Genomic DNA, 57671 nt, shown 5'->3' on the forward strand with positions numbered 1-57671 from the left:
CTTTTCGGCCGCATCCTGCATGGCATGGCCAAGCGGCACCAGCAGGGCTTCTTTTTTCTTGATGAGATGCAGCGCCGCACGGCGCGCCGAACGTGGCCCCAGCCCCGGCACACGGGCCAGAAGCTGGATCAGACGTTCGATTTCAGGACCAGCGATTCGTTTCGACATAATGTCGATTTAGATCATTTCATGCTAGTTAGAGAATCGGAATTTTCACTTTCACTTAAAATGGCAGTTTGAAACCAGGCGGAATTGGCAAACCGGCGGTCAGGGCCTGCGTCTTTTCGGCCATGGCCGCTTCCAGCTTGGCCTTGGCATCATTATGCGCGGCAATGATCAGGTCTTCGAGGATCTCGACTTCGTCTTCCTTGGCCAGCGACGGATCGATCTTGACCGACGACAGGGTACCCTTGCCCGAAAGCGTGATCGTCACAAGACCGCCGCCAGACGATGCAGTGACTTCCATATTGGCGATTTCATCCTGCATGGCCTTCATCTTGGCCTGCAATTCCTTCGCCTGTTTCATCATGCCCATCATGTTGCGCATGGTTTTACTCCATCGTCATTTCATCAGTCGTCTTCGCTCGAAAGAGCCATAACATCTGCCACGGCATCAAGATCAATATCTTCATCATCGCCATGATCGGCTCTGGTTATGCGAACATCGGTAATTCTGGCACCCGGAAAGGCCGCAAGTATGGCAGCGACATCCGGATCTGCCCGCGCATCGGTGACAAGATGATCGCGGCGTTCGGCTTCCGCTTCGGCAACCGTCTGGCTGGTCACACCGCGTGCCACCGTCACCACCCAGCGAATGCCGGTCCAGTTGAGCAGATGCTGGGCAATATCGCTTGGCAGCGATTTCGGCGCATCGTCGGTCAGGCCGATTTCCAGCCGCCCCGGCGCGATCGAGGCAAGGCGCACGCAGTTCTTGACCAGAACCTTGAACTGCATATCCCGATGCTTGTCGGCAAGGGCGAGAATATCCTGCAGGCTATTGACCGGAACCTTCGGCTGCGGCGCATTTTCCACCGGCTGCGGGGCTATTGCCTGCATCGGCTGTGCTTCGACAATACGCATGGTCGGTGCGGCATTGCCCGCAACCGGCATCATCGCGGCACCGCCAACGGCATCGGCGCCACCGCGCGCCTGTGGCGCGCCGCCACCTGCGGGCCGGCCATTGCCGGATGGCTGGAGCCGCGTGCCCGTGCCGCCGCCATTTTCAAGCCCGCGCAGCGCTTCATCCAGCGTTGGCAGATCCGCTGCATGGGCAAGCCGGATCAGCAGCATTTCTGCTGCCTGGACAGGGCGCGAGGCAGTATCGACTTCCGCAATGCCTTTCAAAAGCATCTGCCATGTGCGCGACAGAACACGTACCGAAAGCTTTTCGGCAAATTCGCGTCCGCGCACGCGCTCATCTTCCGACAGCGAAACATCATTGGCGATATCCGGCGTAAAGTGCAGGCGCGTTACCAGATGGTTGAATTCGGCAAGATCGGTCAGCACCACCGAAGGATCGGCGCCGGAATCATATTGCGCGCGAAATTCGGTCAGCGCACCGGCAACATCGCCGCGCATCAGCATTTCAAACAGGTCGATGATGCGGGCACGGTCGGCAAGGCCAAGCATGGAGCGCACAGCATCAGCGCTGACATGACCCGCGCCATGGGCAATCGCCTGATCGAAGATCGACAGCGAATCACGCACCGAGCCTTCGCCTGCGCGCGCAATCATGGCCAGCGCACTGTCATCCACCTTGATCTGCTCGGCCTCGGCAATGCGGCGCAGATGTTTGGCCAGGATGCCCGATTCGACACGGCGCAAGTCAAAACGCTGGCAGCGCGACAGAACCGTGATCGGCACCCTGCGGATTTCGGTGGTGGCGAAGATGAATTTTACATGTGGCGGCGGCTCTTCAAGCGTCTTCAGCAAGCCGTTGAAGGCCTGCGTGGAGAGCATGTGCACTTCGTCGATGATATAGACCTTGTAGCGCGCCGAGACCGGGCGGTAACGTACCTGCTCGATGATATCGCGAATATCATCGATACCCGTATGGGAGGCCGCATCCATCTCGATCACATCGACATGGCGGCCTTCCATGATGGCCTGGCAATGCTCGCCCGGCACGGTGAGATCGATGGTCGGCTGGTCTATCGTGTCGGTCTTGTAATTGAGCGCACGCGCCAGAATGCGCGCCGTGGTGGTCTTGCCGACGCCGCGCACGCCAGTCAGCATCCAGGCCTGCGCAATGCGGCCTGTTTCGAACGCGTTTTTCAGCGTCAGGACCATCGGCTCCTGACCAATCAGATCATTGAAATTCTGCGGGCGGTATTTGCGAGCCAGAACCCGATAGGCGCCATCGGCGGATTTGGTGTCCATAGCGACCCTTTCGTGTTCCATTCCCGCTATTTCTCTTTCGCCCAGTTTGGCCCGGACTCTCAGGCCGCGTCAACATGAGACAGCGCCCATCAACAGCCGGCATGTGAATGAGAAAAAGGTGGGAGGCTGGCACGATGACCCGTGCCGGGCTCGTTAGGGCTGCTTCCTTCCGGACCTGACCCGGTTGGCGAGTGGCGCGTCCACCACCAACCTCCCGTCCTGCATATCGTCAATTGGCGCGTAAAAAGCAAGCGCACAACGAAAAAAACTGATAAGAAAATATGCATGGAAAAGTTTGAACTCGATAAACGGCTCGAAGCCGACACATTTCCCGTCGCCAGACTGGGACTTTGCGAACTGCGCCTGATGAATGACCGGCGCTGGACGTGGCTGATTCTGGTTCCCCGCCGCAATGGTCTTGTCGAGTTGCATGACCTCACGCCGCTGGATCAGACCATGCTGACATTTGAAGCCGGCATTGTCGCGCAGGCGCTGAAGGGTATCACCCGTTGCGACAAGATCAATACCGGCGCGCTCGGCAATATTGTACGGCAATTGCATGTCCATGTGATTGCGCGCAAGGAAGGCGATGCCGGCTGGCCCGGCCCGGTCTGGGGCCATGGCACGCGCGAGCCCTATGACGAAAAGGATGTCGAGCCTTTGCTGAACGCCATCCGTTCGGCGCTTTGAATTCCCCTTCCCATCCCTTCAGACTGTCATGCGAGCCTTCATGACCTTTCGCCTTTACGACATGCCGGAAACGGAACCAAGCAGCCTGGTCGGCTTTGCCGGCAACCGCGTCGAGCGGATTTCGGAAAAACGCAACGATGATGCAGCCTTCCTTGCGCTGGAATTGCCGCAGACCCGTGTTCTCATTCTCGGCAACAACAAGGTTCTGGTCGATTACAGCGATGAAACAGCGCCACGCGCGCTTTTCACCCTCAACGAGGCCAAGCGCCACGGCCCGGATCTGATTGAGCCCATCCTGCTTGGCACACAGGATGGCATGCCGCTTGTCGCACTCACAGCCCCGCTTGACCCGGAAAAGATCCATCTGCCGCTCAAGGTTCAGGATTATCGCAGCGTCTACACGGAGGGGCTGCTTTCAGCCGATGTGCTGGGAGCACTTGCACAGGCGGCAGCCTTGACTGCGTGGCACGGAAACCACCGTTTTTGCGGGCGCTGCGGCAGCAGGACGGAAATGCGCGGCGGCGGCGCCAAACGTCAATGCACCAATTGTGAGGCTCAACATTTTCCCCGCACCGACCCTGTGGCCATCATGCTGCCGGTGCGCGGCGACAAATGCATTCTGGCGCGCGGCCCCCATTTTGCGCCCCAGACCTATTCTGCGCTTGCAGGCTTTATTGAACATGGCGAAACCATTGAAGCCGCCGTGCGGCGCGAAAGCCGCGAGGAAATGGGGCTGACGATTGGCCGTGTCGCCTATTATGCCAGCCAGCCCTGGCCGTTCCCCTATTCACTGATGATCGGCTGCCATGCGGAAGTCCTGAACGACGATTTTACCATCGACCGCTCGGAACTTGAGGATGGACGCTGGTTCAGCAGGGACGAAGTCCGCTCAATGCTGAACAACACACATGAAAACGGGCTGCGCGTGCCACCAAAAGGCGCCATCGCAACCCATCTGATCCGTGCCTGGGCAGAAAGCTGAGGCCTGTCATTCTGCCGCCAGAAGGCGCGTGCCGCGCACGTCGCTGCCCCTGTAGACGCCAAGTATGCGCAATTCCTTGGTGAAGAATTCGAGTTCTTCCAATGCCAGACGCACATTGTCATCGTCCGGATGACCTTCAATATCGGCATAGAACTGCGTGGCGATAAAACGGCCGCCGAGCTGATAGCTTTCAAGCTTGGTCATGTTCACGCCATTGGTGGCAAAACCGCCAAGCGCCTTGTAAAGGGCTGCAGGAACGTTGCGCACGCGGAACACAAAGGTCGTGACAATACGCTCGTCCGGATTGCTGCGCACCGCCCACTGCTTCTTCTTGGAAAGGACGACAAAGCGGGTGACATTGTCTTCCGCATCCTCGACATTGTGTTCCAGGATTTCGAGACCGTATAGCTCGGCAGCCAGCAGCGGTGCCAGCGCGGCCATCGAACGGTCCTGCCTATCGGCAACCAGACGCGCAGCACCCGCCGTGTCGCCGGCAATAACCGGCGTCCAGCCATTTTCGCGAATGACCTTGCGGCATTGGCCGAGTGCGTGGACATGGCTGTGCACTGTCCGGATTTCCTCGCGCTTGACGCCCGGAAGCGCCATAAGCTGAAAATGGATTGGCAGGAAATATTCGCCGACAATATGCATGTCGGACAGCGGCAGTAGATAATGAATATCGGCAACGCGACCAGCCAGCGTGTTTTCAATCGGGATCATCGCCAGATCGGCAGCACCGCTTTCAACCGCATTGAACGCATCTTCAAAAGTCGGACACGGCAACGGTTCCATATCGGGAAACATGTTGCGGCAAGCCGTATCGGAATTGGCGCCTGCTTCACCCTGAAAGGAAATCCGGTTGGTCGTCATCTTGCATATACTTTCATGTCTGCCGCCCGTCTGGCGGTTTTTCTACAAACCCTTTGCGACAAGAATGCGGGCACGGTCAAGATCGGCCTGCGTATCAACGCCAAGGGGAACTGCATTGATAATGGCAACATCTATGCGCATGCCATCTTCCAGCGCGCGCAACTGTTCAAGTTTCTCGCGCCGCTCCAGAACGGAGGGCCCAAGCTTGACAAAGCGCTCAAGCGCAGCCCGGCGATAGGCATAAAGCCCGATATGGTGATAAAGTGGGCCTTCGCCATAAGGTGCCGTGGCGCGGGTGAAATAAAGCGCGCGCAGATTGCCATTGGCCAAGGGCGAACCGACAATCTTGACCACATTCGGGTTGGTCTTTTCTTCCTCGACCGTGATTTCAACGCCAAGCGTTGCAATATCGGCCGGTCCATCCTGCAATGGCTGCAGCGCCTTGCGAATGGCGTCTGCATCGATCGTCGGCAGATCGCCCTGCACATTGATGATGACGTCAAAATCGCCCGAAGGATCAACCTTGCCGAGCGCTTCAAAAATACGGTCCGACCCTGATTCGTGATCGGCGCGGGTCATGACGGCCTCATGGCCATGCGCCCAGACGGCTGCAAAGATTTCATCCGAGTCGGTGGCGACCACGGTGCGTCCAAGATTGGCAGCAGCAGCGCGCTCGGCAACATGGACAATCATCGGCTTGCCGCAAATATCGGCCAAAGGCTTGTTTGGCAGACGCGTCGAGCCAAGGCGTGCCGGAATCAGCGTCAGGATTTTCATCATCATTTGCCTTCTTGTTCACCATTCAGGGACGCATTTTGCGCGGATTGCAGCTTTACGCCCGCTTTCATGCTCGCAAAAGTGTCAAAAAGTCACGGGTACAGACTTCCTTATAGGTGTTGCATCGATCCGGCAAAAGACCTAGTTTCCGCCCGAAGCTGGGAGTTACTTCCGGCCTCGCGAGAGGCTGCGTAAATCCAGCTGATACAGGCGTTCTCTGGGGGAGAGCGTTTTGGTAGAGGGAGCGCTGATCAGCGATGAATTCAACCCAAGCTAACAAATTTATTATGGCCCTCCTGGGCACTGTTTTTGTTGTCATGACGACTGGCCTGCTTGCGGATGCCCTGTTTTATTCACCGGCACCTGAAAAGCCAGGTTATGAAATCGTGGTTGCAGAAGGTGGCGCCAGTGGTGATGCAGGTGCTGCGAAGAAAGAGGAAGTCTCGATTGTAACCCTCCTGCAAACGGCTGATCCGGAACGTGGTGCGGCTGTCTTCAAGCTCTGCCAGGCGTGCCATACCAGCGAAAAGGGCGGCGCAAACAAGATTGGTCCGCATCTTTATGATGTCGTCAACCGTCCGGCCGCATCGGTTGCTGATTTCAGCTATTCGGCAGCCATGAAAGAATTCGGCGCTGCTGGCAACACGTGGGATTACGAGAATCTCAACAAGTTCCTCGCTTCGCCCAAGGGTCTGGTCAAGGGAACCGCCATGGGCTTTGCTGGCGTCAAGAAGGACAATGATCGCGCAAGCCTGATTGCCTATCTGCGGTCGCTTTCCGACAATCCAGCTCCGCTGCCAACCGCTGATGCTGCCCCCGCTGACGCACCTGCAGCCGAAGGCGAGGAAAAGCCTGCGGAAGCTGCACCGGCCAATGCCGCTCCGGCTGACGCTGCACCAGCTCCAGCTGAAACCGCTCCGGCCGCACCTGCTGCACCGGAAGGGGAAAAGCCTGCCGAACCGGCTCCGGAAACACAGGAACAGGCCCCCACTCAGGCAAACTAGAACAGTTTCTGGAAAGGCGGTCTCCGGTTTTCCGTCCGGAACCATGAAAAGGCTATATGTCAGAGCAACTGACATCGCTTGAACCGGGCTTCTGGCCCGGTTTTTTATTCTTTCCCGCTCAAACGCATTTTTTCTGAAGTTTGCCTTTCTTCCTTCGCAATATTCCATAAAGTTGACATCAACCAATCCGCAACGGAACGGAGAATGCTGGATGAAGGCTTTATGGGCGGGAGCGCTTGCGGCAACCCTATTTGCAGGCACGATCTTTGGCGCACTGGCTGACACGTCTGAACCGCAATGGCGAACAGCGTCCAGCCTGATTGGCGAACCGAAATATCCGGCAGATTTCAAGCATTACGACCATGTCAATCCGCAGGCACCGAAAGGCGGCACGCTCAATCGTGTCGCTGTCGGCACGTTTGACACGCTCAATCCCTATCTCGTTCAGGGTGTGGCGGCTGCCGGCCTGTCGCAATTTGGCGGCGGTCTGCTTTATGACACGCTGATGGCCGATGCGGTTGACCAAGCCTCGACGCAATATCCGCTGATCGCCGAAGCACTGCAATATCCCGATGATTATTCCTGGGTGAAGTTCAGGCTCAACCCGAATGCCAAATGGCATGACGGCCAGCCGATCACGGTTGAGGACGTGATCTGGTCGTTCAACGTGCTGAAAAAACAGTCGCCCATGTACAACAAATATTTTGGCGATGTCGAAAGTGCGGAAAAAACCGGCGAACACGAGGTCAAGTTCACCTTTGCAAAAGCAGGCAACCGCGAATTGCCCCAGATCATAGGCGGCCTGGTTGTCCTGCCGAAACACTGGTGGGAGGGCAAGGATGCGCAGGGCCGCCAGCGCGACATCTCCCGCCCGACGCTGGAAATCCCGCTTGGCTCATCGGCCTATCGCATTGAAAAGGTCGTGCCGGGACGCTCGATCACCTATGCGCGGGTGGATGATTATTGGGGCAAGGATCTGCCGGTCAATGTCGGGCGCAACAATTTCGACCGCATCCATTACGAATATTACATGAATGAAGACACGGCCTGGGAAGCCTTCAAGAAGGGTGGACATGACGATTATCGTCCGGAAATGCGCATTCAGCGCTGGATGGAGGGCTATGATTTCCCGGCTGTCCAGCGCGGCGATGTGATCAAGAAATCCTTCCCCTACAATGCCGCGGGCCGCATGCAGGCCTATTTCCTCAACACGCGCAAGCCGCAATTGCAGGATGAGAAAGTGCGCAAGGCCCTGACCTATGCGTTTGATTTCGAATCCATGAACCGCCTGCTGTTCTTCAACCAGTATCAGCGAATCAACAGCTATTTCGCCGGCAATGAGCTGGAGCTGAAAGGCCCACCCACCCCGGCAGAAGTTGCAATTCTCGAAACAGTGGAGGATGCGCTGCCAGCCGAGGCGTTGACGCAGGAATTCAGGCTGCCGGTCAATGATACGCCGCAATCCCTGCGCAAAAATCTGCTCACCGCGCTCAAGCTCTTTGCCGAAGCAGGCTGGACATTGAAGGGCAGCAAACTTGTCAACAGCGAGGGCAAGCAGTTCACACTGGAGTTCCTCGGTGATGATCCGACCGATGACCGCATTTTCAGCCCCTTCGTGCAGAATCTGCGCAAGATCGGCATTGATGCGAAAGTGCGCATTGTGGACACGGCGCAATATCAGGCGCGGCTCAATGATTTCGACTTTGATGTCATCAATGGCGTGATTGCCCAGAGCTCCTCCCCCGGCAATGAACAGCGCGACATGTGGGGATCCAAGGCCGCAGATATGAAAGGCAGCCGCAATTATGCCGGCATCAGGAACCCAGCCATCGACAAGCTGATCGAACGCCTCATCTATGCCAAGGATCGTGATGATCTGGTGGCGGCAACCCATGCGCTCGATCGTGCGCTGTTGTGGAACTATTACGTCGTGCCGCAATGGTATTCCGACCATCTCAACGTGGCCTATTGGAACAAGTTTGGCATGCCGGAAACACAGCCGGAATATGCCGGCATTGATCCCTATTCATGGTGGATTGACCCGGAAAAGGAAGCCAAGCTCAAATCAGGCGGTCGCTAAGGAATCAAGACAATGAATGAGTTGCGCGTGAACCGCCGCCATTTTCTGGCGCTTTCCGCAGGCCTGTCTGCAACCTGTCTCCTGCCGGAGGGCGCCTTTGCGGATGTAGCAACCGGCACGCCCCTACACGGGCTTTCGGCCTTTGGCGAACTGAAATATGCGCCGGATTTTACCCATTTCGATTATGTCAACCCGGATGCGCCGAAGGGCGGCACCTTCAGATTTGCCCCTTTCAACTGGATCTGGAACCAGAATACGCAGACCTTCAACACGCTCAACACCTTCACCTTCAAGGGCGATGCGCCGCCGCGCATGGAGCTGACCTATGACAGCCTAATGGTGCCAGCACTTGACGAGCCGGATTCGCTCTATGGCCTGCTTGCCGAAAGCGTTGAACTGTCCAAGGACAAGCAAAGCTGTCTGTTCCGTCTGCGCAAGCAGGCGCGCTTTCACGATGGCGCAGCTGTGACGGCAAGGGATGTGGTCAGCACTTACACGGTTCTGAAACAGAAAGGCCATCCGCTCATCCGCCAAAGTCTGGCGGGCGTTCAAAAGGTGGAAGCGACCAAGAATGGCGATGTGCGCATGCATTTCACGCCAGAGCGCGGCATCTTCGCCATTCTCGCAGCCCTCACCCTGCCTATCCTTTCAGCCAGATGGCTGGAAGAACAGGATTTTGAGGCCGCAACCATGGAACCGGTGCCAGGGTCTGGCCCCTATCGCGTTGGCAAATTTGCCGCCGGCCAGTTCATTGAATATGAGCGCGTTGCAGATTACTGGGCAAAAGACCTGCCAGTGCAGCGTGGCGCCAACAATTTTGACATCATCCGCATCGAGTTTTACCGCGACCGCCAGCCGGAATTTGAGGCCTTCAAGAAGGGCGACATTGATTTTCGCGCCGAAAGCGTCGCGAAAAACTGGGCAACCGCCTATGACTTCCCGGCCGTCGCGGAAAAGAATATCATCAAGCGCACTTTCCCGAAGGAAAAACGCCCTCTGATGCAGGCATGGGCGCTGAACCAGCGCCGCGAGCGCTTTCGTGATCCGCGTGTACGGGAAGCGATCGCGCTCTGTTTCGACTTTGAATGGACCAATGCCAATCTGTTCTACAATGCCTATGAGCGGATCAACTCCTGCTTTGCCGGTTCTGATTTCGAGGCCAAGGGTTTGCCGACGCCGGACGAACTGACCGTGCTACAACGCTATCGCGGCAGGCTGCCGGATGCGGTTTTTGACCAGCCGGTGATGATGCCGGTATCCGATGGCAGCGGCCGCGACCGTACCCAGTTTTCGCGCGCGATCGAGCTGTTGCAGCAGGCAGGCCTTGAGCGCAAAAACGGGCATTTCCATCTTGCCGATGGTTCGCGCTTTACGCTGGAGCTTTTGAGCAATTCCGACAGTTTCACCCGCATCTATAATCCCTTCGTGCAGAAGATGCGGGCAATCGGCATTGATGCCAGCCTGCGACTGATTGATCCAAGCCAGTATCAGGCGCGGCTGCGTGACTTTGATTTCGACATGGTGGGCATGGCGGTTCAGTTCAACGCCACGCCGACCGAAGAATCGCTTGGCAGCATGTTCGGCTCAGCTTCAGCCAATATGCCGGGCAGCTATAATCTTCCCGGCACAGCCGACCCGCTGATCGACGAACTCATTGCCGATATCGGCAAGGCCACAAGCCGCTCCGACTATGTCGCCACCATGCGCGTGCTTGACCGGTACTTGCGTATCCGTCGCGACTGGCTTCCAAATTGGAGATCAGCGAATCACCTTGTGGCTTACTGGGACCGTTTCGGTTTCAGGGAGCCAAAGCCGGATTACGGCTTCTCGGTTGAGACGTTGTGGTGGATCGACGAGAACAGGGCGCAAGCGATTGGCAAATCATAAGCGAATGAAGAGCTTCATGGCAAAGACAGGACGGGATTGATGGGCGCATATATTCTTCGCCGTCTGCTTTTGATGATTCCGACCATCTTCGGCATCATGGCAATTTCCTTCGCGATTGTGCAGTTTGCGCCGGGCGGACCTGTGGAGCGGGTGATTGCCCAGCTTTCCGGTCAGGGCGGCGATGCGCTCGACCGCATTTCCGGCGGCAGCAACGATTTTGGCCAGAGCAGTCTCGACAGCGGCTCGATCAATTCCAAATATCGCGGCGCACAGGGGCTTGATCCGCAATTCATTGCCGAGCTTGAAAAACAGTTCGGCTTCGACAAGCCGCCGCTTGAGCGTTTCGTCAACATGCTGTGGGATTATCTGCGCTTTGATTTTGGCCGCAGCTATTTTCGCGACATCAGCGTGATCGAACTGATCAAGGAAAAAATGCCGGTTTCGATCTCGCTCGGTCTGTGGATGACCTTCCTGTCCTACATGATCTCGATCCCGCTTGGCATCCACAAGGCGATCAGAGACGGCTCACGCTTCGACACCTGGACGTCTGCCGTCATCATCATCGGCTATGCGATCCCAAGTTTCCTGTTTGCCATCATGCTGGTGGTGCTGTTTGCCGGCGGGTCGTTCTTCGACTGGTTCCCGCTGCGCGGCCTGACCTCGCCCGATTTTGACCAGTTGTCCCTCTGGGGCAAGATCAAGGACTATCTCTGGCACATGACGCTGCCGATTACCGCCATGGTTCTGTCGTCCTTTGCCACGACGACGCTTCTCACCAAGAACTCGTTTCTGGAAGAAATCCGCAAGCAATATGTCACGACCGCGCGCGCCAAGGGGCTGACTGAAAATCAGATTCTCTATGGCCATGTCTTCCGCAATGCGATGCTGATCGTCATTGCCGGTTTTCCGGGCGCGTTCATCTCGGCCTTTTTCACCGGTTCTTTCCTGATCGAAACCATCTTCTCGCTCGATGGGCTGGGCCTGCTTGGCTATCAGTCGATCATCAATCGCGACTATCCGGTGGTCTTTGCCAATCTCTATATCATGTCGCTGCTAGGGCTCATCATCGCGCTTCTGTCAGATCTCACCTATACGTGGATTGATCCACGCATCGACTTCGAGCGGAGGGATGTGTGATGACAGACACCACATTCGCGCCCCCGGCAAAGCCGGTGAGACGACCATTCCTCTCGCCACTCAACCGCCGTCGCTGGCAGAATTTCAAGGCCAACAGACGCGGTTACTGGTCGCTGTGGATCTTCCTGTTTCTGCTTGTGACAGCGCTGTTTTCCGAATTCATCGCCAATGACAAGCCGATCCTCGTCTCCTACAAGGGCGAGCTGTTGATGCCGGTCTTTGTCGATTATCCGGAAGAAAAATTCGGCGGCTTTTATGCCGTGACCGATTATCGGGATCCGGTCATCCAGGAAGAGATCGAGAAGAATGGCTGGGCGATCTGGCCGCCAATTCGTTATTCCTACAATACGGTCAACAATGAAATACCGGAGGCGGCGCCATCAAAACCCTTCTGGCTCTACAGTCCAGAAGTGCGCTGTCAGCGTTATCCGCTCGGCGTGAATGATCCAAATTGCCGCTTTGGCAATTTCAATCTGCTTGGTACCGACGATCAGGCGCGCGATGTCTTTGCCCGCGCGCTCTATGGCTTCCGCATTTCGGTGCTGTTTGGTCTGATCCTGACGCTGTTTTCCGCTGTGATCGGCATTACGGCTGGCGCCATTCAGGGCTATTTTGGCGGCTGGATTGATCTCCTGTTCCAGCGCTTCATCGAAATCTGGTCGTCGATCCCGCTTCTCTATCTGCTGCTCATCATCGCAGCCATTCTGCCGCCCGGCTTCTGGGTGCTGCTTGGCATCATGCTTCTGTTCTCATGGGTATCATTTGTCGGCGTGGTGCGTGCGGAATTTTTGCGTGCGCGCAATTTTGAATATGTGAATGCCGCCCGCGCCCTTGGCGTGAAGAACAGCACCATCATGTGGCGGCATCTTTTACCCAATGCCATGGTCGCAACGCTGACCTTCCTGCCATTCATCCTCAATGGCTCGATCACGACATTGACCGCGCTCGATTTCCTAGGCTTTGGCCTGCCGCCCGGTTCACCGTCGCTGGGCGAGCTGATGGCGCAGGGCAAGAACAATCTGCAGGCACCATGGCTTGGCATCACAGGCTTTGTGGTCATTTCCGTCATGCTGTCGCTGTTGATCTTCATTGGCGAGGCAACACGTGACGCGTTCGATCCGCGAAAGGCATTTCAATGAGTGACGGGTCGATGAACAAACCGCTGCTTTCCGTCCGTGATCTTTCCGTCGCCTTCCGCCAGAATGGCGAGGAGCGCATTTCGGTCGATCATGTCTCCTTCGATATTGCCGAAGGCGAAACGGTTGCGCTTGTCGGCGAATCCGGCTCGGGCAAGTCTGTTTCGGCGCTTTCCGTGCTCAAGCTTCTGCCCTATCCGGCGGCAAGCCACCCATCTGGCGAAATCCTGTTTGAGGGCCGCGATCTGATGCGCGCCTCAGAACCGGAACTGCGCAAAGTGCGCGGCAATGACATTGCCATGATCTTTCAGGAACCGATGACCTCGCTCAATCCCCTTCATACGGTCGAGCAGCAGATCGGTGAAATCCTGCGCGTGCATCAGGGCATGAGCGGCGAGGCAGCACGCAAACGCACGCTGGAACTCATGCATGAAGTACGCATCCGCGACCCGGAAAAGCGGCTCAACGCCTTCCCGCATCAATTGTCCGGTGGCCAGCGCCAACGTGTGATGATCGCCATGGCGCTCGCCAACAAGCCAAAACTTTTGATTGCCGATGAGCCGACCACAGCGCTTGACGTGACGGTGCAGGCACAGATTCTGAAACTTCTGGCAGAGCTCAAGACCGAACAGCGCATGTCGATGCTGTTCATCACCCATGACCTCGGCATCGTGCGCAAGATCGCCGACAAGGTCTGCGTGATGAACAAGGGCAGGATTGTCGAAGCTGGCCCGACACGCGAGATTTTTGAAAACCCGCAAAATCCATACACAAAACATCTTCTTGCCGCCGAGCCAAAGGGCGAGCCACCTGCGGCTGATCTCAGCGCTCCCACGGTGATGGAGGGCCGTGATATCCGCGTCTGGTTCCCGATCAAGAAGGGGCTGATGCGCAAGACGGTCGATCATGTGAAGGCGGTGGATGGCATCAATGTCACGCTTCGCGCCGGACAGACGCTTGGCGTGGTCGGCGAATCGGGTTCGGGCAAGACAACGCTGGGATTGGCGCTTGCGCGCATGATTGCCTCGAAAGGCGAGATCCGCTTCGATGGTCGCGATATTGCCAAATACAGTTTTGCGCAAATGCGCCCGTTGCGACGCGAGCTGCAGATCGTGTTTCAGGATCCGTTCGGCTCGCTCAGCCCGCGCATGAGCATTGCCGATATCATCACCGAAGGGCTTTGGGTGCATGAGCCTAAGCTTACAGCCGATGAGCGCGACCAGCGCGTGGTGGAGGCACTGAAAGACGTCAATCTCGATCCGGAAACACGCTTCCGCTATCCGCATGAATTTTCCGGCGGCCAGCGCCAGCGTATCGCCATTGCACGCGCCATGGTGCTCAATCCCAAATTCGTCATGCTGGATGAGCCAACCTCGGCACTCGACATGAGCGTGCAGGCGCAGGTTGTCGATCTGCTGCGGGCCTTACAGAAAAAGCACAATCTCGCCTATCTTTTCATCAGCCATGATCTGAAGGTGGTGCGCGCATTGGCCAATGATGTTCTGGTGATGCGCAACGGTGAGGCGGTCGAATATGGGCCAGCCAAAGAGGTTTTCGCCAATCCAAAGACCGAATATACCAAGGCCTTGATGGCAGCGGCTTTCCGTATGGAAGCTGTCGAGGGAGACATAAAACAATGACGACAAAATACGGCAAGATCTTTCTGGCCACGACCGACTGGGATCCCGCGATCTGGCTCGACGTGTTTCGGGAAAAGGCACCGGAGCGCGTCGTTGTCACTGAGCGCGAAGGCCATGAAGACAAGATTGAATATGCGCTGGTGTGGAAACAGAAGCCCGGCTCGCTTGCCAATCTGCCCAATCTGAAGGTCATTTTCTCGCTTGGCGCCGGCGTTGACCATGTCTTCCGCGACAACCAGATCCCGGATGTGCCGCTGGTGCGCATCATTTCCGACGATCTCACCCAGCGCATGACGGAATATGTCGCCTGGCAGGTGCTGGATCACCATCGCCTTGGCGCGCTTTATCGCAAGCAGCAGCGCGCGCATGTCTGGCACGAAGATCCCCGCCAGCCGGCCGCAAGCGATGTGACGGTCGGCATTATGGGGCTTGGCGTTCTGGGGCGCGATGCGGCCGAAAAACTGAAAATACTCGGCTTCAACGTGACCGGCTGGAGCCGCCGGCCGCATGAGATTGACGGTGTCCGCACCTATCATGGCACGCAAGGCTTTGCGGATTTTCTCAAGACGCCCGATATTATCGTCTGCCTTCTGCCGCTGACGCCCGATACGAAGGGCATTCTGTCCATGGCGATGTTCACCCAGCTCAAGTCGGACGGGCCGCTTGGCGCGCCCATCCTGATCAATGCCGGTCGCGGCGGCCTGCAGAATGAGGCCGATATTCTGGCTGCCCTTGATCGCGGGCTGTTGTCCGCCGTCTCGCTCGACGTGTTCAATCAGGAGCCACTACCTGCTGACAGTCCGTTCTGGGATCACCCGAAGGTGACCATTACCCCGCATGCAGCCGCAAGCTCGTCTGCCAAGGCGCTGGTGCCGCAGATCATCCAGCAGATGGAAGATTATGAGCGCGACGGCACCTTGCGCAATCTGGTCGACAAGGCCATGCAATATTAAGGATCAAAGCCAGAATACTTCCACGAAGCCCGCCCGTCAGGCGGGCTTTTTTGCCCGATAGCGAACGGTATCAAACCGCGCTGACAGCGCATTGTAGAGCAGCAAGCGCCCGACCAGGGGTTCGCCAATGCCGGTGATCAGCTTGATCGCCTCCATCGCCTGCAAACTGCCGATCACGCCGGGCAGAACGCCCAGAACCCCGGCTTCAGCACAGGTCGGCACGGCCTCAGGCGGCGGTGGCGCAGGAAAGAGATCGCGGTAAGACGGATTGGGGGTGCCATCCGCGCCATTTTCATATGGCATCAGCACGGTCAGCGTGCCATCAAACCGGCCAATCGCCCCGCTGATCAGCGGACGGCGTACCAAGGCTGCCGCATCTGCCAGAACATAGCGCGTGGCGAAATTGTCCGTGCAATCAATGACCAGATCATACCCGGCAATGAGATCAGCCGCATTGCCGGCATCAAGGCGCAATGGATGCGTCTCGACCCTGACATGCGGGTTGATGCGTTCGATGGCGGTACGCGCACTTTCCACCTTTTCCAGCCCGACATTGGCTGTGTCATGGATGACCTGACGCTGGAGATTGGACAGTGAAACCCTATCATCATCGACAATGCCAAGGGTTCCAGTTCCGGCTGCGGCCAGATAATGCAGCACCGGCGCGCCAAGCCCGCCTGCACCGACAACAAGAACACGCGCAGCCTTCAGCTTCTGCTGCCCCGGCCCGCCGATTTCCGGCAGGATGATGTGGCGCGCATAGCGTTCAAGTTCTTCATCGGTCAAGAGGGCTGCAGTGGTCATGTATTGAACCATAGAGCAAGTCTCCCAAAAGTGGAAACCGGTTTTGGGCGAAAGACATGTTATGAGCCGGCAAGGCCGGTCTGCCCGCACCTATTTCCGCTGCAATTCGCCATTCGACACGGTGAAGAATTGCGCGTCACCGCCAAGCGCTTCAAACAGCGCGCGATCCGTGCCGGTCATGAAGGCCTGACCGCCCAGATCGTCCAGAATGCCAAACAAGGCAGCGCGCCTGCCAGGATCAAGATGGGCAGCGATTTCATCGAGTAGAAGGATCGGCGCCATGCCGGACAGCTCGCCCGTCAGCCGCGCATGGGCAAGCACCAGCCCGATCAGCAGCGCTTTCTGCTCACCGGTCGAACACAGCGCGGCAGGCATGGCTTTCGGGCGATGCTGTACGACGAAATCGGTGCGATGCGGCCCATCGAGCGTACGCCCTGCCGCACGATCACGCGTACGGCCATCGCGCAGGCTGCGGCGGAAATCCTCTTCAAGGTCAAGTGCGGCCTCAACGCCGATTCGCTGTTCCAGCGGGCCTTCGAGAAAACAATCTGCCTTGGGAAATGGGCCATCGTCTGGAAGGCGCTCAATCATTGCAGCAATCAGCCGCATCGCCTCGGCGCGTGCGGCAGCAATGGCAATACCAAGCTCGGCCATCTGGCTTTCAATCGCATCGAGCCAGCCTTTGTCGCTGCTTTCCTCAGCCAGAAGGCGGTTGCGGCTGCGCATGGCCTTTTCATAATCGGCAACGCGCTTGCCATGCGCCGTGTCGATGGCAAGCACCATGCGGTCAAGAAAACGGCGCCGGTCGGAGGCGCCACCGGTAAACAGCCCGTCCATCGACGGGACGACCCAGAGAATGCGGGTATAATCAAGCAGCGCCTCGCCAGAGGCAGCATTGCCATTGATGCGCACCTTGCGGCCGCCCTCGCCGCCGCCAGCCGTTCCCGTGCCGATTTCCGCTTCACCATAGAGCATGCAGTCCAGCGTAGCATGAATGGCAAAGCCATCCGGGGCGGAGACGCGGGCAACATCATCATAGGAGGCGCGGCGAAGTCCCCTGCCCGGCGAAAGGAAGGAAACCGCTTCAATCAGATTGGTCTTGCCGGAACCGTTTTCGCCAGTCAGCACAACATGACCTGGCCCCAGCGCCAGGTTGAGCGACGCATAATTGCGAAAATCAGAAAGTTTAAGCCGCCGGATCGACACGCGTTCGGGGCGGCTTTCATGATTGCTTGTGTCCACGACCGACATCTTTGCCAGAATTGGGCTTTTGGCCTTTTCAGGCCAGAGCCGGTTAGACGCGCATCGGCATCAGGACATAGAGCACATCTTCATCGCCCGTATCGCGCACCAGCGTTGGCGAACCGGCATCAGCCAGCATGAAGACAGCATCCGAGCCAGACAGCTGGCTGGTAATGTCGAGCAGATATTTCGAATTGAAGCCGATATCGAGCGGATCAGCGTCATAATCAGCGGCAATCTCGTCAACGGCGCTGCCCGAATCCGGATTGTTGACGGTGAGGGTCAGATGACCATCGGCAATCGACAGTTTCACCGCACGGCCGCGTTCGCTGGAAATCGTCGACACACGGTCAACGGCTGCGGCAAAATCCTGCCGGTTGATGATCAGCTTCTTGTCATTGTTTGACGGGATGACGCGCTGATAATCCGGGAAGGTACCGTCGATCAACTTGGAGGTCAGAACCACCGAGCCAACGGTGAAACGGATCTTGGCATCCGACAATTCGACCGTAACGACGGCTTCCGGCACATCGACCAGCTTCTGCAGTTCTGCAACCGTCTTGCGCGGAATGATGATGCCCGGCATGCCTTCCGCACCCGATGGCGCTTCCAGTTCGGCGCGCGCCAGACGGTGGCCATCCGTTGCCACCGCACGCAGCTTGAGCGCGCCATCGCTTTCGATCGCATGGAAGAAAATACCATTCAGATAATAGCGTGTTTCTTCCGTCGAGATGGCAAATTGCGTGCGATCGATCAGGCGCTTGAGGGCTGCCGCATCAATGCGGAACGTATGGGTGAAGGATCCGGCCGTCAATTCCGGGAAATCCGACTGCGGCAGGCACTGGAGACGGAAGGACGACTTGCCGGAAATGACTGACATCGAACCGCCATCCGGATTGGTTGACAGCATGACTTCCGCGCCATCCGGCAGCTTGCGCACAATATCATACAGCAGATGCGCCGGAACCGTGGTAGCACCCGCCTGTTCGACCATGGCCGCCGTGGCTTCATTGACTTCCAGGTCGAGGTCGGTTGCTTTCAGCGCCAGCGTATCGCCTTCGGCCTTTAGGAGCACGTTGGACAGGATCGGTATCGTGTTACGCCGCTCGACAACACGATGGACGTGGTTGAGAGATTTAAGAAGGTTCGATCGCTCTATTGTAACACGCATCTTGATACGCACTCGCTCACTTGGACAGGGCGACTGCATCAGACAGGCAGACCGTCCCTTGTCGATAAGGCGCCTTTGCGCCAGAAGGTCTGATAAAGTGGCAGATTTTTAACGCGAAATGCAAGCCCGGCCCATGCCGCAAAACGACCGGGCCAGCGCTTTTTTTGCAATATCCACTGATCAGGCAGCCTGATCGTTGATCAGACGCTTCAGAAGCTCCAGCTCCTGTGCGAGCTTGCTGTCGGCACCGACCAGATCCTCGATCTTGCGCACGGCATGCAGAACCGTCGTGTGATCGCGGCCACCAAAGCGACGGCCGATTTCCGGCAGCGAACGCGGGGTCATCATCTTGGCCAGATACATCGCAACCTGGCGCGGCTTGACGATGGTGCGGGTGCGGCGATTCGACAGCAGATCCTGCTTCGACACATTGTAATGGCGGGCGACAATGCGCTGGATTTCCTCGATGCGGATGCGCTTTGGCTCACCGGTGCGGGTGAGATGACCAAGCAGCTCGTCCACACGTTCAATCGTCAGATTCGGCTCGAAGGACTGACGGAACAGAAGCTGATTGAAGGCGCCTTCCAGTTCACGGCCAGAGCCGGTAACGGTGCGTGCGACATGGGCAAGGATTTCCTCGCCGATTTCAAGGCTGCTGTCTTCCGCCTGAGCGGCTGCAAGACGACGACGCAGCATTTCAAGTCGCATTTCATAATCCGGCGCGCCAACTTCCAAGGCTACACCACCCTGCAGACGCGAACGCACGCGCACATCAAGCGATTCCAGTTCTGACGGCGGACGGTCAGCGGCAACCACGACCTGCTTGGCGCTGTCGAGCAGCGTGTTCAGCAGATGGCAGAATTCATGCTGGATCGATTTGCCCTGCAGGAACTGCATGTCGTCAATGACCAGAAGGTCAATGTCACGCAGCTGTTCCTTGAAGGACAACGCATTGTTGTCGCGGATGGCGGTTGCAAAGCGCCACATGAAATATTCAGCCGTCAGATAGACCACACGGGGCTTGTCCTGGCGCTGCAGGGCAGCCGCAGCAATCGCCTGCAGAAGATGGGTCTTGCCCAGGCCGACAGAGGCATGAATGAACAGTGGGTTGAAACGCACGGCACTGGAGCCGGCTTCCGCAATGGTGCGCGCGGCAGCAAGCGCCACACGATTCGATGCACCATCGACAAAGGTTTCAAACGTATAGCGCGGATCAAGCGGCGACCCCAGAACACCGCCAGCCGCAGCAGCCGATTCTGCGACAACAGCCGAGCCGCGCTTTTCGCTTGCCGTCTGACTGGTCGGGAAGACCATCTTTTCACGCGGAGCGGCTTGTACCGGCTTGGCTTCAACTGTTTCAGGAGCCTCAACCTGCGGCGCAGAGCGCACGACACGGCTTACACCACGCACAACCACTTCCACTTTCAGGATCTGGTCGTTTTCTTCCTTCCAGAGTTCCGCCAGCAGTTCCGAATAATGATTATTGATCCACGAACGCAGGAATGCGGTCGGAACCGAAAGGCGTACAACGCTCTTGGAGATTTCATCCAGCTTCAGACGGCCAAACCAGCTTGAATAGATCTCACTGCCCACACGGGCTTTCAGCTTGGCGGTCAGGCGTTCAAATGCTGCCTCACCGGCCAGCCTGTCTGCATCCATAAGGCCCGCCTGGCCTTCAGCAGCCGAAGATCCGTGGATACGGTCCGCATGCGTATCATTACCCATCGATGCCGTCATCTTGCCACTCATCATTACCATCGCTTCGCCTGCCTTCATATTGTTCTTGCACGCCATTCCCGGCGCTTGTCATTCATTCCTGAACGGAAGTCCCTTCGATCTTCCGCTGCGTCATCAGCCTGCTGTTTCAGCCTCAAATGCCGCATTGCTCTTTACAGATTCCATCAGGGATCATTCCAACCGGTCTCCCAATACTGGGCAAACACAACCAACTGACCGGCCATTACCACTCACCCGGGATACTCCTTTCCGCTACCGGTTACGACTCAATCAAAATTGCACAAGGCTGATTGCCCGGATTGCTCCGAACAACAACCACCCATTTCAAACTGGAACGCCGAAAGCGTGTTTCCAGTTAATGAAGGGTAAATCCGTCAGATCGGACCGAACAGGCCAGACAACAGCGCCCACGGATCTTGCGATCCATGTCATTCATCACATCATGTAATGCTAAGGCGCGTAGCAGCCCATCCCTCTACAGCCCTGACTTTAGCCAAGGCAAAGCGCATTGGGCAAGCCTCGGTTTGTGGGTTTTTTTTTGCCTGAGGGGCTTGCATCGCATTGTCGATCCGACAGGGAATCGGGCCTCATTTCATTAACGCCTTACGATTCAATGCCTTTCTCCCGCCCCTCTTTTTGCGCGGTCCCGATCTGTTCCGATCGAAAATAAATTTAAAAAATTTTCCTTGACTCAAACGGCCTGACGAGTCCTGCCGGGAGGCTGTGGATAACTTTGGAAAAGTCAGCCACAAACTATTGATAATAAGTAGCATTTTATCAACAGCGCAGGAATTTTTTCCGGTCTTTCCGCGACCGTCTCACGCTTGAAAAACATGCAATGCGATAGCCCCATTCGGGCGTAAAAATCTGCAAAAAATAAAACCCGGCTAACGAAATCAGCCGGGTTTTATTAAAGATTCCGAAAATTATACTATTCTTAGGCAAGTGCCTTCAAACGCTGTGCCAGACGCGACACCTTGCGCGATGCAGTGTTCTTGTGGATCACGCCCTTGGAAGCAGCGCGCATCAGTTCCGGCTGGGCTGCCTTGAAAGCAAGTTCTGCAGCCTGCTTGTCACCGCTCTTGAGTGCGTCTTCGAGCTTGCGAATGAAGGTACGAACGCGCGAACGGCGCGCCTTGTTGACCTCGGTGCGGGCAGCAATCTTACGCACTGCCTTCTTGGCCGAAGGAGTATTGGCCATAAATGCCTCTCTTTTTCTGTCAGCTAGCCAGCAGGCTTTCGCCGCCGGGAACAAAACCTCTAGGGCAGCCGCATGAAAGGCCGCCAATCCGTGGCCGGGCTTATAGATCAGCTTTTGCCAGACGTCAACGTGGATTCTGTTGCCGCATGCAATCAAAAGGGCCATCGCAGCCCGGAAAACCGACATGCATGGGCCGCAGCCTCTGCTGGTTGCGGCCCATGCATGGCTTACGCCATCTGATCTTTCGATCAGCGGTTCTTGAAGGAAGGTGTACGCTTGTCGATGAAAGCCTGCATGCCTTCCTTCTGATCTTCCGTTGCAAACAGCGAATGGAACAGGCGGCGTTCAAAACGCAGACCTTCATTCAGCGTGGTTTCGTAGGCGCGATTGACGACTTCCTTGGCCATATAGACGGCCGGACGCGAGAAGGAAGCTATGCGTTCTGCCGCCTTCAAGGCTTCTTCCAGCAGTTCTTCTGGTGCCACGACGCGCGAAACCAGGCCGCAGCGTTCGGCTTCCGCCGCATCCATCATGCGGCCGGTGAGGCACATATCCATGGCCTTGGACTTGCCGACATAGCGTGTGAGGCGCTGCGAGCCACCCATGCCCGGAATGACGCCAAGCGTGATTTCCGGCTGACCGAACTTGGCATTGCTGCCGGCGATGATGAAATCGCACATCATGGCAAGCTCGCAGCCGCCACCCAGCGCATAGCCATTGACGGCCGCGATGATCGGCTTGCGGATGCGGTCAACCTTCTGCCAATCGGCGAACATGTCATCAAGAAAGGCCCCGGCAAAATCGACCGACTGCATTTCCTTGATGTCCGCACCAGCAGCAAAGGCCTTTTCCGAACCGGTGATGACCATGGCGCCGATCTTGCCATCGGCATCAAAACTGGCCAACGCTTCGGTTACTTCCTCAAGAACCTTGCGGTTCAGCGCATTGAGTGCCTGCGGGCGGTTAAGACGGATCAGCCCGACGCTGCCGCGGGTCTCAACAAGAATGGTTTCGTATGCCATGGAAGTCCTTCCCTGAAACAAGATCATCTCGATACATGTCCTGTTCCCAAGACGGTTGTCCATTTTGGCAACAGCACATGTCTGCCCCTCTCTTTGTGCGGCAAATTGGACTGGCAATCTGGCTTTGGCAAGTGTCAGAGAGTCACGGGCCGCCTTCAGGACTGGCAGGAGGCGCAATAAAAGGTCGAGCGGCCAGACTGCACCATGCGCTGAATGACCGACCGGCATTTCGGATTGCGACATGGCTCTCCCTCGCGACCATAGACCTTGAAGGAATGCTGGAAATAGCCAAGCGCGCCATTGGCCTGGATATAGTCTTTCAGCGTCGAGCCGCCCGCCTCGATCGCCTCGGCAATGACGGCGCGGATGGAATCGGCCAGAAGATCAAGCTTCTTCTGATCATCGGCAATTGAGCCGGCTTCGCGCATGGGCGAAAGCCCTGCCCGCCACAGCGCCTCGCATACATAGATGTTGCCAAGCCCGGCAATCAGGCTCTGATCAAGCAGGGCTGCCTTCAGGGGCGTGCGCTTGCCGGCCAGGAGCTCCCGTAGCACTTGTCCAGAAAGATGGTTGCCTGTCGGCTCCACGCCGAGCCTGGCAAGCATCGGATGCTGATTAAGCGTGCCTTCCTCCGCAAACAGCATGAAGCCAAAGCGGCGCGGATCATTGTAGATGATGCGCACCCCAGACCCGTCATGATGGCGCAGGTAAAAGATCACATGGTCGTGGGCCGTGCTTTTTACGCGTTCATGGTGGAAGTTTCCGGGCGCATTTTCATCACCATCCGTCTCGATGCGAAACGAGCCCGACATGCCAAGATGGCAGATCACTGTCAGACCATTGTCCAGATGGATGGTCAGATATTTGGCACGCCTGCCAAGGGCAACAATGTCACGCCCGGTCAACCGTTCGGCAAATCGAGGCGGCAAGGGAAAGCGCAGATCAGGCCTGTTCTGTTGCACACGATCAATTGTCGCTCCCTGCATGGATGGTTCAAGACCACGACGAACCGTCTCGACCTCTGGCAATTCAGGCATTGATGTCTTCCCGGATGCTGCAAACCGGCCACCTTATAGACCGCCATCCCGGCATTTGCCATCCATTAACCGAAACCGCGGAATGGCCACCAAATGCCCAAGTTTACGATTTGTTTTCCTTGTTCCTTAAACGGATAACAAGCGATGCCCGCTACAACCACTGCATCAAGACAGTTCCGACAGGGGTATTCTGCAATGCCAAGCTTGATGACGCAGGTTCAGAAAAACAGATCGGGTGCTTTCATGATCGAATGCACATTGATCGGCGCGCTTGCGGTCATTGCCGTTATCAGCGGATTTGCGCTGTTTGCCGGCCAGCCACAGACGACCCAGACACCCGTACCGACTGCAATGGAACTGGATTTGCGTAAATAGGGCAATTCCGGACGGAAAACCGGTTCCCACTTCCCTGGAACTGCTTCAAGTACATCCTCACGGGCGTCATAATCGTGCCACGATACGCTTGCCAGATCAGTCACAAGGAATCAGCCGCCTGTTCATGATGGGCGGCTTTGCCATTCTGGGCCAGACCATTTGGCCGCGTATTGCCAAGGCATGGCCTGATGCCGAACCGTCGCCATTCCGGAAGACATGCTCCAACCGCAGGAGAATATCATGCCCGTCGAAATTCTTTCCGAAAAATCCGCCTCGAGCCGTCCAATCTGGTTTGTCGGCAAAGGCAAGCTCGACCAGGTCAATCTGCCCGATACGGTTTCCTTCTGGGCCAGAGCGCATGGATTTGATGGCGAGCCAGGCGCAGTCCTGATCGTGCCGGCAGACAAGGGAGCCATTGGCGGCGCCCTGTTCGGCACGGGCGAGGACAAGGTCGAAGGCCAGTCGCAACTGGTGGCCGGAAAACTCGCACGCAGCCTGCCGGAAGGCGATTGGCATATTGAAGGCGACATTCGCGATGCCGAGCTTGCCGCCATTGCCATTCTGATGGGCGGCTATGAGTTTACCCGCTATCGCAAGCCGAAGGGAAAGGCGATCCGTCTTGCCCTGCCCAAAGACGTCAATGCGGCTCGTATCCGGCGTATTGCCGATGCAGTCACCTTTGTGCGTGACCTCATCAATACGCCAACCAGCGACATGGGACCGGATGCGCTGGAACAGGCAGCGCGTGATCTGGCAACAAAACATGGCGCATCGTTCCGCTCGATTGTCGGCGACGCACTGCTGGAGCAGAATTTCCCGATGATCCATGCGGTTGGCCGGGCTGCAGCAATTGCACCACGGCTGATCGATTTCCAATGGGGCCGCGAAAGCGACCCGAAAATCACGCTGGTCGGCAAGGGCGTCTGCTTTGACACTGGTGGTCTCGACATCAAGCCTGCCAGCGGCATGCTGCTGATGAAGAAGGATATGGGGGGAGCAGCCAATGTGCTTGGCCTTGCCGCCATGATCATGGATGCGAAATTGCCGGTGCGGCTGCGCGTGCTCATTCCGGCGGTTGAAAATTCCATTTCCGGCAATGCGTTTCACCCATCCGACATCCTGCACAGCCGCAAGGGGCTGACCGTCGAGGTCGGCAATACCGATGCCGAAGGCCGTCTGGTACTTGCCGATGCGCTGGCGCTTGCCGATGAGGAAGAGCCGGAGCTGCTCATTGACATGGCAACCCTGACGGGAGCTGCCCGCGTGGCGCTGGGACCGGATCTGCCGCCTTTCTATACGCATGATGATGAACTGGCCGCCGCCATTGCGGCCAAGGCAAACGAAACCGCCGATCCGCTGTGGCGCATGCCGCTCTGGCAGCCTTATCTGCAAAAACTGTCCTCGCGCATTGCCGACACCAACAATGTCACCACGGACGGCTTTGCCGGCTCAGTGACGGCGGCCCTGTTCCTCAGTCGTTTTGTCGAAAAGACCAGAGGCTGGGCGCATTTCGACATTTTCGGCTGGACACCCTTTGAAAAACCGGCCTTCCCGGTGGGCGGCGAGGCACAGGCCATTCGCGCGCTCTACCAGCTGATCGAAGAGCGCTATCCGGCCTAGGGCAATTCAGCTGTCCACCAAAGCGCTGCTACTCTAACATGTTGATTCTTCGTGGCTCCAGACAGAACCGGTTTCCGTTTTTCCTGGAGCTGCTCCAGCCCCAGGAACAGAATATTGCTTGCCTGACGGATCAAAACGGCATTGAATGATACGGAACCGAAACAATCCCGGATATTGGCCGATCCGCAATGCCAGTTGAACTGAGACCGTCGCAAGCGCTGACATTATTGAAGACCCTGTCGCTGGCGGAGGTGCGAGATGAAATGCCCGACCTCACCACACGGCAGAAAGCCATATTGCTGACGATCTATCTTGAACCGCCGCCGCATACGATTCGTGGGCTGGCGGCAAAACTCAATGTCACCAAGCCGGTGATCACACGCGCGCTCGACACGATGGGTGCGCTTGACCTTGTCACCCGGCATCGTGATGAAAAGGACCGGCGCAATGTTCTGGTCAAACGGACTGTTGCCGGTGCGCTTTATGTTGAACGGCTTGGCGATCTTGTCATTGCTGAAGCCCGGGAGCTGCCATTGTGACCACACTTGACCATCGCCTGAATATCTATCGCCCTGACCTTGCCGATGAACGGCTGCGCGGCGTGGTGGAGGCTCGGCGTTTTACCAGCGGAAAGCCGATGCAGGTTGCGGCTCCGGTGCTTGATCTGCGCGCAGAGCCAAATGCCAGAAGTGGCCCGCAAACCCAGATCCTGCTCGGCGACCGCGTGCAGGTCTTTGAGGAAAAGGATGGCTGGTGCTGGGTGCAGGCGGAACGGGATGGCTATACCGGCTATGTACCGGCAGAAAGCCTGGAACAGCCGGGGCCGGCACACACCCATGTGGTGATGGTGCCACGCACTTTTGTCTATCCTGGGGCGGATCTGCGTTTTCCCATCACAAGGGCGCTGTCGCTCGGCGCGCAGGTGCGGGTGGTCGGCTCAGCTGAAACCCGCGGCACGCACTATTCCCTGCTTGAAAGCGGTGAAGCGATCATTACGAAGCATCTCGCCCCCATTGATGAACCTGCCAGCGATTATGTCGCCATTGCGGAAACGCTGCTGCATACGCCCTATCTCTGGGGCGGCACGTCCGGCTTTGGCATTGATTGCTCCGGCCTTGTGCAGCTTTGCCTGCGTGTTGCTGGCCGCAATGTTCTGCGCGATGCCGACATGCAGCAGAAGTCGATCGGAGAAGTGATTGACCCGGGTGCCGATTATTCCGGCCTCAAACGCGGCGATCTCGTATTCTGGAAAGGTCATGCCGCCATCTGCCAGACGCCCGACATGCTCATTCATGCCAGCGGCCATACGATGAGCGTGACGCTGGAGCCAGTGCGCGAGGCAATCGAGCGCATCGCCTATCTCTATGATTTGCCGACTGTTTTCCGCCGCCTTAAATCAGGTTGCCGCCATACGCATCAACAGATCGGCCCGAAACCGAACCGGTTTTCGGGCCGTTGTCTGTCTGGCTGTTTCAGATCCGGTTGGGCAGAACACGATCCGGCGGACGGTGTCCATCCACGAAGGCACGAATATTGATGATCACCTTATCGCCCATGTCGATGCGGCCTTCCATCGTGGCCGACGACATATGCGGCAAAAGGACAACCTTGCCGGCTTCCGCGAGCTTGAGCAGGCGCTTGTCGACCGCCTCACCATTTTCATAGACATCAAGACCAGCGCCAGCGAGCTTGCCCTGTTCAAGCTGCTCGATCAGGGCATTTTCATCGATGATCTGGCCACGCGCTGTATTCACCACATAGGCAGTTGGCTGCAGCAACTGGATGCGGCGTGCCGACAGAAGATGGAAGGTTGCCGGCGTTGACGGGCAATGGACAGAGATGATGTCCATGCGCGCCAGCATCTGGTCGAGACTGTCCCAATAGGTTGCTTCCAGCTCTTCCTCGATCTGCGGACTGACGCGCTTTCTGTTGTGATAATGGATCGACAGGCCAAATGCCTTGGCGCGGCGCGCAACCGCCGTGCCGATGCGCCCCATACCGATAATGCCAAGGCGCTTGCCCCAGATGCGACGGCCAAGCATCCATGTCGGCGACCAGCCCGGCCATTTCCCGCCGGATGCATTGAGCAATTGCGCCCCTTCCACCAGACGGCGCGGCACGGACAGCATCAGCGCCATGGTCATGTCGGCGGAATCTTCGGTAAGCACATTCGGCGTATTGGTGACGGTGATGCCGCGTTTTGCTGCGGCGGCAACATCAATATTGTCAACGCCATTGCCGAAAGTGGCGATCAGTTTCAGATTCGGGCCAGCCTGCTCAATGACGGCAGCATCCAGTATATCGCCAATGGTCGGCACCAGCACATCGGCTTCCTTCAGCGCGGCGATCAGTTCCGGCTGGGTCATGCGGTGATCGTCAAGGTTCAGCCGTGCGTCAAACAATTCCCGCATTCGGGTTTCCACCGGGTCCGGTAATTTTCTCGTAAGAACGACCAGCGGCTTCTTTTTGTTCGACATATCCACCCCTTAAAATCGAAGCAATGCTCAAGGATTCGTTCGCGCTTCAAAAGCCTCAAAACTGCCCTTGTCATTCTGTTAACATATCCAGATGAAACATGAGCCCATCTGAAAATGCTGTCGCCAATGCGTCATGTTGAGACCTCTTTAACCAAGAGGGCGCAATATTGGATATTGCATCGGCTGCACATCTCTATCAAGGCAGCGAAGCAAAGACAAAGAAAAACACGGTCAGAAAAGCCTGACTGGTGCAAACAGGACAAAGAGGCAATGCTCTCATCCTCAGAACCCGTCTTGCAACGGACTGTCCTGGGTGACCGGACACAGCTCATGGCCATGCAATGACAGGTCGGCGAGAGGTCGCAGTGTTCAGTTCAGTTTCGCAAAAACGCAATCTGGCTTTCATCGCCAGCCTCGCCCTCATGCTAGCCATTCTGCCTGTTGAACGCACTTTCGCGCAGGAAGACGCAAATGGGCAGGCAACCAGCGCGGAAAGTGGCAAACAGGACTCGACGGGGGGCAAGCAGACAGGCAACAAACATCCGGTCGGCGCAAGCGGCCTGCCTGTTCCGCGCTTTGTCAGCCTGAAACCGGCACGGGTCAATCTGCGAATCGGCCCCGGACGCGATTATGCCGTGTCGTGGCTGTTCATGAAGGCGGGTTTGCCGGTCGAAATCATTCAGGAATATGACAATTGGCGCCGCATCCGCGATGCCGACGGCACTGAAGGCTGGGTTTACCAGTCGCTGCTGTCTAGCAAGCGCACCGCCATTACCGCTCCATGGCGCAAGGACGAAAAGGACTTCTTGGTTGTCATGCGCCGCGAGGCCAATGATGACTCAAGGCTGGTGGCGGAAATCGAGCCCGGCGTGATCGGCAATGTCCAGAAATGCAATGGTCAATGGTGTCGGCTGGAAGTTCAGGGCAGGCGCGGCTGGATCAAGCAGTCCGAGCTCTGGGGGGTCTATCCCGACGAGATCATCGACTGATCCGGCACATGCTGATCATCCACCAATAAAAACCGCCCATCATCGGGCGGTTTTTACTGAATGCTTCTGCCGGGTTATTGCTGTGTCTTGCGGCGCAGGCGAACGATAATGTCCACATTGACGATTTCCATGCCCTCTGGCGCTTCCGGCATGTTGGCGACGGTCGGCTGACCACGCTCGCCATGCGGAATATCGAAAACGATATTCTCGCCTTCGAGGAAGAAATGCTGATGATCGGAAACATTGGTATCGAAATAGGTCTTCGATCCCTCGACAGCTATGATGCGCAGCATTCCGGCTTCGGTGAACTGGTGCAGCGTATTGTAGACGGTCGCCAGCGAAACGGGCACATCGGCCTTGACCGCTTCCTCATGCAGCTCTTCAGCCGAAAGATGACGATCACCCTGCGCGAAAATAAGGCTTGCCAAGGCAACACGCTGGCGCGTCGGACGCAAGCCCGCGCTACGCAAGCGATCCTCCATGGAAACTGACGAGTGGTTATGTGTCGTATGCATATTCACCGTTGAATCCGTCACAAGCTCACAGCAAAATCGTCAAAGTGTAAACGGGCTGTTGCCGATTACCTCTTGTCATTGATATATGCCGTTGCGAAATAAGTATCAATAGCCATTGGTTCCAGTCAGTTTTGACTTGGTAATCCACTGGAAGATTTTACTGGCGGAAACACTTTGTGCTAGGGATGTCTCCAGCAAACTGATTAGTGGACCGCTGAAACGGTCAAGACCGAGAGTACCTCAAGGGAGGCGTAATGGCAGAACAGAAATCGAGCTATAGCTACGAAGAACTCCTCAGCTGCGCACGCGGCGAGTTGTTCGGGCCGGGCAATGCGCAGCTCCCGCTTCCGCCAATGCTGATGGTGCACCGTATCACCGAGATTTCTGAAACCGGCGGTGAGTTCGGTAAGGGCTATATCCGGGCGGAATATGATGTAAGGCCAGATGACTGGTATTTCCCATGCCATTTCATGGGCAATCCGATCATGCCTGGCTGCCTTGGTCTTGATGGCATGTGGCAGCTCACCGGCTTTTTCCTGGGCTGGCTGGGCGAACCGGGCCGCGGCATGGCGCTTTCCACCGGCGAAGTGAAGTTCAAGGGCATGGTTCGCCCGAAGACCAGGCTTCTGGAATATGGTATCGACTTCAAGCGTGTCATGCGTGGCCGTCTGGTACTTGGCATTGCCGATGGCTGGCTGAAGGCCGACGGCGAACCGATCTACAAGGCAACGGATCTGCGCGTTGGCCTATCCAAGGAAAGCGGCGACGGTCAGTAAGGCCTGATTTACAGTATTCACGGGCGCGATTGCAGAAAAGCAGCAGTTTTTATGCAATCGCGCTCAAAACATGAGAAGATCGCACCTATCTAGCCATGATCGGGAGTTCCAGCGCGGGATCTCCATAGGCACGGGTGTAAAGGAGAACGCGATGCGGCGTGTGGTCGTAACTGGTATGGGGATTGTCTCCTCTATCGGAAACAACACAGAAGAGGTCACGGCCTCTCTGCGCGAAGCCAGATCCGGTATCAGCCGGGCTGAGGAATATGCCGAACTCGGCTTCCGCTGTCAGGTATATGGCAGCCCAAAGATCGACATTGAAGCCCTGGTTGACCGGCGCGCCATGCGCTTCCATGGCCGGGGCACGGCATGGAATCACATTGCCATGGATCAGGCCATTGCCGATGCAGGCCTGACACCGGAAGAAGTTTCCAATGAGCGTACCGGCATCATCATGGGGTCCGGCGGCCCGTCCACCCGGACGATCGTGGAATCAGCCGACATTACCCGCGAAAAGGGCCCGAAACGCGTCGGCCCGTTTGCCGTACCAAAGGCCATGAGCTCGACGGCATCGGCGACGCTAGCCACCTTCTTCAAGATCAAGGGCGTCAACTATTCTATCTCATCGGCCTGCGCGACCTCCAATCACTGCATCGGCAATGCCTATGAGATGATCCAGTATGGCAAGCAGGATCGCATGTTTGCCGGCGGCTGCGAAGATCTCGACTGGACGCTCTCGGTTCTGTTCGACGCCATGGGGGCGATGTCGTCCAAATATAACGACACGCCGTCGACTGCCTCGCGCGCCTATGACAAGAATCGCGACGGTTTTGTCATTGCAGGCGGTGCTGGCGTTCTGGTTCTGGAAGAGCTGGAAGTCGCTCTTGCCCGCGGCGCCAAGATTTACGGCGAAATCGTCGGCTATGGCGCAACCTCGGACGGCTATGACATGGTCGCCCCTTCGGGCGAAGGCGCAGTTCGCTGCATGAAAATGGCGCTTTCGACAGTCAAGTCCAAGATTGACTATATCAATCCGCATGCGACCTCGACGCCTGCAGGCGATGCACCGGAAATCGAGGCGATCCGCCAGATTTTCGGCTCTGGCGATTCCTGCCCGCCAATTGCCGCCACGAAATCACTGACCGGCCATTCGCTGGGCGCAACCGGCGTTCAGGAAGCGATCTATTCACTCCTGATGATGCAGAACAATTTCATCTGCGAGAGCGCCCATATCGAGGAACTTGATCCAGCTTTTGCAGACATGCCTATCGTGCGCAAACGCATCGATAATGCTGAAATCAACACAGTGCTTTCCAATTCCTTCGGATTCGGCGGCACCAATGCAACACTGGTGTTCCAGCGTTACCAGGGCTGATGGAGAGAGGAACATTATGGAAGGTATCATGAAAGGAAAACGCGGCCTCATCATGGGAGTCGCGAACGATCACTCTCTGGCTTGGGGCATTGCCAAGCATGTTGCCGCGCAGGGAGCCGAACTGGCATTCACCTATCAGGGTGAAGCCCTGGGCAAGCGCGTAAAGCCTCTGGCCCAATCGGTTGGTTCTGATTTCGTCCTGCCTTGTGATGTCGAGGACATTGCAACCGTTGACGCAGTCTTTGCCGAGATCGAAAAGCGCTGGGGCAAGCTCGACTTCCTCGTTCATGCGATCGGCTTTTCCGACAAGGCCGAGCTGAAGGGACGTTATGCCGACGTGACCACGCGCGAGAATTTCAGCCGCACGATGGTCATTTCGGCCTTCTCGTTTACGGAAGTCTCGCAGCGCGCTGAAAAGCTGATGAAGGATGGTGGCAGCATCCTGACACTGACCTATGGTGGTTCGACCCGCACCATTCCGAACTACAATGTCATGGGTGTTGCCAAGGCCGCCCTGGAAGCCATGGTGCGCTATCTTGCCGCCGATTTTGGCCCGCAGGGTATTCGCGTCAATGCGATTTCGGCAGGCCCGGTACGAACGCTGGCGGGTGCCGGCATCGGCGATGCCCGCGCCATCTTCAGCTATCAGCGTCGCAATTCACCGCTGCGCCGCACCGTCGATATTGATGATGTCGGCAAATCGGCGCTCTATCTTCTGTCGGATCTGTCGTCCGGCGTGACCGGCGAAATCCACTTCGTCGACTCGGGCTATAACATTGTCTCGATGCCGACACTGGAAGAGCTGAAAAGTTCCGACGCCGAACGCGGCGAATAATCGAAGCAAAGCCGCCCGATGGGCGGCTTTTTCATGTCAGGCGTTATTTCCGCGCATCATAGACCTTGAAGCCCTGCGCCTCTTCCAGCAGGATAACCGTCTTGAACAGGCCTTTAAGCGTTGCCTCATAAGGCAATTGCCGATTGGCGACCATAAGCAAGCGCCCGCCAGTCTTGAGCCGCAACGCGGCCGCCGCAATGAAGGCCTGGCCCAGTGAAACATCGGCCGCACGCCCCTCATGAAAGGGCGGGTTCATGATCACCGTGTCATAGATCCCGGTCATCTTTTCGCTGGTGACGTCAAACCAGTAAAAGCCCATCGGAACGGAAGCGCCAAGGCGCTCCATATTGCCGCGGGCCGCCTCCAGCGCCTCGAAATCGGCCTCGTAAAGATCGATTGCCGTGATCCGATCCGCATATTTCTGGCATTGCGCCGCAAGATAACCCCAGCCGGCGCCAAGATCGGCGACTTTGCCGAACACGATTTTTTCCATATGCGGCACGAGCAGTGCAGAACCCTTGTCGATCGCACCATGCGAGAACATGCCGGGTTCGGTGCGGAACACGTTATCAATATCGACCGCGACCGGTTTCAGCGCCTGAATGAAGTCATCATCAAGATCAGCTGGCCGCTGCAGCCAGAAAGCGACGGCATGATTCTTCGACAGACGGTCGGTAATTTCGGTGATATTGCCGACCCATTTGCGGAAACTGTCAATGCCAAGCTTCTTGTCGCCACAGACAACGATCCAGCCGCCCGGCTCAACGCGGGCCAGAAGCTCCGCAAACCACGCCTCATTGCGTCCGCGATGTTTGCCGAGCAGGAGCAGCCCACCGGAAAAACGCACGTCAGCGTCCAGCCTCGGCACGGCATGACAGCCTTCCCTGTTCAGGGCCAGCCAGTCCGGCCGCCAAGGCTGCAGAAAAGTCAGTGCCTTTTTCCACTCCGGCTCCAGTTGCCGGTCAGCCGCAAGACCGCAGGCAAGAAAGGATTGTCCATCTTCGGGCATATCCAGAATGCCCTGATCAAACGGAAGAAAAAGCGTTTTCTGTGCGGGTGTTATCATTGTTCAATCTTGATGGGACTCATCGTGAAAGGATCCATTCTCCCAGGCTGCATATAGTGAGCGGACAACCAGCTTAAAGGTTTGCACCTATTTCTTCATTTAAATGGTTTTCCGCCAAATTCCATCGGATTGTCCTCCTCCGTTTTCCCGCTGTTTCAGGCTTGTACGTGATTGATTCACGTGTAACAAAAAAGCGCGCCAGCAAGGCGCGCTTTTTCAAGGCTTTATGAAACAGGGCTTATTCGGCGTCTGCTTCTTCCTTCTTCTTTTCGGCAACGATTTCCTTGCCGGTCGTCTGATCGACAACTTTCATCGACAGGCGAACCTTGCCGCGTTCGTCGAAGCCCATGAGCTTGACCCATACCTTCTGGCCTTCCTTGACGACATCGGTCGTCTTGGCAACGCGGTCGGCGGCCAGCTGCGAGATGTGAACCAGACCATCGCGCGGACCGAAGAAGTTGACGAATGCGCCGAAGTCGGCCGTCTTGACGACGGTGCCTTCGTAGATCTCACCAACCTCTGGTTCAGCCACGATGGAGTGAATCCACTTTCTGGCAGCCTCGATCTCCTTGGCATTGGAGGAGGCAATCTTGACCGTGCCATCGTCTTCGATGTTGATCTTGGCGCCGGTCTTTTCAACGATCTCGCGGATGACCTTGCCGCCGGAACCGATCACATCACGGATCTTGTCGGTCGGGATGGTCATGACTTCGATACGCGGAGCGAATTCACCGAGTTCAGCGCGCGAGGTCGAAATTGCCTTGGCCATTTCGCCAAGGATATGGATGCGGCCTTCCTTGGCCTGTTCCAGAGCGACCTTCATGATCTCTTCGGTGATACCGTCGATCTTGATGTCCATCTGCAGCGAGGTGACACCGAATTCCGTACCGGCAACCTTGAAGTCCATGTCGCCGAGATGGTCTTCATCGCCCAGAATGTCGGACAGAACCGCATAGCGCTCGCCTTCCTTGATCAGGCCCATGGCGATACCGGCAACCGGACGGGCAAGCGGTACGCCCGCATCCATCAGCGCCAGCGAGGTGCCACAAACTGTTGCCATCGAGGACGAGCCATTCGATTCGGTGATCTCGGAGACAGCGCGGATCGTGTATGGGAACTGTTCCGGCGAGGGCAGCATCGGATGGATTGCACGCCATGCCAGCTTGCCGTGACCGATTTCGCGGCGGCCCGGCGAACCAAGGCGACCCGTTTCACCGACCGAATAAGGCGGGAAGTTGTAGTGCAGCATGAAGGATTCTTTATAGGTGCCGGTCAGGGCATCAATCAGCTGCTCATCTTCGCCAGTGCCTAGCGTGGCGACAACCATGGCCTGGGTTTCACCGCGGGTAAACAATGCCGAGCCGTGCGTGCGTGGCAGGATGCCGACTTCGGCAACGATCGGGCGAACGGTCTTCAGATCGCGGCCGTCGATACGGCTGCCGGTGTCGAGAATGTTCCAGCGAACAATCTTTGCCTGCAGATGCTTGAAGACGGTGGCGAACTGTTCTTCGTTATATTCAGGCTCTTCAATGCCTTCCGGGAAGAAATGCTCCTTCGCCTTGGCCTTGGCCGCATCAACAGCTGCGTAGCGGGCCTGCTTTTCGGTGATCTTGTAGGCAGCGCGCAGATCGTCTTCGATAACGGCCAGCATCTTGGCTTCAAGTTCAGACAGATCTTCCGGCTGGAATTCGCGCGGTTCCTTGGCGGCAACTTCTGCAAGCCTGATGATGGCTTCAATCACGGGCTGGAATGCCTTCTGGCCGAACATGACAGCGCCGAGCATGACTTCTTCAGACAGTTCCTGCGCTTCCGATTCCACCATCAGCACAGCTTCCGACGTACCGGCAACAACCAGATCGAGCTTCGATTCCGGCATTTCGTCGATATGCGGATTAAGAACATATTCGCCGTTGATATAGCCAACGCGTGCGCCGCCAATCGGGCCCATGAACGGAACGCCGGAAATGGTAAGCGCTGCAGAAGCGGCAATCATCGACAGGATGTCCGGGTCATTTTCCAGATCGTGCTGGATGACGGTGACGACAACCTGCGTGTCGTTCTTGTAGCCTTCGACAAAGAGCGGGCGGATCGGACGGTCGATCAGGCGCGAAACGAGGGTTTCGTTTTCGGTCGGACGGCCTTCACGCTTGAAATAACCACCAGGGATCTTGCCGGCGGCATAGGTCTTTTCCTGATAGTTGACGGTCAGCGGGAAGAAATCCTGACCTGGCTTTGGTTCCTTGGCAGAAACGACAGTGGCCAGAACCACGGTTTCGCCATAGCTTGCCAGCACGGCGCCGTCAGCCTGACGAGCGATCTTGCCGGTTTCAAGGGTCAGCGGACGGCCACCCCATTCGATTTCGACTTTATGGGTATTAAACATATCTTGTCCTCTTGCGACAATCCGTGCATCGCACTTCAGGGATTGTCCGGTTGGCGAACTGGCCATGGGCAAGACAACGGGGAGCTCGACTTTCATCCTGCAATCAGTTCCGAAACTTTCGGATCCCGCAAAAGCGAACTACCTGCAATCCTGCCCCATGACTTGTTCCAAATCATAAGCCTGTTCGGCTTTTGGGCATCCGGCCCGCGGCATGACGCTCCGGGCCGAGTGTGAGACCATATGATCTCATTTGCAAAATTCAAACGGGCGACGTTTGGCAACGTCGCCCGATCTTGCCGTTAACGGCGCAGACCCAGACGGGTGATCAGCGCCTGGTAACGAGCCTGGTCGACGCCCTTGAGGTAGTCAAGCAGGCGACGACGCTGCGAAACCAGCTTCAACAGGCCGCGACGCGAATGATTGTCATTCTTGTGGCCCTTGAAGTGTTCGGTCAGGTTAGCGATACGCTCGGAAAGAACAGCAACCTGAACTTCAGGCGAACCAGTGTCACCTTCCTTCGTTGCGTATTCCTTGATAAGAGCCTGTTTACGCTCAGCAGTAATCGACATCGGAACAACCTTTCTAATGAGAGGAAATGGGACGCCCAGGCCGGGATGCCGTCCAGCGCGGGCCATGAACACGATCCAGCGTACAAGTTTAACCTGATCGCTGCTGGCTCATATAGTGCAAAAATGGCAATAATGCCAGTATTCTTTCAACAAACGCGAAATCTGGCCATTTCAGGCCAGTTTCAGTTGCCCGAAAAAACCCGCTTCGGCTTGAACTGGCCATGTTCAATATAGCCAATGGCCAGAAGCTTGCCACGCGCAGTCGCACAGGCCTCATCCGCATCAAGCGGCGCATCGCGCCCGCGCAGGATTACCGGATTGCCAAGACGCACACGCTGCGCCTGATCATCGTTCAGCGCAATCTGCGGCAGGCATTCAAGGGCAGCCCCCGTATCAATGAGCAATGCATCAAGCGCGCTGAAATCCCGCTGCGGCGCCGGCTCGATTGCCGCCCCCTCCTCATCCCTTGGTGGCAGAGGCGGCCAGGCTTCCTCAAGCTCTTCCAGCGTCACCAGATCCTCTTCCACGAAGGGGGCTACCTCGATACGGCGCAGCTCCGAAATATGACCATAGCAACCAAGCTCACGCCCCATATCACGGGCAAGCGAGCGGACATAGGTGCCCTTTGAGCACTCGACTTCAAATTCCGTGCGATTTTCATCAGGAAAATCAATGATTTCCAAACGATCAATCTCGACCTCACGCGCAGGGATATCAACCTTCTCGCCCTCGCGCGCCAGATCATAGGCACGTTCGCCGTCGATCTTGATGGCCGAAAACTGTGGCGGAATCTGCATGATGACACCGGTATATCCAGGCAGGATCGCCTCAATTTCCGTCCTTGTCGGACGCTTGGCGGATGTCCTTGTCGGCTCACCTTCCAGATCGTCCGTGGAGCGTTCCTCGCCCCAGGTCACGGTAAAGCGATAGACCTTGGTGCCGTCCATGACATAGGGAACGGTCTTGGTGGCTTCGCCCAATGCAATCGGCAGCATGCCGGAAGCAAGCGGATCAAGCGTGCCGGCATGTCCAGCCTTTTCAGCGTTGAACAGCCACTTGATCTTCGAGACCGCCTCGGTTGAACCCATACCCTTTGGCTTGTCAAAAATGACCCAGCCGGATACCGGGCGGCCTTTTTTCCTGCCGCGTCTTGCCATGTCTTATTCGTCTCCATTGCGGGAGGTTGCGTCCTCACCGTCATCTTCATCATGCACCAGATCACGCGCCACTTCCGGCGAGCGGAGCAGCGCATCAATCCTGGAAAAATTGTCGAAACTCGTATCGGCGCGGAAACGGAATTCCGGCATATATTTCAGCTGGCGCAGGCTGGGCGCCATGCGGCCACGAATGAAACGGGCATGGCTGGCGAGCGCCTTGATCACGATCTGCGGATCAATATCGCCCAAGGGCGAAATGAAGCAGTTGGCGATCCTGAGATCCGGCGACATGCGCACTTCCGATACGGAAATGACCGTGCGTTCCAGCACGTCATCGCGGATTTCCCCGCGCTGCAGCAATTGAGCCAATGCGTGACGCACCTGTTCGCCGACGCGAAGCTGGCGCTGGGAAAGGCCACCTGAGCCCTTCGGATCATGAGATCGAGCCATTAATCATATCCCGAAATGCGGCATCCTCTGCCGACAGGATCAAAGCCGACCCGCGACAATCATGCCGGAAATTTGAAATTGCCTTTCAGGCTGCGCATTGTACCGCGATCCTGACGGGAGTCAGACCCTCACGACCGGGCACGACAGACCCACCCGCCATCAAAGGCGGGCGGGCTCATAACCAGAGTTACAGCGTGCGCGAAACATGTTCGACGCGGAAGGCTTCGATGATATCGCCCGGGCGGATATCGTCGTAATTTTCAAACGCCATACCGCATTCCTGACCGGACGGCACTTCCGCAACTTCGTCCTTGAAGCGCTTGAGCGTCTTGAGCTTGCCTTCGTGGATGACCACGTTGTCGCGGATGAGGCGAACACCTGCACCACGCTCGACCTTGCCTTCGGTGACGCGGCAGCCTGCGACCTTGCCGACCTTGGTAATGTTGAAGACTTCGAGAATCTCCGCATTGCCAAGGAAGGTTTCGCGGCGTTCCGGCGACAAGAGGCCGGACATGGCAGCCTTAACATCATCAATCAGATCATAGATGATGTTGTAGTAGCGGATTTCGATGCCCTGCTGTTCAGCCGCATCGCGCGCCTGCTTGTTGGCGCGGACATTGAAGCCGATGATGGCTGCACCCGACGCCTCGGCCAGCGACACGTCGCTTTCCGTGATGCCACCTGCGCCCGAATGAACGATACGTGCGCGCACTTCGTCGGTGCCAAGCTTTTCCAGCGCACTGGCAATCGCTTCGATCGAACCCTGCACGTCGCCCTTGATGACCAGCGGGAATTCCTTCGTGCCGGACACCTGAAGCTGGTTCATCATCTGCTCCAGCGAACCGCGCGAGCCGCTCTGACGCGCAACTGCCTTTTCACGGGCAAGACGCTGGCGATATTCAGCAATTTCACGCGCCTTGGCCTCGTTCTGCACCACAGCGAAGCGGTCACCTGCCTGCGGCGTACCCTGGAGGCCAAGAACCTCGACCGGCATGGCCGGACCGGCTTCCTTGACGTGATCACCACGGTCGTTGATCAGTGCGCGCACACGGCCCCATTCATTACCGGCAACGATGATGTCGCCCGGATGGAGCGTGCCCTTCTGCACGAGAACCGTTGCCACAGAACCGCGACCACGGTCGAGCTTGGCTTCAATGACCACACCTTCAGCGGTACGGGTCGGATCAGCCTTCAGATCAAGGATTTCCGCCTGAAGCAGAATGGCTTCGAGCAGCTTGTCGAGATTGATCTTGTTCTTGGCCGAGACTTCGACGTCCAGAACTTCACCGCCCATCGATTCAACGAAGACCTCGTGCTGAAGCAGGGCAGTGCGTACCTTCTGCGGATCAGCCGTCGGCTTGTCGATCTTGTTGATGGCGACAATGATCGGAACATTGGCCGCCTTGGCGTGATTGATCGATTCAATCGTCTGCGGCATCACGCTGTCATCAGCGGCCACCACCAGAACGGCAATGTCAGTTGCCTGCGCACCGCGCGCACGCATTGCGGTAAAGGCAGCGTGGCCCGGCGTATCGATGAAGGTGATCTTCTGACCGTTCTGCTCGACCTGATAGGCGCCGATATGCTGGGTGATGCCACCGGCTTCGCCCGAGACCACATTGGCGTGGCGGATCGCATCGAGCAGCGAGGTCTTGCCATGGTCAACGTGACCCATGATGGTGACGACCGGCGGACGAGGAACCATCTTTTCCGGATCATCCGGAACGTTGAAGATACCTTCCTCGACATCCGATTCAGCAACGCGCTTGACGGTATGGCCGAATTCTTCCGCAATGATCTGTGCGGTATCGCCGTCGATGACATCGCCCGGCTTCATCATCTGGCCCTGCTTCATCAGATATTTGATGATGTCGACAGAGCGTTCAGCCATACGCTGCGCCAGCTCCTGCAGGGTGATCGTTTCAGGAATGACCACTTCGCGCGAAATCTTTTCGCGCGTTTCCTGCATCTGCGAACGCTTGAACTTTTCCTGACGGCGACGCATCGCCGACAGCGAACGCGAACGACCACCTTCCTCATCAAGATGCGCGGTGAGCGTCAGCTTGCCACGGCGGCGATCATCCTCGCCCTTGACAACCTTTGGTGCACGTACTTCCGGCTTGGAGGACGAGCCGCGGCGCGGGCCACGACGATCATCCTCATCATCGATGAGGGCCGGCCCCTTGCGCATCTGGCTCTGCGGCAGCGGCTTTGCGGCCGGCGGGGCAACATCAACAACGCTTGGTGCAGGGCGCTGACCACCAGACTGCGGACGGGCAGCCTGCTGCGGACGCTGTTGGGCAGGCTTTGCATCTTCACGCGCTTCAGGCTGCGGCATGCGCTTGTTGGCTTCTTCCTCGGCCTTGCGGCGAGCCTCCTCTTCAGCCTTGCGGCGAGCTTCTTCCTCGGCCTGACGGCGTGCGGATTCTTCAGCTTCCCTGGCGCGACGGGCTTCTTCTTCGGCGCGACGCTTGGCTTCCTCGGCAGCGCGGGCACGTTCTTCGGCTTCGCGGGCCTGCGCTTCCTCAAGCGCACGGCGGCGCGCATCCATTTCTGAACGCGACAACGTGGTAAGCACCATGCCGGAGCGATCTGCCGGGCGCGGACGCTGCGATGCCTGTGAGCCCGGACGGTTCTGCGGCTGTCCCGGGCGAGCCTGCTGGGCGACGTGCGGTCTGGTCACCGTCTGCGCCTGATTTGACGCCGATGCAGCCGGCCTTGCCTGCTGTGCAGGCTGTGCCGGAGCCGCAGGCTTTGCCGCCGCAAGCTTCTGGGCTGTTTCCTGCTCGGGCTTCTCGTCCGGACGGGTGAACTTGCGCTTCTTGGTTTCAACGACGACAGCCTTCGTGCGGCCGTGGCTGAAATTCTGGCGCACGGTGCTCTGCTCAACGCCTGGCCGTTTCAGGGTCAGCGTTTTCTTGGTGTTGACGCCAAGCGTCTTGTCGTCGTTCGTGTTATCGCTCATTACGTTTCCGTTTCCTTCGCGGTTTCGGCCGCTTCACTTGAGCATCATCCAGCGCGATTGCCAGTGTTGGACAATGCTCCAGTCAACCATGTCATCGCATGAACCAGATGCGACCAGATCTTCATCCTGCCTGTTCCATCCTGCAAGACGCGTTCCGGCTCGTCCCAATCCATGCTCTATTCAGGGTTTGTTTCGCTTTCGCCCCGATAGCTTTGCAGCAATTGCAATCGCTTCACAAACCCGGCCGCCGCCTTTCCATTCAGCACGGCAGCATGTATCACATTTCCATCCCCAAATGCCAAATCCATTTCTTCTCCCGTGAAAACAGAGAAGGCAGGGATCTCAGGCCCATCTAGGTGTACAACGGCGCGACGCGCCTGATCCAGCTTGCGCACACCATCTGGCGAGGCTTCCCTGGCGTGCAGCACAACACAGGCAGTACCTGAGCGGATCGCCTGCTCAACCTTGGTCGAGCCAGAGACAACCGCGCCGGCCTTGCGCGCCAGTGCAAGACTCCCCAGAGCAGATTTCGTCAGCAGCTGGTCAACCAGCGCGCCAAGATCCGCCTGTGGCGTCACCCCTTCCTTCAGTGCCCGCGCAAACAGTTTGCGCTTCACTGCCTCATCGACCAGATGGCGTCTGGCTTTGACCCAGCAGCCTCTGCCCGGCAAATTCCGCTTCAGATCCGGCACGACAGAACCGTCAGGGCCGGCAACAAAACGGATCATCTCATCCGCAGAACCGCTTTCGCGCGTGACGATACAGGTTCTGTCATTCATATCCCGCATATCCCGCTCCGGCTGCATATCCGCTCGAAAAGCACGAACCGCAACCGGCTCAACACTGCATTTCAAGATCTGCAACAGCAAACGCCTGCACAGATCTCAAATAAAGGATGCGTGCGGGCTGTAGCAGAGCCAGGGCCCCGTCACAACCCGAAACCGCATGAACCGCATCTTTACGCCTCAATTGCTGCAAGCATAAGGCAATTTGCGGCTCCAATGTACGAAACGGGCCACCCCGCTCCGTACATTATATTATATTTCATCCGACGGGCCCGATACAGTCTTCATTCTTTCGGGCCGTGGCACAGTCACAAGCCGCAGCATGATTGCGGCTTGCGCCGCTTATTCCTCGCCGGCCTCGTCCGTTTCTTCCGCTGCCGTCGCCAGTTCTTCTTCCGTGATCCAGCCGGCCTTGAGGCGGGCGGCCAGAATCATCTGCTCAGCCTCAACGCGCGACAGGTCGAAGTTGGTGAGAATACCGCCATGGGCAATCGTTTCGCCTTCCTTGCGTTCACGCCAGCCGACCAGATCATCAACAGCATAACCCGCAAAGTCTTCCAGCGTCTTGACGCCATCCTCGCCAATGGCAACCATCATTGCCGTGGTCATGCCCGGCAATTCACGCAGCTCATCCTGAACACCCAGTTCCTTGCGGCGCTTGTCCTGCTCAGCCTCAAGGCGTTCCAGATATTCACGCGCACGATCCTGGATTTCACCAGCGGTATCTTCATCGAAACCATCGATGGAGGAAATTTCGCCCGGATCAACATAGGCGATTTCCTCAACCGAAGCGAAGCCTTCGGAAGCCAGAACCTGACCAACCATTTCATCAACGTCCAGCGCTTCCATGAACAGCTTGGAGCGCTCGGCGAATTCCTTCTGACGGCGCTCGGATTCCTCATCCTCGGTCAGGATGTCGATGTCCCAGCCGGTCAGCTGCGAGGCAAGGCGAACATTCTGACCGCGACGGCCGATCGCAAGCGACAACTGGTCATTCGGAACGACCACTTCAATACGCTCTGCATCCTCGTCGAGCACAACCTTGGCCACTTCAGCCGGCTGCAGCGCGTTGACGATGAAGGTAGCCGCATCCGGCGACCACGGAATGATGTCGATCTTTTCGCCCTGCAGTTCGGCAACAACGGCCTGAACACGCGAGCCACGCATACCAACGCAGGCACCAACCGGGTCAATCGAGGCATCACGCGAGACAACGGCGATCTTGGCGCGCGAACCCGGATCACGGGCAACCGACTTGATCTCGATAATGCCGTCATAGATTTCCGGCACTTCCATGGTGAACAGCTTCGCCATGAATTGCGGATGGGTGCGCGACAGGAAGATCTGCGGGCCGCGCTGCTCACGACGCACGTCATAAACATAGGCGCGGATGCGATCACCATAGCGGAAAGCCTCGCGCGGGATCAGCTCGTCACGGCGGACGATGCCTTCACCTCGGCCGAGATCAACAATAACATTGCCATATTCAACACGCTTGACCGTACCATTGACGATTTCGCCAACACGATCCTTGTATTCCTCATACTGGCGGTCACGCTCGGCCTCGCGCACCTTCTGCACGATAACCTGCTTGGCCGACTGGGCAGCGATACGGCCGAAATCCATCGGCGGCAGCTGGTCAGCGATGAAGTCGCCGATCTGCGCATCCGGATTGCGGTCACGCGCATCAAGCAGCGAAATCTGCGTTGCATAATCTTCAACATTCTCAACGACTTCGAGAAGACGTTGCAACTTGATTTCGCCCGACTTCGAATTGATGTCGGCGCGAATATTGCTTTCCTGACCATAGCGCGAACGCGCTGCCTTCTGGATTGCATCGGCCATGGCCGCAAGAACGATCTCACGGTCAATCGACTTCTCGCGTGCGACCGCATCGGCGATCTGCAGAAGTTCCAGCCTGTTTGCACTGACTGCCATAGGTCTCTCCTTAGTGACGCAACCAATATCATGGCGCGCCGGTTGCCTGAAACTTATTTCCGATCTGCCTCATCGGCAGATCCGGCTTCCCCGGAAGCCATATCGGGATCCAGACCGAGATTGTCGTCTGGAATGCGACCTTCGCGAATGGCCTTGTCCTTGCGCAGCGCATCCCGGATCAACTCATCGGTCAGAACCAGACGGGCATCCGCAATCGTATCGAATGCAATGCGCACCGTCGGCTCCTGACCGTACGTCATCTGGTCACTTTCGATCACCACGACTTCGTCGTCGCTCGAAACGATACGGCCACGGAATTTGCGACGTCCCTCGATCATGATCGAGGTCTCGATCTTGGCGATATGACCTGCCCAATTGCTGAAATCCGACTTACGTACCAACGGGCGATCAATGCCCGGCGACGAGATTTCCAGATGATAGCGACCATTGATCGGATCTTCGACATCAAGAACCGGCGCAACGGTGCGGCTGACCAGCTCGCATTCATCGACCGTCATCGTGCCATCCGGGCGTTCGACCATGATCTGCAGGGTCTGGCCATTCAGGCCGGAAAGACGCACGCGCACCAGACGGAAGCCAAGCGTGTTCAGCACAGGCTCAACAATGCCTGCGACTTTTGCATCGATACCTGTCTCACGGATAATGCGATCATCTGCATCGGATGCGGCCGTGACCACCTTGTCTGCCTGTATTTCTGTCAACGCGTAACCTCTTGAACGGTCAATTTCGTCAGTTCGTCTGGTTCAGCTAACAAAAAAGAGCGGGTCCGGGAGGGCCCACTCTTCGTCAATCGACCAAGAATTTGAAGCGTATATAGCACGCAGCCTGTTTTTTTTCAAGTGCCGGGCAATTGCCCACGGCAGGGACTCAGCGACGGATGAATGTCAGATAGGCTGCCTTGCGCCCTTCACGGAAAGCCTTGGCCTCATAGCGCGTGCCCGGCCAGCCTTCGTAAGGCTCATTCCAGTCGGACGGGCCTTCCGCCTGCCATTCAAATTCGGCATGGCGACGGCAATGCTGCAAGGTCCAGTTGACATAATGCTCGATATCGGAAGCGAAGCGGAACTTCGCACCCGGTTTCAGCACACGGGCAAAGCGGTCGAGATTGGCGTCGCTGACAAAACGGCGCTTCCAGTGACGACGCTTGTGCCAGGGATCGGGATAGAAGAGATCTATGCCAGACAGGGATGCATCCGGAAGCCAGTCAAGCACCGCTGTCGCATCCTCATCATAAAGGCGCAGATTCGGACGTGCTTCCTGGTCAATCGCCGCCAGCATCTTCGCCATGCCATTGATGAAAGGCTCCACGCCGATGAAACCCGTCTGCGGGTAGCGGCCGGATTCGTAAAACAGATGCTCGCCGCCGCCAAAGCCGATCTCCATACGGACATTGTCCACTGGTGCCTCAAACAGCTGCGTCAGATCCTGCGGGGCCGGCACATCGAGATCAAGCCGCAGGCGCGGCAACAGATGCGCGAACAGATCACTCTGATGCTGTCTTAATGGCTTGCCGTGACGGCGGCCGAAGAAATTCCCGGCCGCACGTACTGGATGATTATCTTCGTTCATTCTTTCACGATCAGGCTTTGACAGCCTCTTTCAATGCCTTGATAAGATCGGTCTTTTCCCAGGAGAAAGACCCATCGCGCCCCGGCTTACGGCCGAAATGACCATAGGACGAAGTCTTGGCATAAATCGGCCTGTTGAGATCAAGATGCTTGCGGATGCCGGTTGGCGACAGATCCATGACCTTGCGCAGCGCCTTTTCAACCACCTCTTCGGAAACCTTGCCAGTGCCATGCAGGTCGACATAGATCGACAGCGGCTGGGCAACGCCAATGGCGTAGGAGAGCTGGATCGTGCAACGGTCGGCAAGGCCGGCTGCGACGACATTCTTGGCAAGATAACGCGCGGCATAGGCGGCCGAACGGTCAACCTTGGTTGTGTCCTTGCCTGAAAATGCGCCGCCGCCATGGGGAGCTGCGCCGCCATAGGTATCAACGATGATCTTGCGGCCGGTCAGGCCCGCATCGCCATCCGGACCGCCAATCACGAACTTGCCGGTTGGATTGATATACCAGTTGCAGTCATCGGCAATCTTGAGATCGCCAAGCGCCTCACGGATATAGGGCTCAACCACCGAACGCACCTTGTTCGAATCCCAGCTCGGATCAAGATGCTGGGTCGAAAGCACGATCTGGGTGACTTCGGTTGCCTTGCCGTTTTCATAGCGCACCGTGACCTGGCTCTTGGCATCCGGTCCAAGCTTTGCAGCCTCACCCTCGCCCTTGTGGCGGGCAGCCGAAAGACGCTCAAGGATCTTATGCGCATAATAGATCGGCGCCGGCATCAGATCCGGCGTCTCGCGGCAGGCATAACCGAACATGATGCCCTGGTCGCCCGCGCCTTCCTCGCCCTCACGGTCGGCGGCATTATCCACGCCCTGCGCAATGTCGGCCGACTGCGGGTGCAAGAGCACGTCGATCTTTACCGTCTTCCAGTGGAAGCCATCCTGCTCATAGCCGATATCGCGGATCGCCTTGCGAGCAACGGCACGGAAACGCGCTGGATTGATCATCGGCTGGCCGTTCCTGTCATGGGCGATCGTACCGTCCTTATTCTTCTTCAGGAAGGTTTCCGGCAGCCGCACCTCACCTGCAATGACGACGCGGTTGGTGGTTGCAAGCGTTTCGCATGCAACGCGCACAGACCACGGATCAACGCCGGTCTTGCGCGCCTCCCGGTAGATCATGTCAACGATTTCATCGGAAATGCGGTCGCAAACCTTGTCCGGATGACCCTCGGATACGGATTCACTGGTGAAGAGATAAGAACTGCGCGACACGGGTAACCCCTCTTGAAAATCCGGTGGAACATGACCGCCACCGTAAAGACACAGTAGCGCCCAGCAGGTTCAAAACCCAGGCGCATCCTGTGTTAGCGAAGATGGGATTGCAACGTCAACGCATAATCGTATTCTGTCCCGGCCAGAACAGAAAATATCATGCCTGATTACCCGTTATCGGCTTCCGCCGAAAGCGACTTGACCAGATCGATGATCTTGCGGCGAACCTTAGGATCCGAAATCTTGGTGAAGGCACGTGTCAGCTGCACGCCTTCATTGGTATTCAGAAAATCGACGACATAAGCCGTATCATTCTCTTCGGCAAAGCCATTGTTTACAGCAGTCTCAGTACCAACCGGTGCATCTTCGAAAAAATAGGAAACCGGAACAGCGAGAATGGAAGAAATTGCCTGCAGACGGCTTGCACCAACGCGATTGGTGCCTTTTTCATATTTTTGAATCTGCTGAAATGTAATGCCGAGATTTTCACCCAGCTTTTCCTGACTGAGACCGAGCATATTACGCCGTAGACGGATGCGGCTTCCGACATGCACGTCGATAGGGTTGGGCTTCTTTTTATTCTCAATCATAAAACTGCCATTCCTTGCAATTGCCAGTTTTCGGACACCACTGAGCAACTGTACAACGATATTCCCTCAATTATGGGGCTTTGAGCGGTTTCTTACCCAGACAGCCACCACTAAAATAGTATATCAGCTTAACAAAAACGCCATGTCAACGGACAGGCCCGCCGAATACCTTTCTGAAAGCCACTGAAATAACCAGTAGCAGAAAAAGTGTTATAACAACCTGGTTGTCATTCGGCGCACTGCCCCAAAATGGAGCAACTTGCCTTGGCAAAAAAGTGTCTTTTACGGCTACGTCATTCAGCAAAAGCCCTGCACTGATTCGTCCAAAAGGATCTATCACAGCCGACAGCCCATTATTGGCGACACGGATGACGGGCAAGCCCTGTTCAACCGCGCGCAACTGCGCCTGCCGGAAATGTTGATAGGGGCCTGGTGTATCACCGTACCATGCATCATTAGTAATATTAACTATAGACTGAACCGGCGCCCCTGAATAGCCAAGTTCGTCGGGAAAAATGACCTCGTAACAAATCAGGGGCAGGACCGTGATATTGTTGCCGACAGTCATGCTCCTGCGCGCTGCGGCGGCGGTGAAGCCGCCTGGCATTTCCACGACCTCCTGCAGCCCGATCGCGCGCAACAATCGTTCAAAAGGCAGATATTCGCCAAAGGGAACAAGATGTAGCTTGTCGGCTGAATCGACGATACGCCCTGCATCATCGATGACCGTGATGGAATTGAAATAGCGCGGCTGATCATCGCCTGCTCTGCGTTCTTCGCGCACGGCTCCAGCCAGCAGAACCTGCCCTGGCTGCAGGGCAGCTCCAATCCGTTCAAGCGCTTCAGGGGTTGAGGTCAGGATATAGGGCACCGATGTTTCCGGCCAGACCACAATGTCGGGCCGCGGCATGCCCGGTGCAGGCGGGGTCTCGGTGAGCGTGATCAGCCTGTCGAAAATGGCGCGGCGTGCCTGATTGTCCCATTTGAGGCTCTGCTCGATCGATGGCTGAACGATACGGATGACCGGCCCATCGCTTGCGGCATTGATTGCCGGCGCATGCGAAAGAACCCATTTTCCATAGCCGATATGGGCAAGCAGCAGCACACTGGCAAGCGCCAGCCCTGCCCTGCTACCGCGCCCGCCAGTCAACAGGGCCGGCGCAGAAAAGATCAGGACGCCAAGCCCGGTCAGTCCGACAAAGCCAATGACGGCGATGGACTGCATGAGCATCGGCGTTGGCGCCAGCGCATAGCCCAGCGCATTCCATGGAAATCCGGTAAACAGGAAGCTGCGCAGCCACTCAGCCAGGGCAAAACCAAAGGCAAGCGCGAAAATACGGCCGAGTCCTTCCGACCATAGAAGCCGGGCAATGGCTGTCGCAAAAGCATAAAAGAACGCCAGAAAGGCCGGCAGCCCAAGCACGGCAAGCGGTAATGCCCAGGCAAACTCCTCGGCATCGACCAGCAATGCCTGTCCGATCCACCACAGGCCGCTGACGAAATAGCCAAAGCCGAACCACCAGCCAATCATGGCCGAAGGCAGCAAGCGAGGCAGAAAACCGCCTTCAGCCTCGGCCCCGTCAAGCAGCCAGACCAGAAGCGGAAAGGCAACAAAACCGATCAGGAGAAAATCATAAGGCGGCTGTGCCAGCGCCAGAATGGCCCCTGCAAGGAAGGCGACCAGCCTGGATCGCCATCCGCGCAACCTGGCTATTCTGCCTGCCAGCCTCGTCAGCATCAGGAAGCTTTGTCACGATCAGATGCATCGGTCGCGCCCGGTTCATCGACAACTGAACGGTCGCCAAATGCGGGCATTGCACCGCGTTCGGCCGATGCGAGCGGGACAATGCGCACCTTGCGCACGCGCCGTTTGTCGACCTCCAGCACCTCGAATTCAAAGCCCGGAACGGCCTCCACCACTTCGCCGCGCGCCGGAATGCGGCCAAGAACCGAGATGATCAGGCCGCCAATGGTGTCGACATCTTCCCCATGCTCGCCAGCCTGGAAAGACGGGCCGATCTTTCCAGCCAGTTCTTCCAGATCCGCACGTGCATCGGCCACGTAGCTGCCGTCGGTTTCCTCGGAGATCATGATTTCTTCATCATCATGCTCATCCTCAATATCACCGACAACCATTTCGACGATGTCCTCCAACGAGACAAGGCCGTCCGTGCCGCCATATTCGTCAATGACCAGCGCCATCTGTATATGGGCGGCCTGCATGCGCGCCATCAGTCCGCTTGCCATCATCGATGGCGGAACGAAGAGGACCTTGCGCATCAGCCCAAGCTCGCCGATCGTCTTGTTGAGATCAATGCGGCCCATATCAAAATCGGCCGCACTTTCGCTCGGCACGGCTTCGCCGGATTGCGTCTGATCTGAAGTGCGGCGGGCCTGGCGCGTAATGTAATTCAACACATCGCGGATATGGATCATGCCGCGCGGATCATCCAGCGTTTCCGCATAGACCGGCATACGCGAGCGGCCCGACTTTTCAAACAGTTCCAGCGCTTCCCACAAGGGGGTGGAGATTTCCAGCGCCTCAATATCCGCGCGCGGAATCATCACATCTTCGACGCGGATTTCACGCAGGCGCAGAATATTGTTCAGCATCGCCTTTTCTTCAGGCGTAAAGGCTGAATCCGACGTATCCGCCGTGCTGGAAAGGGCATCGGCAAGATTTTCGCGCAGCGAGGTTGCATGGCGCGAACGCATGAACGGGAAAATATTCGATAGCAGGGAGCGCTTCTCGACCCCCTGTGGTCGCAGCGTACTTTGCCCTTCCGGTTCTGAAGCCTGTGAAGTCTCACCACGCTTGCCGCCGGCGGGTGTATTTTGCGCGTTTGAATCAGCCATGGTCAATCGTTGTCAAATTCAGATCGGATACAGCATAGGGGTCTGGTATGGCAAGCGCATGAAGGATTTCCCGCTCACGGCCTTCCATAACCTCAGCCTCTTCGTCATTTTCGTGGTCGTAACCAAGAAGATGAAGAAAGCCATGTACGATAAGATGTGTCAGATGATTGGCGAAAGGCTTGCCTTCTTCACCTGCCTCGCGCTCGACCGTTTCAAAGGCCAGCACGATATCGCCCAGCATCGGGCCAGGCTGTTCGCCTGCCTTCACCGGGAAAGCAGGAAATGACAGAACATTGGTCGGCTTGTTCTTGCCGCGCCATTCGGCATTGAGCGCCTGAATGGAAGCGTCATCAGTGAAAACCACGCTCAGTTCGCTCTGTGCGGGTTTCAGGCCGAGTGTCGTCCACGCCGCATTGACCGCATTGCGCACGAGTTCTTCAAGGGTCGTTTCATTGGGCCAATGACCGGCCTCAATCAATAGATCGATATGAATCGCGTTTTCTGACACGTTTTACGGTAGCACCTCAATGGAGCCACCTTGTCCTTTCAGTTAACAAAGAGCATCCGCTGACGCGGACAATTACCCTATAAATTGTCGTTCCGGCTCAAGATTGCAAGACCGGCAATCCTGCCGGTCAGGAGCGGCTGTGATTCTTGGCATCACGGTCATAGGCATTGACAATGGCTGCGACCAGCGGATGGCGCACCACATCCTGCTCGGTGAAACGCACCTTGATCACTCCCTCGACGTCATCCAGCACCCGCAAGGCCTCAACCAGACCGGATTTCTGCCCTGCCGGCAGGTCGATCTGGCTTGGGTCGCCGGTCACGATCATGCGCGAGCCTTCACCAAGACGAGTGAGGAACATCTTCATCTGCATGGATGTCGTGTTCTGCGCCTCGTCAAGAATGACAGCCGAATGCGCCAATGTGCGTCCGCGCATGAAGGCAAGCGGTGCGATTTCAATGACGCCTGCCGTAATGGCGCGCTCAACCTTTTCCGCCGGCATCATATCATAAAGCGCGTCATAAAGCGGGCGCAGATAGGGATCGACCTTTTCCTTCATGTCGCCCGGCAGAAAACCCAGACGTTCACCCGCTTCCACGGCCGGACGCGACAGGATGATGCGCTCCACCAGTCCGCGCTCAAGCAGCATGGCCGCATGGGCAACCGCCAGATAGGTCTTACCCGTTCCAGCAGGCCCGACGCCAAACACCAGCTCCGAGCGATCCAGCGCCCGCATATAGGCATCCTGCGTCGGCGTGCGGGCAAAGATGGTCTTCTTGCGTGTCGAAATCTGTGCTGCCGACATCTTGCCTCTGGTTTCCATGGTTGGCAGCGAAAGCTGGTCATCAGCGGCAATTGCCATGCGCAACGCGCCATCCACATCCGAAGCCGTCACGTCATGCCCCTTTTGCAGCGATTCATAAAGATAATCGATGGCGCGGCGAGCCTGTTCAGTGGCGACCGTCTCACCCCGGATCGACAATTGATTGCCCTTGGAGCGCACATCAATACCGAGTTTCTGTTCGATACGCGCCAGGTTTTCATCGAACTGCCCATAAAGCGCGCTGGCAAGACGGTTATTGTCGAAGGTCAGCACGATATGGGCCATGTCCGAGGCCCCAGCAGGCGGGCTTTTAGGCATGTTTGTTTGCGTTTGAGTGGTTGGCTTGGCAGGCTTCAGCTTTTCCGTAGCGCTCAACCGGATCTCCTATTCTTCACGCAGTCCGTGATCAACGCATTCCCGGCCAGCCCGTGCTGAACGACCCGATACGTGAGCACCCGACTTTACGCCTCGCAACCATCATGCCTTCAGGTCAGCTTTTGCGCAATAAGGCTGTTGGTGCCAGTGGCGGTAATTTTCACATGAATAATATCACCGATCTGATCCGTGTTACCGTCAATAATGACAGGCAAAAGCCAGGGCGAGCGTCCCACGATCTGTCCCGCAAAACGGCCGGGCTTTTCCAGCAGCACATCCGTTTCAACGCCGACCAGCGAATCCTGGAACGCATATTGCTGGCTGGACAGAAGCGCCTGCAGACGCTGCAGACGTTCATCCTTTACTGCTTCATCCACATGGTTTGGCAGATCCGCCCCCGGCGTGCCGGGGCGCGGCGAATATTTGAATGAATAGGCCTGCGCATAATTGACCCGGCGCACCAACTCCATCGTGTCTTCAAAATCCTGATCCGTCTCGCCGGGAAAACCGACGATAAAGTCGCCCGACAACGCCATATCCGGACGTGCCTCACGGATGCGATCAATGAGCCGCAGATATTCTTCCGCCTTGTGACGGCGGTTCATTGCCTTGAGGATACGGTCAGAGCCCGACTGTACCGGCAGATGCAGATAGGGCATCAGCATGGGCAGGTCACGATGGGCGGCAATCAGCGCATCATCCATGTCACGCGGATGGCTGGTCGTGTAGCGCAGGCGGGCAATGCCCGGAATGCGCGCCAAACGGAACAACAACTCGCCAAGGCCCCATTCGCGCCCGTCATCGCCAGTACCATGCCATGCATTGACGTTCTGGCCAAGCAGGGTCAGCTCACGCACGCCGCCTTCGGCCAGACGTTCTGCTTCTGCCACGATCTGTGCAACGGGCCGTGAGACTTCCGCACCACGCGTATAGGGCACGACGCAGAAGGTGCAGAACTTGTCACAGCCTTCCTGCACAGTCAGAAAGGCTGACACGCCGCGCCTGCGCGTGACTTCGCGCCTTGGCGCGGGCAGGTGTTCGAACTTGTCCTCAATGGCATATTCGGTTTCGACCACCTTTTCACCGCCACGCACACGTGCCAGAGCCTCAGGCAGGCGATGATAGGTCTGCGGACCAATGACCAGATCAACCGTCGGCGCACGGCGGATGATTTCCTCGCCTTCGGCCTGCGCCACGCAACCGGCAACACCGATGGTCATTTCCTTGCCTTCGGCAGCGCGCATGTCTTTCATCTTGCGCAGACGGCCAAGCGCGGAAAACAGCTTTTCCGAAGCCTTTTCGCGAATATGGCAAGTGTTCAGCAGAACCAGATCGGCATCTTCCGGCGTGTCGGTCGCAACATAGCCTTCCGCGGCAAGGCTGTCGGCCATGCGCTGGCTGTCATAGACATTCATCTGGCAGCCATAGGTCTTCACAAAGACCTTGCGCATGCCTGTCTGCGGTGCCGGATCGGGTTCAATACTGGTCAATTTCTCGCTCATGCGGGGCTATCTAGCGTTTTTCGCGCGGCAAGGGAAGCTGCAAACCATTATCGGCTTGCTGAAGCCGCCTCATCGGTCTCGCTTTTGATCTCACGTCCCAGAAGCGCGCTCTGCAAAAGATCGCGTACACGGTTTTCCATGGTGCGGGCAAGCTGTTTGCGATCCGTCCCTGCCGTGACAATGACCGGCTCGCCAAAGCGGATTTCGACATCAATCGCGCCCTCGCGCAACACACCTTTCAAATGCGGCATCAGCTCGACATCGCCCGGCCAGGACGCAATCGGTCGGAAATAACGCCCCATCGGCATGCCATGCACACCCGTATAGGCAATGGCGACCGGCTGAACGATCACTTCCTTGAGGTCCATTTCCCGGATGGCCGCATGGGCTGCACCGAAGAGAGCTGTCTTGAATGGCAGGACACGGTTGCCGTCCGAGGTCGTGCCTTCCGGAAACAGCACCATGGCATCACCTTCCGCCAGGCGGCGGGCGATTTCCGAAGCCTGTTCGCCAGTCTTGCCACGCCGTTCCCGCTCAACAAAAACCGTGCGCTGCAACACGGCAAACATGCCAAAGACCGGCCAGTTGCGCACTTCCGACTTGGCGATGAAGGACACTTTTCCTGCTGCCGACAGGATGACTATATCGCTCCATGACACATGGTTGGAAACCAGAAGCAGAGGCCTGCCTTCCTGCATTTCGCCAACAATCCTGATGCGGAAACCAAGCAGGCGCGCGACAATTCGATGGAAAAAATTGGGCAGGCTGCGTTTCCAGCCACGTTCCAGCTTCAGGAACACATATTGCACAGGGATAAGCGACAGGCTGAGCGCCACCAGCGCCGCAACAACCACAATAATGCGCACAATCCCAATCATGTCTGGCTCACCAAATCACGTCGCAGGATCAAAGCGGCAGAGCGGCCATTTTCAGTCTGATAATAGGCTGGGCGATCACCGACCTTCCTGAAACCCATCCGCCGATAAAGCGCCTGCGCGGCAATATTGGCCTCATCCACTTCAAGAAACAATGTCTCGGCGCGTTCCTGATGAAGATAACGCAATACGGCATCCATCAAGGCTCGGCCAACGCCCTGGCGCTGTGCCGAAGGCGCGACCGCAATGGTGAGGATTTCCGCCTCGCCCGCCACCAGCCGTGCCAGCACAAAGCCGCTTGCCCCAGCCGGCTTGCCCTCAGGCCGGGCGATGAAGCCAAATACTGAATCTTGTGCAATCAGCGAACGAAACTCATCCGAACTCCAGCCATGCAGAAAACAATTGGCGTGGATTTTCTGGATCGTTTGACTGTCTTCCGAGCGAAGCGGCTCAACGACTATTTCGCGGCGCCCGAAACATCCAAACGGCAAGCCGATCATCGCCTCATTCCCCGCCCTGTTGACGCGGCAAGGCAAATCCCACCTGCGGCTTGGCATCGGGCCCTCGCATGTAAAGCGGTTTTGGCGCTTCGTCCGGCGCAATGTCCGCAGCAAGCCACGCATAAGTGGCAATCGCCCCGGTTGCCTTCGCTTCACCCAGCGCAAACCTGTTTTCCAGGGCTGCATTGATGGCGGCGGCAGCCGAACCGGCCAGCACCGTCGTCTCATCCTGTGCGGCACAAAGCGCCACGGCTTCATCATGGGTGAGAACCAATGGCCTTGTGAGCGCCTTGCCCGCAGCATCGAAAGACTGGGCATAGATCTCGCCGCGATGGGCATCCAGCAGCACCAGAACCGGACGACCTGCAAAAGCAGACCCTGTTTCTGCGGCAATTGCCGCAAAGGCGCTGATGCCGATAGCCGGCCTGTCCAGCGCCAAGGCAAAGCCGCGTGCAGCCGAAACACCAATGCGCACCCCGGTAAAGGAACCGGGGCCGATATTGACCGCGATGCGATCAATGCCGTCCATGTCCAGATCTGCCTCGACCAGCGCGCGCGCTATGAAATCCATCAGCACTTCGGCATGTCCCTTGCCGATATCCTCGCTGATGGCGGCAAGAACCGCTGCGCTGTCTGTGTCATAGATGGCAACAGCACAAATCGAGGCGGCGGTATCAATGGCGAGTATCTTCATAATTCCCGCCTAGAGCAGAAATGGCGTGGCGGCAAGTATGGGCAGGCGGCAAATCGACCTGCCCATTGGCAAGTCTGGCTCAATTGGCCCATTCTCCGCCACGCATGACCGGTTCGCGACGACCATCGGCATGGATGCCATCCACGTCGATCTGATCCGAACCGATCATCCAGTCGATATGGATAAGGCTGGAATTGCCGCCCTGTGCTGCAATCTGTTCTGGCGAAAGCGATGCACCATTGACAAAGCATTTCGAATAGCACTGGCCAAGCGCAATGTGGCTGGCGGCATTTTCGTCAAACAGCGTGTTGTAGAACAGAAGGCCGCTCTGCGAGATCGGCGAGGAATGCGGCACGAGTGCCACTTCACCCAGCCTACGCGCACCTTCATCCGTATCGAGCACCTTGTTCAGCACTTCTTCGCCTCGGCTGGCTCTGGCTTCAACAATGCGGCCGCCTTCAAAGCGCACCGCAATATTGTCAATCAGCGTACCCTGATGCGATAGCGGCTTGGTGCTCGACACATGACCTTCCACGCGCAGGGCATGTGGCGTGGTGAAGACTTCCTCGGTCGGAATATTCGGATTGCAGATAATGCCGTTCTTGGCCGTCGATGCGCCGCCATGCCATTCATGCCCATCGGCCAGACCCACCGTCAGATCCGTTCCCGGCCCCTTGAAATGCAAGGCCTTGAACGCCTTGCCATTGAGATATTGGGTGCGGGTACGCAGGGCTGCATTATGCTGCGCCCAAGCCGTGATCGGATCATCCGTATCAACGCGCGATGCGGCAAAGATGGCTTCTGCCAGCTTATGCGTGGCGACATCGGCCGGCTCACCCGGAAAGACAAGTGCTGCCCAGTCCGGGTTTGGATAGGAAACAATGTTCCAGTTGATGTCAAAGCCCGCGATCTTTTCCAGAGCCGGCTGATAGGCCTTTGAATTGGCGCGGTTGGCGCGCGCAACCTTGGCCGGATCCTGGCTGGAAAGCAGCATCGGATTGTCGGCCGCAATGGCAAGCCGTGCCGCCCCTTCGCTATAGGCCTTGGCCATGCCTTCATAGAGCCAGCTTGCTGCTCGATCAAAGCTTGCATCAGGCGCATTCTCAAACCGCGCCAGCGCAATCTGATCATCGGCGAAAAATGGCGTCACCAGACCAGCACCCGCCTTATAGGCATGTTTGGCAATAAGCCGCACCAAAGGCAGCGCCACAACCGGCGCGGTCACGACCAGATCCTGCCCTTCCTTCAGCTGCAGGCCGACACGAACTGCAACCTCCGCCAAACGATCAAGTTTCACGGGATCAATGACTGGCTTATCACTGGACATCTGACTGCACTCTCCTGGAAGAATCACCTGGGAAGAAAAACTGCGGCAGTCTAGATCATGTATCCCATGGGTGGGAACCGCTTTTGCAGGCGCCCATGTGCGAAGGCTGTACATGGCCCATCATACAGCCATACATCATTACTGAAAGGCAAAGGTCCGGCAGATTATTCAGGCCGATCCTGCTGCAGCAGGAAAGCGCCAACAGCATCGGCCTGCTGCTCGTTCACGAAACCAAGGGAAGCCGTCTGGGTGAGCGCATGGCGATCATGCGCCGCCTGGTGATATGCCAGCGCGATCTGCTGCGCATTGAGCGTATTCGGCTGCGGTGCTGTCTGCGCCTGCTGCTGGACAGGAGCGATAGCAGGTGGCTGTGCTGCTGCCTGCGGCTGCGCCGCAATTGCCGTGTTTGCAGCGGTTGCCGCGGCAGGCGTTGCGCTCTCTGCCATGGCGAGCTGAACATTTGCTTCAGGTGCCGTGTCGGCCGCATGCGTGGTCACGTCATAAGACGGGCCTTCCGGCGTTGCCGGCGTCTGCGGCGTATAGGCAAGCGCCAGATTATATGGCGTATCCGGCACTGGCGACTGCAGCGAGCCATCCCGATTGCGCTTTTCATAGAAGGCATTGCCGCCTGCAACCAGCACATAGTGCATGTTGCGATAGGGGAATTTCAGGCCGGCCGTATGGAAGAACATCGCGTTCTTCAGCTTCGGATGGCGCTGGCCTTTCAAAAT

At 57.2% G+C, this 57671-nt stretch carries 51 protein-coding genes, 1 other RNA gene and 2 pseudogenes (2 of these 54 cut by a window edge); 17 read left to right on the top strand and 37 right to left on the bottom strand.

Features of this window, described 5'->3' with window-relative positions:
* From recR to ffs, 4 genes are all read right to left on the bottom strand, one after another.
* Positions 1-168: the 5' portion of a recombination mediator RecR gene (gene recR, locus ACFO1V_RS14490; protein WP_374830923.1), read on the bottom strand. The gene continues 438 nt to the left of window position 1, outside the view; only the first 168 of its 606 coding nucleotides appear in the window; it begins with the start codon at positions 166-168; its stop codon lies off the left edge, out of view.
* A 55-nt stretch (positions 169-223) separates the two neighbouring features.
* Positions 224-547 (bottom strand): YbaB/EbfC family nucleoid-associated protein, encoded by a 324-nt coding sequence (locus ACFO1V_RS14495; protein WP_374830921.1) that lies wholly within the window; start codon positions 545-547, stop codon positions 224-226.
* A 23-nt stretch (positions 548-570) separates the two neighbouring features.
* The gene (locus ACFO1V_RS14500) at positions 571-2379 is read right to left on the bottom strand and encodes a DNA polymerase III subunit gamma/tau (protein ID WP_374830919.1); all 1809 of its coding nucleotides are present in this window, start codon (positions 2377-2379) and stop codon (positions 571-573) included.
* Between the two features lie 118 nt (positions 2380-2497).
* Positions 2498-2594, bottom strand: an RNA gene (gene ffs, locus ACFO1V_RS14505) — signal recognition particle sRNA small type.
* 70 nt (positions 2595-2664) lie between these two features.
* Here ffs and ACFO1V_RS14510 point away from each other — a divergent pair.
* Both ACFO1V_RS14510 and nudC read left to right on the top strand, forming a co-directional pair.
* Entirely contained in the window at positions 2665-3069 is a 405-nt protein-coding gene (locus ACFO1V_RS14510) for an HIT domain-containing protein (RefSeq protein ID WP_374830917.1), read from the top strand.
* Positions 3070-3109: 40 nt separating this feature from the next.
* Positions 3110-4051: an NAD(+) diphosphatase gene (gene nudC, locus ACFO1V_RS14515; RefSeq protein ID WP_374830915.1), complete on the top strand. Its 942-nt coding sequence runs from the start codon at positions 3110-3112 to the stop codon at positions 4049-4051.
* A 6-nt stretch (positions 4052-4057) separates the two neighbouring features.
* Here the strand turns inward: nudC and ACFO1V_RS14520 are convergent, their stop codons facing one another.
* The gene (locus tag ACFO1V_RS14520) at positions 4058-4921 is read right to left on the bottom strand and encodes a prephenate dehydratase (protein WP_374830913.1); all 864 of its coding nucleotides are present in this window, start codon (positions 4919-4921) and stop codon (positions 4058-4060) included.
* A 42-nt stretch (positions 4922-4963) separates the two neighbouring features.
* Positions 4964-5698 carry a 3-deoxy-manno-octulosonate cytidylyltransferase gene (locus ACFO1V_RS14525; RefSeq protein WP_374831042.1) on the bottom strand — a complete coding sequence of 245 codons (735 nt, stop codon included), beginning with the start codon at positions 5696-5698 and terminating at the stop codon, positions 4964-4966.
* Positions 5699-5955: 257 nt separating this feature from the next.
* On the opposite strand from ACFO1V_RS14525, the gene ACFO1V_RS14530 reads away from it, so the two are divergent.
* The 7 genes from ACFO1V_RS14530 (at position 5956) to ACFO1V_RS14560 (ending at position 15535) form a co-directional block, all read left to right on the top strand.
* Complete coding sequence (locus ACFO1V_RS14530; protein ID WP_374830911.1) at positions 5956-6702, top strand: c-type cytochrome; 747 nt, start codon at positions 5956-5958, stop codon at positions 6700-6702.
* A gap of 211 nt (positions 6703-6913) precedes the next feature.
* Positions 6914-8782 (top strand): extracellular solute-binding protein, encoded by a 1869-nt coding sequence (locus tag ACFO1V_RS14535; RefSeq protein WP_374830909.1) that lies wholly within the window; start codon positions 6914-6916, stop codon positions 8780-8782.
* Between the two features lie 12 nt (positions 8783-8794).
* On the top strand, positions 8795-10669 hold the full coding sequence (locus tag ACFO1V_RS14540; protein WP_374830907.1) for an extracellular solute-binding protein: 1875 nt from the start codon (positions 8795-8797) through the stop codon (positions 10667-10669).
* A gap of 39 nt (positions 10670-10708) precedes the next feature.
* Entirely contained in the window at positions 10709-11806 is a 1098-nt protein-coding gene (locus ACFO1V_RS14545) for a microcin C ABC transporter permease YejB (RefSeq protein WP_374830905.1), read from the top strand.
* Positions 11806-12945 carry an ABC transporter permease gene (locus tag ACFO1V_RS14550; RefSeq protein WP_374830903.1) on the top strand — a complete coding sequence of 380 codons (1140 nt, stop codon included), beginning with the start codon at positions 11806-11808 and terminating at the stop codon, positions 12943-12945. The genes ACFO1V_RS14545 and ACFO1V_RS14550 overlap by 1 nt, the downstream gene beginning before the upstream one ends.
* Positions 12946-12956: 11 nt before the next feature.
* Positions 12957-14582, top strand: coding sequence for an ABC transporter ATP-binding protein (locus ACFO1V_RS14555; protein WP_374831040.1), 1626 nt, complete (start codon positions 12957-12959; stop codon positions 14580-14582).
* The gene (locus ACFO1V_RS14560) at positions 14579-15535 is read left to right on the top strand and encodes a 2-hydroxyacid dehydrogenase (protein ID WP_374830901.1); all 957 of its coding nucleotides are present in this window, start codon (positions 14579-14581) and stop codon (positions 15533-15535) included. The genes ACFO1V_RS14555 and ACFO1V_RS14560 overlap by 4 nt, the downstream gene beginning before the upstream one ends.
* A gap of 36 nt (positions 15536-15571) precedes the next feature.
* On the opposite strand, the gene ACFO1V_RS14565 is transcribed toward ACFO1V_RS14560, so the two are convergent.
* The 7 genes from ACFO1V_RS14565 to mutM all read right to left on the bottom strand — a co-directional run bounded on the left by ACFO1V_RS14565 (position 15572) and on the right by mutM (position 23749).
* Positions 15572-16339 carry a molybdopterin-synthase adenylyltransferase MoeB gene (locus ACFO1V_RS14565; RefSeq protein ID WP_374830899.1) on the bottom strand — a complete coding sequence of 256 codons (768 nt, stop codon included), beginning with the start codon at positions 16337-16339 and terminating at the stop codon, positions 15572-15574.
* Positions 16340-16429: 90 nt separating this feature from the next.
* Positions 16430-17590 (bottom strand): DNA replication/repair protein RecF, encoded by a 1161-nt coding sequence (gene recF / locus ACFO1V_RS14570; protein WP_374830897.1) that lies wholly within the window; start codon positions 17588-17590, stop codon positions 16430-16432.
* A 43-nt stretch (positions 17591-17633) separates the two neighbouring features.
* A complete protein-coding gene (gene dnaN, locus ACFO1V_RS14575; RefSeq protein ID WP_374831038.1) occupies positions 17634-18752 on the bottom strand; it encodes a DNA polymerase III subunit beta in 1119 nt (372 codons plus the stop codon).
* A gap of 180 nt (positions 18753-18932) precedes the next feature.
* The gene (gene dnaA / locus ACFO1V_RS14580; protein ID WP_374830895.1) at positions 18933-20546 is read right to left on the bottom strand and encodes a chromosomal replication initiator protein DnaA; all 1614 of its coding nucleotides are present in this window, start codon (positions 20544-20546) and stop codon (positions 18933-18935) included.
* A gap of 880 nt (positions 20547-21426) precedes the next feature.
* On the bottom strand, positions 21427-21690 hold the full coding sequence (rpsT, locus tag ACFO1V_RS14585; protein WP_374830893.1) for a 30S ribosomal protein S20: 264 nt from the start codon (positions 21688-21690) through the stop codon (positions 21427-21429).
* Between the two features lie 248 nt (positions 21691-21938).
* Positions 21939-22712 (bottom strand): enoyl-CoA hydratase, encoded by a 774-nt coding sequence (locus tag ACFO1V_RS14590; RefSeq protein ID WP_374830891.1) that lies wholly within the window; start codon positions 22710-22712, stop codon positions 21939-21941.
* Between the two features lie 155 nt (positions 22713-22867).
* Positions 22868-23749 carry a bifunctional DNA-formamidopyrimidine glycosylase/DNA-(apurinic or apyrimidinic site) lyase gene (gene mutM, locus ACFO1V_RS14595; protein WP_374830889.1) on the bottom strand — a complete coding sequence of 294 codons (882 nt, stop codon included), beginning with the start codon at positions 23747-23749 and terminating at the stop codon, positions 22868-22870.
* A gap of 195 nt (positions 23750-23944) precedes the next feature.
* On the opposite strand from mutM, the gene ACFO1V_RS14600 reads away from it, so the two are divergent.
* From ACFO1V_RS14600 to ACFO1V_RS14615, 4 genes and pseudogenes are all read left to right on the top strand, one after another.
* A complete protein-coding gene (locus ACFO1V_RS14600) occupies positions 23945-24124 on the top strand; it encodes a Flp family type IVb pilin (protein ID WP_374830887.1) in 180 nt (59 codons plus the stop codon).
* Between the two features lie 240 nt (positions 24125-24364).
* Positions 24365-25744 carry a leucyl aminopeptidase family protein gene (locus ACFO1V_RS14605; protein WP_374830885.1) on the top strand — a complete coding sequence of 460 codons (1380 nt, stop codon included), beginning with the start codon at positions 24365-24367 and terminating at the stop codon, positions 25742-25744.
* Between the two features lie 188 nt (positions 25745-25932).
* Positions 25933-26283 carry a MarR family winged helix-turn-helix transcriptional regulator gene (locus tag ACFO1V_RS14610; RefSeq protein WP_374830883.1) on the top strand — a complete coding sequence of 117 codons (351 nt, stop codon included), beginning with the start codon at positions 25933-25935 and terminating at the stop codon, positions 26281-26283.
* Positions 26280-27134 (top strand): annotated as a pseudogene (locus tag ACFO1V_RS14615) (C40 family peptidase); the annotation flags it as partial. The gene ACFO1V_RS14610 and the pseudogene ACFO1V_RS14615, both read left to right, overlap by 4 nt.
* A gap of 82 nt (positions 27135-27216) precedes the next feature.
* Here the strand turns inward: ACFO1V_RS14615 and ACFO1V_RS14620 are convergent.
* Positions 27217-28221, bottom strand: a complete 1005-nt coding sequence (locus ACFO1V_RS14620; RefSeq protein ID WP_374830881.1) for a 2-hydroxyacid dehydrogenase — start codon at positions 28219-28221, stop codon at positions 27217-27219.
* Positions 28222-28586: 365 nt separating this feature from the next.
* On the opposite strand from ACFO1V_RS14620, the gene ACFO1V_RS14625 reads away from it, so the two are divergent.
* Positions 28587-29210, top strand: a complete 624-nt coding sequence (locus tag ACFO1V_RS14625) for an SH3 domain-containing protein (protein ID WP_374830879.1) — start codon at positions 28587-28589, stop codon at positions 29208-29210.
* A gap of 74 nt (positions 29211-29284) precedes the next feature.
* Here ACFO1V_RS14625 and irrA read toward each other — a convergent pair whose 3' ends face one another.
* Complete coding sequence (irrA, locus tag ACFO1V_RS14630; protein ID WP_374830877.1) at positions 29285-29725, bottom strand: iron response transcriptional regulator IrrA; 441 nt, start codon at positions 29723-29725, stop codon at positions 29285-29287.
* A gap of 254 nt (positions 29726-29979) precedes the next feature.
* Between irrA and fabA the strand changes: the two genes are divergently transcribed.
* The 3 genes from fabA (at position 29980) to fabI (ending at position 32711) form a co-directional block, all read left to right on the top strand.
* A complete protein-coding gene (gene fabA / locus ACFO1V_RS14635) occupies positions 29980-30501 on the top strand; it encodes a 3-hydroxyacyl-[acyl-carrier-protein] dehydratase FabA (RefSeq protein WP_374830875.1) in 522 nt (173 codons plus the stop codon).
* Positions 30502-30652: 151 nt separating this feature from the next.
* Complete coding sequence (gene fabB, locus ACFO1V_RS14640) at positions 30653-31876, top strand: beta-ketoacyl-ACP synthase I (RefSeq protein WP_374830873.1); 1224 nt, start codon at positions 30653-30655, stop codon at positions 31874-31876.
* Positions 31877-31892: 16 nt separating this feature from the next.
* A complete protein-coding gene (gene fabI / locus ACFO1V_RS14645; protein ID WP_374830871.1) occupies positions 31893-32711 on the top strand; it encodes an enoyl-ACP reductase FabI in 819 nt (272 codons plus the stop codon).
* A 43-nt stretch (positions 32712-32754) separates the two neighbouring features.
* Here the strand turns inward: fabI and ACFO1V_RS14650 are convergent, their stop codons facing one another.
* From ACFO1V_RS14650 to ACFO1V_RS14755, 22 genes and pseudogenes are all read right to left on the bottom strand, one after another.
* The gene (locus ACFO1V_RS14650; RefSeq protein WP_374830869.1) at positions 32755-33777 is read right to left on the bottom strand and encodes a class I SAM-dependent methyltransferase; all 1023 of its coding nucleotides are present in this window, start codon (positions 33775-33777) and stop codon (positions 32755-32757) included.
* Between the two features lie 238 nt (positions 33778-34015).
* Positions 34016-36160: a polyribonucleotide nucleotidyltransferase gene (pnp, locus tag ACFO1V_RS14655; protein ID WP_374830867.1), complete on the bottom strand. Its 2145-nt coding sequence runs from the start codon at positions 36158-36160 to the stop codon at positions 34016-34018.
* 299 nt (positions 36161-36459) lie between these two features.
* Complete coding sequence (gene rpsO / locus ACFO1V_RS14660) at positions 36460-36729, bottom strand: 30S ribosomal protein S15 (protein ID WP_374830865.1); 270 nt, start codon at positions 36727-36729, stop codon at positions 36460-36462.
* Positions 36730-36911: 182 nt separating this feature from the next.
* Complete coding sequence (gene truB, locus ACFO1V_RS14665) at positions 36912-37886, bottom strand: tRNA pseudouridine(55) synthase TruB (protein WP_374830863.1); 975 nt, start codon at positions 37884-37886, stop codon at positions 36912-36914.
* A gap of 3 nt (positions 37887-37889) precedes the next feature.
* Positions 37890-38336, bottom strand: a complete 447-nt coding sequence (gene rbfA / locus ACFO1V_RS14670; RefSeq protein ID WP_374830861.1) for a 30S ribosome-binding factor RbfA — start codon at positions 38334-38336, stop codon at positions 37890-37892.
* A gap of 187 nt (positions 38337-38523) precedes the next feature.
* Positions 38524-41301: a translation initiation factor IF-2 gene (gene infB, locus ACFO1V_RS14675; RefSeq protein ID WP_374830859.1), complete on the bottom strand. Its 2778-nt coding sequence runs from the start codon at positions 41299-41301 to the stop codon at positions 38524-38526.
* Between the two features lie 176 nt (positions 41302-41477).
* Entirely contained in the window at positions 41478-42107 is a 630-nt protein-coding gene (locus ACFO1V_RS14680; protein WP_374831036.1) for an RNA-binding protein, read from the bottom strand.
* Between the two features lie 321 nt (positions 42108-42428).
* Positions 42429-44024 carry a transcription termination factor NusA gene (nusA, locus tag ACFO1V_RS14685; RefSeq protein WP_374830857.1) on the bottom strand — a complete coding sequence of 532 codons (1596 nt, stop codon included), beginning with the start codon at positions 44022-44024 and terminating at the stop codon, positions 42429-42431.
* 53 nt (positions 44025-44077) lie between these two features.
* Positions 44078-44746, bottom strand: coding sequence for a ribosome maturation factor RimP (gene rimP, locus ACFO1V_RS14690; protein ID WP_374830855.1), 669 nt, complete (start codon positions 44744-44746; stop codon positions 44078-44080).
* 166 nt (positions 44747-44912) lie between these two features.
* Positions 44913-45614: a tRNA (guanine(46)-N(7))-methyltransferase TrmB gene (trmB, locus tag ACFO1V_RS14695; RefSeq protein ID WP_374830853.1), complete on the bottom strand. Its 702-nt coding sequence runs from the start codon at positions 45612-45614 to the stop codon at positions 44913-44915.
* A gap of 10 nt (positions 45615-45624) precedes the next feature.
* A complete protein-coding gene (gene metK, locus ACFO1V_RS14700) occupies positions 45625-46890 on the bottom strand; it encodes a methionine adenosyltransferase (protein ID WP_374830851.1) in 1266 nt (421 codons plus the stop codon).
* Positions 46891-47057: 167 nt separating this feature from the next.
* Positions 47058-47480 carry a helix-turn-helix domain-containing protein gene (locus ACFO1V_RS14705; protein WP_374830849.1) on the bottom strand — a complete coding sequence of 141 codons (423 nt, stop codon included), beginning with the start codon at positions 47478-47480 and terminating at the stop codon, positions 47058-47060.
* 145 nt (positions 47481-47625) lie between these two features.
* Positions 47626-49218 carry an apolipoprotein N-acyltransferase gene (gene lnt, locus ACFO1V_RS14710; RefSeq protein WP_374830847.1) on the bottom strand — a complete coding sequence of 531 codons (1593 nt, stop codon included), beginning with the start codon at positions 49216-49218 and terminating at the stop codon, positions 47626-47628.
* Between the two features lie 83 nt (positions 49219-49301).
* Positions 49302-50336: pseudogene (locus ACFO1V_RS14715) on the bottom strand (hemolysin family protein); the annotation flags it as partial.
* Positions 50329-50844, bottom strand: a complete 516-nt coding sequence (ybeY, locus tag ACFO1V_RS14720) for an rRNA maturation RNase YbeY (protein ID WP_374830845.1) — start codon at positions 50842-50844, stop codon at positions 50329-50331. The gene ybeY and the pseudogene ACFO1V_RS14715, both read right to left, overlap by 8 nt.
* 127 nt (positions 50845-50971) lie before the next feature.
* Entirely contained in the window at positions 50972-52042 is a 1071-nt protein-coding gene (locus ACFO1V_RS14725; protein WP_374830843.1) for a PhoH family protein, read from the bottom strand.
* Positions 52043-52152: 110 nt separating this feature from the next.
* Positions 52153-53544 (bottom strand): tRNA (N6-isopentenyl adenosine(37)-C2)-methylthiotransferase MiaB, encoded by a 1392-nt coding sequence (gene miaB / locus ACFO1V_RS14730; protein WP_374830841.1) that lies wholly within the window; start codon positions 53542-53544, stop codon positions 52153-52155.
* A 47-nt stretch (positions 53545-53591) separates the two neighbouring features.
* Positions 53592-54422, bottom strand: coding sequence for a lyso-ornithine lipid O-acyltransferase (olsA, locus tag ACFO1V_RS14735; RefSeq protein WP_374830839.1), 831 nt, complete (start codon positions 54420-54422; stop codon positions 53592-53594).
* Positions 54419-54919, bottom strand: a complete 501-nt coding sequence (gene rimI / locus ACFO1V_RS14740; protein ID WP_374830837.1) for a ribosomal protein S18-alanine N-acetyltransferase — start codon at positions 54917-54919, stop codon at positions 54419-54421. Before rimI ends, olsA begins: the two co-directional genes overlap by 4 nt.
* 4 nt (positions 54920-54923) lie before the next feature.
* The gene (tsaB, locus tag ACFO1V_RS14745) at positions 54924-55613 is read right to left on the bottom strand and encodes a tRNA (adenosine(37)-N6)-threonylcarbamoyltransferase complex dimerization subunit type 1 TsaB (RefSeq protein WP_374830835.1); all 690 of its coding nucleotides are present in this window, start codon (positions 55611-55613) and stop codon (positions 54924-54926) included.
* Between the two features lie 79 nt (positions 55614-55692).
* Positions 55693-56940: an aminopeptidase gene (locus ACFO1V_RS14750; RefSeq protein ID WP_374830833.1), complete on the bottom strand. Its 1248-nt coding sequence runs from the start codon at positions 56938-56940 to the stop codon at positions 55693-55695.
* A 164-nt stretch (positions 56941-57104) separates the two neighbouring features.
* Positions 57105-57671, bottom strand: the 3' portion of a protein-coding gene (locus ACFO1V_RS14755) for a cell wall hydrolase (protein ID WP_374831034.1). The gene runs 357 nt beyond the window's last position; 567 of the gene's 924 nt are visible here — the last part of the coding sequence; the start codon falls outside the window, past its right edge — the gene reads right to left on this strand; its stop codon occupies positions 57105-57107.

Origin of the sequence: Daeguia caeni, assembly GCF_042653845.1 — a bacterium.
Taxonomy (GTDB): Bacteria; Pseudomonadota; Alphaproteobacteria; order Rhizobiales; family Rhizobiaceae; genus Brucella; species Brucella caeni.

What these genes read in the sequence shown, in the direction of transcription:
- ACFO1V_RS14495 (WP_374830921.1), bottom strand. Translation starts at nt 547, where the DNA reads ATGCGCAACATGATGGGCATGATGAAACAGGCGAAGGAATTGCAGGCC.
- ACFO1V_RS14500 (WP_374830919.1), bottom strand. Translation starts at nt 2,379, where the DNA reads ATGGACACCAAATCCGCCGATGGCGCCTATCGGGTTCTGGCTCGCAAA.
- ACFO1V_RS14510 (WP_374830917.1), top strand. Translation starts at nt 2,665, where the DNA reads ATGGAAAAGTTTGAACTCGATAAACGGCTCGAAGCCGACACATTTCCC.
- nudC (WP_374830915.1), top strand. Translation starts at nt 3,110, where the DNA reads ATGACCTTTCGCCTTTACGACATGCCGGAAACGGAACCAAGCAGCCTG.
- ACFO1V_RS14520 (WP_374830913.1), bottom strand. Translation starts at nt 4,921, where the DNA reads ATGACGACCAACCGGATTTCCTTTCAGGGTGAAGCAGGCGCCAATTCC.
- ACFO1V_RS14525 (WP_374831042.1), bottom strand. Translation starts at nt 5,698, where the DNA reads ATGAAAATCCTGACGCTGATTCCGGCACGCCTTGGCTCGACGCGTCTG.
- ACFO1V_RS14530 (WP_374830911.1), top strand. Translation starts at nt 5,956, where the DNA reads ATGAATTCAACCCAAGCTAACAAATTTATTATGGCCCTCCTGGGCACT.
- ACFO1V_RS14535 (WP_374830909.1), top strand. Translation starts at nt 6,914, where the DNA reads ATGAAGGCTTTATGGGCGGGAGCGCTTGCGGCAACCCTATTTGCAGGC.
- ACFO1V_RS14540 (WP_374830907.1), top strand. Translation starts at nt 8,795, where the DNA reads ATGAATGAGTTGCGCGTGAACCGCCGCCATTTTCTGGCGCTTTCCGCA.
- ACFO1V_RS14545 (WP_374830905.1), top strand. Translation starts at nt 10,709, where the DNA reads ATGGGCGCATATATTCTTCGCCGTCTGCTTTTGATGATTCCGACCATC.
- ACFO1V_RS14550 (WP_374830903.1), top strand. Translation starts at nt 11,806, where the DNA reads ATGACAGACACCACATTCGCGCCCCCGGCAAAGCCGGTGAGACGACCA.
- ACFO1V_RS14555 (WP_374831040.1), top strand. Translation starts at nt 12,957, where the DNA reads ATGAACAAACCGCTGCTTTCCGTCCGTGATCTTTCCGTCGCCTTCCGC.
- ACFO1V_RS14560 (WP_374830901.1), top strand. Translation starts at nt 14,579, where the DNA reads ATGACGACAAAATACGGCAAGATCTTTCTGGCCACGACCGACTGGGAT.
- ACFO1V_RS14565 (WP_374830899.1), bottom strand. Translation starts at nt 16,339, where the DNA reads ATGACCACTGCAGCCCTCTTGACCGATGAAGAACTTGAACGCTATGCG.
- recF (WP_374830897.1), bottom strand. Translation starts at nt 17,590, where the DNA reads ATGTCGGTCGTGGACACAAGCAATCATGAAAGCCGCCCCGAACGCGTG.
- dnaN (WP_374831038.1), bottom strand. Translation starts at nt 18,752, where the DNA reads ATGCGTGTTACAATAGAGCGATCGAACCTTCTTAAATCTCTCAACCAC.
- dnaA (WP_374830895.1), bottom strand. Translation starts at nt 20,546, where the DNA reads ATGGCGTGCAAGAACAATATGAAGGCAGGCGAAGCGATGGTAATGATG.
- rpsT (WP_374830893.1), bottom strand. Translation starts at nt 21,690, where the DNA reads ATGGCCAATACTCCTTCGGCCAAGAAGGCAGTGCGTAAGATTGCTGCC.
- ACFO1V_RS14590 (WP_374830891.1), bottom strand. Translation starts at nt 22,712, where the DNA reads ATGGCATACGAAACCATTCTTGTTGAGACCCGCGGCAGCGTCGGGCTG.
- mutM (WP_374830889.1), bottom strand. Translation starts at nt 23,749, where the DNA reads ATGCCTGAATTGCCAGAGGTCGAGACGGTTCGTCGTGGTCTTGAACCA.
- ACFO1V_RS14600 (WP_374830887.1), top strand. Translation starts at nt 23,945, where the DNA reads ATGCCAAGCTTGATGACGCAGGTTCAGAAAAACAGATCGGGTGCTTTC.
- ACFO1V_RS14605 (WP_374830885.1), top strand. Translation starts at nt 24,365, where the DNA reads ATGCCCGTCGAAATTCTTTCCGAAAAATCCGCCTCGAGCCGTCCAATC.
- ACFO1V_RS14610 (WP_374830883.1), top strand. Translation starts at nt 25,933, where the DNA reads ATGCCAGTTGAACTGAGACCGTCGCAAGCGCTGACATTATTGAAGACC.
- ACFO1V_RS14620 (WP_374830881.1), bottom strand. Translation starts at nt 28,221, where the DNA reads ATGTCGAACAAAAAGAAGCCGCTGGTCGTTCTTACGAGAAAATTACCG.
- irrA (WP_374830877.1), bottom strand. Translation starts at nt 29,725, where the DNA reads ATGCATACGACACATAACCACTCGTCAGTTTCCATGGAGGATCGCTTG.
- fabA (WP_374830875.1), top strand. Translation starts at nt 29,980, where the DNA reads ATGGCAGAACAGAAATCGAGCTATAGCTACGAAGAACTCCTCAGCTGC.
- fabB (WP_374830873.1), top strand. Translation starts at nt 30,653, where the DNA reads ATGCGGCGTGTGGTCGTAACTGGTATGGGGATTGTCTCCTCTATCGGA.
- fabI (WP_374830871.1), top strand. Translation starts at nt 31,893, where the DNA reads ATGGAAGGTATCATGAAAGGAAAACGCGGCCTCATCATGGGAGTCGCG.
- ACFO1V_RS14650 (WP_374830869.1), bottom strand. Translation starts at nt 33,777, where the DNA reads ATGATAACACCCGCACAGAAAACGCTTTTTCTTCCGTTTGATCAGGGC.
- pnp (WP_374830867.1), bottom strand. Translation starts at nt 36,160, where the DNA reads ATGTTTAATACCCATAAAGTCGAAATCGAATGGGGTGGCCGTCCGCTG.
- rpsO (WP_374830865.1), bottom strand. Translation starts at nt 36,729, where the DNA reads ATGTCGATTACTGCTGAGCGTAAACAGGCTCTTATCAAGGAATACGCA.
- truB (WP_374830863.1), bottom strand. Translation starts at nt 37,886, where the DNA reads ATGGCAAGACGCGGCAGGAAAAAAGGCCGCCCGGTATCCGGCTGGGTC.
- rbfA (WP_374830861.1), bottom strand. Translation starts at nt 38,336, where the DNA reads ATGGCTCGATCTCATGATCCGAAGGGCTCAGGTGGCCTTTCCCAGCGC.
- infB (WP_374830859.1), bottom strand. Translation starts at nt 41,301, where the DNA reads ATGAGCGATAACACGAACGACGACAAGACGCTTGGCGTCAACACCAAG.
- ACFO1V_RS14680 (WP_374831036.1), bottom strand. Translation starts at nt 42,107, where the DNA reads ATGCAGCCGGAGCGGGATATGCGGGATATGAATGACAGAACCTGTATC.
- nusA (WP_374830857.1), bottom strand. Translation starts at nt 44,024, where the DNA reads ATGGCAGTCAGTGCAAACAGGCTGGAACTTCTGCAGATCGCCGATGCG.
- trmB (WP_374830853.1), bottom strand. Translation starts at nt 45,614, where the DNA reads ATGAACGAAGATAATCATCCAGTACGTGCGGCCGGGAATTTCTTCGGC.
- ACFO1V_RS14705 (WP_374830849.1), bottom strand. Translation starts at nt 47,480, where the DNA reads ATGATTGAGAATAAAAAGAAGCCCAACCCTATCGACGTGCATGTCGGA.
- lnt (WP_374830847.1), bottom strand. Translation starts at nt 49,218, where the DNA reads ATGCTGACGAGGCTGGCAGGCAGAATAGCCAGGTTGCGCGGATGGCGA.
- miaB (WP_374830841.1), bottom strand. Translation starts at nt 53,544, where the DNA reads ATGAGCGAGAAATTGACCAGTATTGAACCCGATCCGGCACCGCAGACA.
- olsA (WP_374830839.1), bottom strand. Translation starts at nt 54,422, where the DNA reads ATGATTGGGATTGTGCGCATTATTGTGGTTGTTGCGGCGCTGGTGGCG.
- rimI (WP_374830837.1), bottom strand. Translation starts at nt 54,919, where the DNA reads ATGATCGGCTTGCCGTTTGGATGTTTCGGGCGCCGCGAAATAGTCGTT.
- tsaB (WP_374830835.1), bottom strand. Translation starts at nt 55,613, where the DNA reads ATGAAGATACTCGCCATTGATACCGCCGCCTCGATTTGTGCTGTTGCC.
- ACFO1V_RS14750 (WP_374830833.1), bottom strand. Translation starts at nt 56,940, where the DNA reads ATGTCCAGTGATAAGCCAGTCATTGATCCCGTGAAACTTGATCGTTTG.